At 38.9% G+C, this 56445-nt stretch carries 65 protein-coding genes, 1 tRNA gene, 1 other RNA gene and 1 riboswitch (1 of these 68 only partly in view); of the genes, 13 read left to right on the forward strand and 54 right to left on the reverse strand.

What is annotated here, in order from left to right; all coding sequences use genetic code 11:
* The 12 genes from DVW06_RS12380 to DVW06_RS12435 form a co-directional block, all read right to left on the reverse strand.
* The coding region (locus DVW06_RS12380) for a distal tail protein Dit (RefSeq protein WP_137264702.1) at positions 1-611 on the reverse strand (611 nt) is incomplete at its 3' end.
* The gene (locus DVW06_RS12385; protein WP_086269405.1) at positions 608-3796 is read right to left on the reverse strand and encodes a phage tail protein; all 3189 of its coding nucleotides are present in this window, start codon (positions 3794-3796) and stop codon (positions 608-610) included. The genes DVW06_RS12380 and DVW06_RS12385, both read right to left, overlap by 4 nt.
* On the reverse strand, positions 3789-4484 hold the full coding sequence (locus tag DVW06_RS12390) for a Gp15 family bacteriophage protein (protein ID WP_005472069.1): 696 nt from the start codon (positions 4482-4484) through the stop codon (positions 3789-3791). Before DVW06_RS12390 ends, DVW06_RS12385 begins: the two co-directional genes overlap by 8 nt.
* A gap of 12 nt (positions 4485-4496) precedes the next feature.
* The gene (locus DVW06_RS12395; RefSeq protein ID WP_005472067.1) at positions 4497-4898 is read right to left on the reverse strand and encodes a hypothetical protein; all 402 of its coding nucleotides are present in this window, start codon (positions 4896-4898) and stop codon (positions 4497-4499) included.
* Positions 4899-4944: 46 nt separating this feature from the next.
* Complete coding sequence (locus DVW06_RS12400; RefSeq protein WP_137264703.1) at positions 4945-5433, reverse strand: phage tail tube protein; 489 nt, start codon at positions 5431-5433, stop codon at positions 4945-4947.
* An 11-nt stretch (positions 5434-5444) separates the two neighbouring features.
* Positions 5445-5879, reverse strand: coding sequence for a phage tail terminator protein (locus DVW06_RS12405; protein ID WP_005472062.1), 435 nt, complete (start codon positions 5877-5879; stop codon positions 5445-5447).
* On the reverse strand, positions 5879-6208 hold the full coding sequence (locus tag DVW06_RS12410; protein WP_005472060.1) for a hypothetical protein: 330 nt from the start codon (positions 6206-6208) through the stop codon (positions 5879-5881). The genes DVW06_RS12405 and DVW06_RS12410 overlap by 1 nt, the downstream gene beginning before the upstream one ends.
* Positions 6205-6549 carry a putative minor capsid protein gene (locus tag DVW06_RS12415; protein ID WP_005472059.1) on the reverse strand — a complete coding sequence of 115 codons (345 nt, stop codon included), beginning with the start codon at positions 6547-6549 and terminating at the stop codon, positions 6205-6207. The genes DVW06_RS12410 and DVW06_RS12415 overlap by 4 nt, the downstream gene beginning before the upstream one ends.
* Positions 6539-6946, reverse strand: coding sequence for a hypothetical protein (locus DVW06_RS12420; RefSeq protein WP_005472056.1), 408 nt, complete (start codon positions 6944-6946; stop codon positions 6539-6541). Before DVW06_RS12420 ends, DVW06_RS12415 begins: the two co-directional genes overlap by 11 nt.
* Positions 6947-6955: 9 nt before the next feature.
* On the reverse strand, positions 6956-7162 hold the full coding sequence (locus DVW06_RS12425) for a hypothetical protein (RefSeq protein WP_124018966.1): 207 nt from the start codon (positions 7160-7162) through the stop codon (positions 6956-6958).
* Positions 7163-7182: 20 nt separating this feature from the next.
* Positions 7183-8121: a hypothetical protein gene (locus DVW06_RS12430; RefSeq protein WP_005472053.1), complete on the reverse strand. Its 939-nt coding sequence runs from the start codon at positions 8119-8121 to the stop codon at positions 7183-7185.
* Between the two features lie 13 nt (positions 8122-8134).
* Positions 8135-9187 (reverse strand): XkdF-like putative serine protease domain-containing protein, encoded by a 1053-nt coding sequence (locus tag DVW06_RS12435; protein ID WP_137264704.1) that lies wholly within the window; start codon positions 9185-9187, stop codon positions 8135-8137.
* Positions 9188-9246: 59 nt separating this feature from the next.
* Here DVW06_RS12435 and DVW06_RS12440 point away from each other — a divergent pair, with 59 nt between their 5' ends.
* A complete protein-coding gene (locus DVW06_RS12440) occupies positions 9247-9813 on the forward strand; it encodes a hypothetical protein (protein ID WP_137264705.1) in 567 nt (188 codons plus the stop codon).
* Here DVW06_RS12440 and DVW06_RS12445 read toward each other — a convergent pair.
* The 23 genes from DVW06_RS12445 to DVW06_RS12550 form a co-directional block, all read right to left on the reverse strand.
* Positions 9808-10620 (reverse strand): phage minor head protein, encoded by an 813-nt coding sequence (locus DVW06_RS12445; protein ID WP_137264706.1) that lies wholly within the window; start codon positions 10618-10620, stop codon positions 9808-9810. The two genes, DVW06_RS12440 and DVW06_RS12445, sit on opposite strands and share 6 nt — an antisense overlap.
* Entirely contained in the window at positions 10613-12145 is a 1533-nt protein-coding gene (locus DVW06_RS12450; RefSeq protein ID WP_137264707.1) for a phage portal protein, read from the reverse strand. Before DVW06_RS12450 ends, DVW06_RS12445 begins: the two co-directional genes overlap by 8 nt.
* 11 nt (positions 12146-12156) lie before the next feature.
* The gene (gene terL, locus DVW06_RS12455; protein WP_086269410.1) at positions 12157-13608 is read right to left on the reverse strand and encodes a phage terminase large subunit; all 1452 of its coding nucleotides are present in this window, start codon (positions 13606-13608) and stop codon (positions 12157-12159) included.
* Complete coding sequence (locus tag DVW06_RS12460) at positions 13589-14176, reverse strand: transposase (RefSeq protein ID WP_131732155.1); 588 nt, start codon at positions 14174-14176, stop codon at positions 13589-13591. Before DVW06_RS12460 ends, terL begins: the two co-directional genes overlap by 20 nt.
* 116 nt (positions 14177-14292) lie before the next feature.
* Positions 14293-14366, reverse strand: a tRNA-Pro gene (locus DVW06_RS12465).
* 234 nt (positions 14367-14600) lie between these two features.
* Positions 14601-15014 carry an ArpU family phage packaging/lysis transcriptional regulator gene (locus DVW06_RS12470; protein ID WP_040013712.1) on the reverse strand — a complete coding sequence of 138 codons (414 nt, stop codon included), beginning with the start codon at positions 15012-15014 and terminating at the stop codon, positions 14601-14603.
* Positions 15015-15272: 258 nt separating this feature from the next.
* A complete protein-coding gene (locus DVW06_RS17225) occupies positions 15273-15440 on the reverse strand; it encodes a hypothetical protein (protein WP_174784179.1) in 168 nt (55 codons plus the stop codon).
* A gap of 180 nt (positions 15441-15620) precedes the next feature.
* Complete coding sequence (locus DVW06_RS12480) at positions 15621-16019, reverse strand: hypothetical protein (protein WP_137264708.1); 399 nt, start codon at positions 16017-16019, stop codon at positions 15621-15623.
* A gap of 1 nt (position 16020) precedes the next feature.
* The gene (locus DVW06_RS12485; RefSeq protein WP_137264709.1) at positions 16021-16260 is read right to left on the reverse strand and encodes a hypothetical protein; all 240 of its coding nucleotides are present in this window, start codon (positions 16258-16260) and stop codon (positions 16021-16023) included.
* 39 nt (positions 16261-16299) lie between these two features.
* Positions 16300-16470 (reverse strand): hypothetical protein, encoded by a 171-nt coding sequence (locus DVW06_RS17230; protein ID WP_174784180.1) that lies wholly within the window; start codon positions 16468-16470, stop codon positions 16300-16302.
* The gene (locus DVW06_RS17235) at positions 16470-16817 is read right to left on the reverse strand and encodes a hypothetical protein (protein ID WP_174784181.1); all 348 of its coding nucleotides are present in this window, start codon (positions 16815-16817) and stop codon (positions 16470-16472) included. Before DVW06_RS17235 ends, DVW06_RS17230 begins: the two co-directional genes overlap by 1 nt.
* A 40-nt stretch (positions 16818-16857) precedes the next feature.
* Entirely contained in the window at positions 16858-17286 is a 429-nt protein-coding gene (locus DVW06_RS12495) for a hypothetical protein (protein ID WP_137264710.1), read from the reverse strand.
* A 44-nt stretch (positions 17287-17330) separates the two neighbouring features.
* Positions 17331-17609, reverse strand: a complete 279-nt coding sequence (locus DVW06_RS12500; protein WP_137264711.1) for a hypothetical protein — start codon at positions 17607-17609, stop codon at positions 17331-17333.
* A gap of 11 nt (positions 17610-17620) precedes the next feature.
* Positions 17621-18028 (reverse strand): RusA family crossover junction endodeoxyribonuclease, encoded by a 408-nt coding sequence (locus DVW06_RS12505; RefSeq protein WP_131732165.1) that lies wholly within the window; start codon positions 18026-18028, stop codon positions 17621-17623.
* Positions 18025-18948, reverse strand: coding sequence for a Lin1244/Lin1753 domain-containing protein (locus DVW06_RS12510; protein WP_137264712.1), 924 nt, complete (start codon positions 18946-18948; stop codon positions 18025-18027). The genes DVW06_RS12505 and DVW06_RS12510 overlap by 4 nt, the downstream gene beginning before the upstream one ends.
* Before the next feature lie 38 nt (positions 18949-18986).
* Positions 18987-19826 (reverse strand): recombinase RecT, encoded by an 840-nt coding sequence (locus DVW06_RS12515; protein WP_005472032.1) that lies wholly within the window; start codon positions 19824-19826, stop codon positions 18987-18989.
* Between the two features lies 1 nt (position 19827).
* Entirely contained in the window at positions 19828-20772 is a 945-nt protein-coding gene (locus DVW06_RS12520) for a YqaJ viral recombinase family nuclease (RefSeq protein ID WP_137264713.1), read from the reverse strand.
* A 148-nt stretch (positions 20773-20920) separates the two neighbouring features.
* The gene (locus DVW06_RS12525) at positions 20921-21112 is read right to left on the reverse strand and encodes a hypothetical protein (protein ID WP_005472028.1); all 192 of its coding nucleotides are present in this window, start codon (positions 21110-21112) and stop codon (positions 20921-20923) included.
* A 3-nt stretch (positions 21113-21115) separates the two neighbouring features.
* Positions 21116-21364, reverse strand: coding sequence for a helix-turn-helix domain-containing protein (locus tag DVW06_RS12530; protein WP_135172235.1), 249 nt, complete (start codon positions 21362-21364; stop codon positions 21116-21118).
* Positions 21365-21370: 6 nt separating this feature from the next.
* The gene (locus DVW06_RS12535; protein WP_029487107.1) at positions 21371-21919 is read right to left on the reverse strand and encodes a hypothetical protein; all 549 of its coding nucleotides are present in this window, start codon (positions 21917-21919) and stop codon (positions 21371-21373) included.
* Between the two features lie 64 nt (positions 21920-21983).
* Positions 21984-22238, reverse strand: coding sequence for a hypothetical protein (locus tag DVW06_RS12540; RefSeq protein WP_137264714.1), 255 nt, complete (start codon positions 22236-22238; stop codon positions 21984-21986).
* The gene (locus DVW06_RS12545; protein WP_137264715.1) at positions 22235-23017 is read right to left on the reverse strand and encodes a BRO family protein; all 783 of its coding nucleotides are present in this window, start codon (positions 23015-23017) and stop codon (positions 22235-22237) included. Before DVW06_RS12545 ends, DVW06_RS12540 begins: the two co-directional genes overlap by 4 nt.
* Positions 23018-23033: 16 nt before the next feature.
* Entirely contained in the window at positions 23034-23261 is a 228-nt protein-coding gene (locus DVW06_RS12550; protein ID WP_137264716.1) for a helix-turn-helix domain-containing protein, read from the reverse strand.
* A gap of 147 nt (positions 23262-23408) precedes the next feature.
* On the opposite strand from DVW06_RS12550, the gene DVW06_RS12555 reads away from it, so the two are divergent.
* The 5 genes from DVW06_RS12555 (at position 23409) to DVW06_RS12575 (ending at position 27350) form a co-directional block, all read left to right on the forward strand.
* Positions 23409-23786, forward strand: a complete 378-nt coding sequence (locus DVW06_RS12555) for a helix-turn-helix domain-containing protein (protein ID WP_238696184.1) — start codon at positions 23409-23411, stop codon at positions 23784-23786.
* A gap of 11 nt (positions 23787-23797) precedes the next feature.
* Positions 23798-24262 (forward strand): ImmA/IrrE family metallo-endopeptidase, encoded by a 465-nt coding sequence (locus DVW06_RS12560; RefSeq protein ID WP_137264718.1) that lies wholly within the window; start codon positions 23798-23800, stop codon positions 24260-24262.
* A 13-nt stretch (positions 24263-24275) separates the two neighbouring features.
* Positions 24276-25589 (forward strand): DUF4041 domain-containing protein, encoded by a 1314-nt coding sequence (locus tag DVW06_RS12565; RefSeq protein ID WP_137264719.1) that lies wholly within the window; start codon positions 24276-24278, stop codon positions 25587-25589.
* A gap of 46 nt (positions 25590-25635) precedes the next feature.
* A complete protein-coding gene (locus DVW06_RS12570; protein WP_137264720.1) occupies positions 25636-25974 on the forward strand; it encodes a hypothetical protein in 339 nt (112 codons plus the stop codon).
* 152 nt (positions 25975-26126) lie between these two features.
* A complete protein-coding gene (locus tag DVW06_RS12575; RefSeq protein ID WP_137264721.1) occupies positions 26127-27350 on the forward strand; it encodes a tyrosine-type recombinase/integrase in 1224 nt (407 codons plus the stop codon).
* A gap of 102 nt (positions 27351-27452) precedes the next feature.
* On the opposite strand, the gene DVW06_RS12580 is transcribed toward DVW06_RS12575, so the two are convergent.
* Positions 27453-28799, reverse strand: coding sequence for a glucose-6-phosphate isomerase (locus DVW06_RS12580; RefSeq protein WP_005472008.1), 1347 nt, complete (start codon positions 28797-28799; stop codon positions 27453-27455).
* A 105-nt stretch (positions 28800-28904) separates the two neighbouring features.
* On the reverse strand, positions 28905-30254 hold the full coding sequence (gene gdhA / locus DVW06_RS12585) for an NADP-specific glutamate dehydrogenase (RefSeq protein WP_005472006.1): 1350 nt from the start codon (positions 30252-30254) through the stop codon (positions 28905-28907).
* Positions 30255-30416: 162 nt separating this feature from the next.
* Here gdhA and DVW06_RS12590 point away from each other — a divergent pair, with 162 nt between their 5' ends.
* Together DVW06_RS12590 and DVW06_RS12595 are read left to right on the forward strand one after the other, a co-directional pair.
* Positions 30417-31688, forward strand: coding sequence for an NAD(P)/FAD-dependent oxidoreductase (locus DVW06_RS12590; RefSeq protein WP_003127837.1), 1272 nt, complete (start codon positions 30417-30419; stop codon positions 31686-31688).
* A gap of 213 nt (positions 31689-31901) precedes the next feature.
* Complete coding sequence (locus DVW06_RS12595; RefSeq protein WP_003127836.1) at positions 31902-32939, forward strand: tagatose 1,6-diphosphate aldolase; 1038 nt, start codon at positions 31902-31904, stop codon at positions 32937-32939.
* A gap of 83 nt (positions 32940-33022) precedes the next feature.
* On the opposite strand, the gene ybaK is transcribed toward DVW06_RS12595, so the two are convergent.
* The 3 genes from ybaK to DVW06_RS12610 form a co-directional block, all read right to left on the reverse strand.
* Positions 33023-33514, reverse strand: coding sequence for a Cys-tRNA(Pro) deacylase (gene ybaK, locus DVW06_RS12600; RefSeq protein ID WP_003127835.1), 492 nt, complete (start codon positions 33512-33514; stop codon positions 33023-33025).
* A 129-nt stretch (positions 33515-33643) separates the two neighbouring features.
* Complete coding sequence (aroD, locus tag DVW06_RS12605) at positions 33644-34405, reverse strand: type I 3-dehydroquinate dehydratase (RefSeq protein ID WP_003127834.1); 762 nt, start codon at positions 34403-34405, stop codon at positions 33644-33646.
* 5 nt (positions 34406-34410) lie between these two features.
* On the reverse strand, positions 34411-35580 hold the full coding sequence (locus DVW06_RS12610) for a class I SAM-dependent rRNA methyltransferase (protein WP_081131283.1): 1170 nt from the start codon (positions 35578-35580) through the stop codon (positions 34411-34413).
* A gap of 239 nt (positions 35581-35819) precedes the next feature.
* On the opposite strand from DVW06_RS12610, the gene DVW06_RS12615 reads away from it, so the two are divergent.
* From DVW06_RS12615 to DVW06_RS12625, 3 genes are all read left to right on the forward strand, one after another.
* Positions 35820-37901 (forward strand): LTA synthase family protein, encoded by a 2082-nt coding sequence (locus tag DVW06_RS12615; RefSeq protein WP_096710962.1) that lies wholly within the window; start codon positions 35820-35822, stop codon positions 37899-37901.
* A gap of 156 nt (positions 37902-38057) precedes the next feature.
* A complete protein-coding gene (locus DVW06_RS12620; RefSeq protein WP_123866918.1) occupies positions 38058-38798 on the forward strand; it encodes a hypothetical protein in 741 nt (246 codons plus the stop codon).
* The gene (locus tag DVW06_RS12625; protein WP_021149538.1) at positions 38774-39247 is read left to right on the forward strand and encodes a hypothetical protein; all 474 of its coding nucleotides are present in this window, start codon (positions 38774-38776) and stop codon (positions 39245-39247) included. Before DVW06_RS12620 ends, DVW06_RS12625 begins: the two co-directional genes overlap by 25 nt.
* A gap of 98 nt (positions 39248-39345) precedes the next feature.
* Here the strand turns inward: DVW06_RS12625 and DVW06_RS12630 are convergent, their stop codons facing one another.
* The 3 genes from DVW06_RS12630 to DVW06_RS12640 are packed head-to-tail and all read right to left on the reverse strand — an operon-like array spanning position 39346 to position 41850.
* Positions 39346-40806 carry a sensor histidine kinase gene (locus tag DVW06_RS12630; RefSeq protein ID WP_060815285.1) on the reverse strand — a complete coding sequence of 487 codons (1461 nt, stop codon included), beginning with the start codon at positions 40804-40806 and terminating at the stop codon, positions 39346-39348.
* Positions 40806-41519, reverse strand: a complete 714-nt coding sequence (locus tag DVW06_RS12635) for a response regulator transcription factor (protein WP_137264722.1) — start codon at positions 41517-41519, stop codon at positions 40806-40808. Before DVW06_RS12635 ends, DVW06_RS12630 begins: the two co-directional genes overlap by 1 nt.
* A complete protein-coding gene (locus tag DVW06_RS12640) occupies positions 41500-41850 on the reverse strand; it encodes an SdpI family protein (RefSeq protein WP_003127822.1) in 351 nt (116 codons plus the stop codon). Before DVW06_RS12640 ends, DVW06_RS12635 begins: the two co-directional genes overlap by 20 nt.
* Before the next feature lie 143 nt (positions 41851-41993).
* Between DVW06_RS12640 and DVW06_RS12645 the strand changes: the two genes are divergently transcribed.
* Positions 41994-42764: a Cof-type HAD-IIB family hydrolase gene (locus tag DVW06_RS12645; RefSeq protein ID WP_003127820.1), complete on the forward strand. Its 771-nt coding sequence runs from the start codon at positions 41994-41996 to the stop codon at positions 42762-42764.
* 62 nt (positions 42765-42826) lie between these two features.
* Positions 42827-43190: a transfer-messenger RNA gene (gene ssrA / locus DVW06_RS12650) on the forward strand.
* Positions 43191-43488: 298 nt separating this feature from the next.
* Here ssrA and DVW06_RS12655 read toward each other — a convergent pair.
* From DVW06_RS12655 to DVW06_RS12705, 11 genes are all read right to left on the reverse strand, one after another.
* Positions 43489-43740 (reverse strand): hypothetical protein, encoded by a 252-nt coding sequence (locus tag DVW06_RS12655; protein WP_005471992.1) that lies wholly within the window; start codon positions 43738-43740, stop codon positions 43489-43491.
* Positions 43741-44831: 1091 nt separating this feature from the next.
* Entirely contained in the window at positions 44832-45275 is a 444-nt protein-coding gene (locus DVW06_RS12660; protein ID WP_003127755.1) for a cupin domain-containing protein, read from the reverse strand.
* A 12-nt stretch (positions 45276-45287) separates the two neighbouring features.
* Positions 45288-46388: an ethanolamine utilization protein EutH gene (eutH, locus tag DVW06_RS12665; RefSeq protein ID WP_021149532.1), complete on the reverse strand. Its 1101-nt coding sequence runs from the start codon at positions 46386-46388 to the stop codon at positions 45288-45290.
* 13 nt (positions 46389-46401) lie between these two features.
* A complete protein-coding gene (locus DVW06_RS12670) occupies positions 46402-46665 on the reverse strand; it encodes a EutN/CcmL family microcompartment protein (protein WP_002345851.1) in 264 nt (87 codons plus the stop codon).
* Positions 46656-47276 (reverse strand): hypothetical protein, encoded by a 621-nt coding sequence (locus DVW06_RS12675; protein ID WP_003127750.1) that lies wholly within the window; start codon positions 47274-47276, stop codon positions 46656-46658. The genes DVW06_RS12670 and DVW06_RS12675 overlap by 10 nt, the downstream gene beginning before the upstream one ends.
* Positions 47277-47290: 14 nt before the next feature.
* Complete coding sequence (eutD, locus tag DVW06_RS12680; RefSeq protein WP_025478888.1) at positions 47291-47923, reverse strand: ethanolamine utilization phosphate acetyltransferase EutD; 633 nt, start codon at positions 47921-47923, stop codon at positions 47291-47293.
* A 3-nt stretch (positions 47924-47926) separates the two neighbouring features.
* Positions 47927-48814 (reverse strand): ABC transporter substrate-binding protein, encoded by an 888-nt coding sequence (locus tag DVW06_RS12685; protein ID WP_029487123.1) that lies wholly within the window; start codon positions 48812-48814, stop codon positions 47927-47929.
* Between the two features lie 218 nt (positions 48815-49032).
* Positions 49033-49198, reverse strand: a riboswitch (cobalamin riboswitch).
* A gap of 238 nt (positions 49199-49436) precedes the next feature.
* Positions 49437-50294 carry a class C sortase gene (locus tag DVW06_RS12690; protein WP_137264723.1) on the reverse strand — a complete coding sequence of 286 codons (858 nt, stop codon included), beginning with the start codon at positions 50292-50294 and terminating at the stop codon, positions 49437-49439.
* Between the two features lie 276 nt (positions 50295-50570).
* The gene (locus DVW06_RS12695) at positions 50571-52448 is read right to left on the reverse strand and encodes a SpaH/EbpB family LPXTG-anchored major pilin (protein WP_029487125.1); all 1878 of its coding nucleotides are present in this window, start codon (positions 52446-52448) and stop codon (positions 50571-50573) included.
* Positions 52445-53860: a SpaH/EbpB family LPXTG-anchored major pilin gene (locus DVW06_RS12700; protein WP_137264724.1), complete on the reverse strand. Its 1416-nt coding sequence runs from the start codon at positions 53858-53860 to the stop codon at positions 52445-52447. The genes DVW06_RS12695 and DVW06_RS12700 overlap by 4 nt, the downstream gene beginning before the upstream one ends.
* Before the next feature lie 3 nt (positions 53861-53863).
* On the reverse strand, positions 53864-56445 hold the 3' portion of the coding sequence (locus DVW06_RS12705; RefSeq protein ID WP_274543594.1) for a vWA domain-containing protein. It continues 880 nt past the right edge of the window; the window shows 2582 of its 3462 coding nt (coding positions 881-3462); its start codon lies off the right edge, out of view; the stop codon is at positions 53864-53866.

A 56445-nucleotide genomic window follows, 5' to 3' on the forward strand; every position in this document is an offset into this window, starting at 1 on the left:
TTCCGTGCTGTACTGTTGCTATTTTGCATGATATAAAAGCCGTTGTATTTTACTTCACCTTTATCAGCAATAGTGTTTGTATCACTTAGATCAGCACCCAAGATATTATGAGCACCGTTCGTTTCATTTAATCGAGCGGTCCATTGCTTGTAATACTTATCTTTCTTTCGAAATTCCGGATCTAAAACTTGATTCTCTGCACTATCAATCGAGATATTAGAAAATATCCGAGGATTAACATCATAAGAAACGCCATCTGGTACAATCCAATTAATCTCTCCGGATCCCAGAAAATTATTCTCTGCAACACTAATATCTCCTGTAGATATTGCATACCAACATTTATCTGGCTCATCGCTAAAAATCAATGGCTTTGGATCTTTTTGAGCTAGTATCTCGGCAAGCGCTCTCCGCTTTTTTATAAGGTCATAACGTAACTTGAATCCCATTGGTATCGTTTTACGACCAATTGAGCGATCTACGTATTTCTCACCATCTGACCGCCCAACTTTTTTTGTGTTGTATTCGATTCCTGGTAGCAATCCCCGATCAAGAGAGGTTACTATCATATACTTTGTAATATCATATCCTGCATAAGTTACTGTAATCAAGTTATCCCCTCCTGACTTCGTTTCTGCCTACGCTGTATTCGCAAAATTTCTTGGTTTACTGGTTGAGCAATGGCTTTTACTATTTCTCTTTCACTTATTTTAAAGCTTGCTTCAACAGGCCTGTTAGCAAGTTTATCAATTGCATCGGTCAAGCTAGTTAGAAAGCTAGTGCTATCAGCGAAATTACGAGCAACTTTCGCTTGATTAACTGGTTTATTTAGATTTGCTATTATAGCTGAATTTTGCTCCGGCTTTAAACTACCACTCATTAACGCCTTCATCGCTGGTATCTCTGTTGGAATATTGCCAATTAAATCATTGAAATAATTAGAATCAAATTCAGATTCAATACCTCTTTGAAGTTCAGTTGCCCATGTAGAAACATCCGACTTAACATCAGAGAACCCGTCTGTAAGTCCTGTTTTCAAGCCAGCTACTAATGCCAGTCCGTTTTCAATCAAAACTTTCTTGTCATAAGGGATTGGCCCTTTCAAACTTGCGATAGTATCAGCCCAGCCAGAAACAGTTCTCTTAACCGATTCAAATCCTGATGTCAATCCACTCAGCAAACCGTTTACCAAAGCAATACCGTTATTAATCAATGCACCACCTGGCAGAGCACCAACTAACGCACTTAACAGATTTGCTCCAGCCTCTTTCATAGCTGCCTGATTATTACGAATATTATTCGCAAGTCCATTAACAAGAGTTATCCCTGCTTTGAAAAGACGATCTTGCGCTCTCAAAACACCTCTTACTGCAGCATCAACAATATCCATGCCTGCTTCAACAATGCGATTTATATTATTCGCAATTCCACGTAAGATTTGAACAATTAAATTAACACCAGCTGTCACCACTGCACTAGCTTTTGACGCCATTCCATTAATAAACTGAACAACAAGATTTAAAGCTGCCGAAACTAAAGCAGGCATTTTTGAAGCTAGTCCATTCAGTAGTTTGACAATAAGGTTTGCTCCTGCAACAACAACTTTAGGTAGTTGCGAGGAGAGCGCATTTAAAAATGTCACTATCAAAGTTCCTACAGCCGTTACTAAATCTGGAAGCTTTCGAGTTATTCCGTTAATAACAGCAATTAGTAATGACATACCTGCAACAATGATATCTGGTATATACGCTGTTAATGCAGTAATCCATGTCAGAATTAATGAAGCAGCAGATTCTATCAAAGCTGGAATCTGTTGTGTGATTCCGTCTAATAAAGCCAAAATCAATGCTCCGCCTGCAACAATAATCTGAGGTAATCCAGCGGTTAGTGATGCAAGTAACGCAACAATAATCGCTGTTGCTGATAAAGCTATTTGCGGAATCAAAAGCATCATTGAGCCAGTAAATGCAAGAATTAGTTGACTAGCTGATAAAGCGATTGAAGGTAGACCTTGAGCAATTCCAGAGACTATTGCAGCTACTATTCTTAAACCGCCTGCAATAATGCCTGGAAGTGCACTCGCTATTGCTGTTAGAATCCCCTCAATCGCTTTCCCGGCTGAACTTCCAATTCTCGGCGCATTATCTGCTAGTCCAGTAGCTAGAGAGTCAAAGCCACTAATTATTTGATCTATTCCTTTTGAAACATCCCCACCGCCAAGAGCTTTTGCTATCAATTCAAATGCCTTTATAAATAGTCCAATAGGACCTAACAATCCAAGAAATACTGCTTTCAAGACTTTAAGAGCAATTCCAAAAGGATCGATTGATTTTTTGCCACTCTTAAACCCGGTTATTAATGAACGGATTCCTGAAGCTATTTTGGTCATTCCGTTCCATAAACTTTCAGGAAATACTTCTAAAAAATCCGCTTTTAAATCTGCTATGCTTACGGATAAGTCATTAAAAGCTATTGCTTTAAAAGCTTTTGCCAAAGTTAAAATCCCTTGTACTATTCCTTTAGTGCTTTGAGCAAAAGTCGTCATTCCTTTCCATAATGATTCCGGAAAAAGTTTGACAAATTGATCATGAAGATCAGATACACTAACACTGAAGTCGTTGAATACGATCGCTTTAAATGCTTGAGCAAGTAATTTAATACCTTTAACGACATCTCCAATAGGTGCCATAAAGGTTTTTAAAGTCTTTACAACACCGTCTACTTTAGATCTAAACGTATCGCTCGTTTTATAAAAGTACACAAAGGCAGTAACTAAAGCTCCAATTGCCAACACTACTAACGATACTGGACTTGTTAAAGCTAAGAATCCAGCTTTTACACCTGACATAATCGCCTTCAATTTTGCAAAATTATTAGCGGCTAGGTAGGCGGCACCTAAAGCGGCTGCTAAAGTTGTTACTGCACCAACCACTACATAAACAAGTGCCGGATTCTCTCGGAATACTTGAGCAAGCTTAGACATAGCTCCACTAATTTTTTGAACAATATTCAAAAACGGTTGAAGCAGAGGAGCACCAAAAGCAGCGCCCAAATCTGTAATGGCTTGCTTCATGTTCCCCATAACATTTTCGAGTCCGCCACCTTCACGTGCTGCTTGACCTAATGCTCCGGACAACTTATTTCCATCTTCGACCATCTGCAAAAGCGTTAACTGCTTCTGGGCTTCGGATAAATCATTAAATGACTTGCCATAAAGCTTGTTGGCAGCTGCATTTCGTGTTGTTTCCGTTGAAGAAATACCTAGTGCCGCATCATTTTCATAATTACCTTTTAAGTATGACTGCAAGCTTTCGGAGACTTCATCGATTGATTTATCGTAAAAAGCTGCACTATCAGCCGCTGCTTTTGTTGCTCGACTCGTTAAATCCAATGCATCGGCTGTGTCCATTCCTGTTGTTTTGGCAAATGCAGCCATCGAAGTAAATGCCGGTTTTAAACGATTAGGAAGTATATTCGTCTCTTTTGAAATTGAATCAATACTACCTTGAGCATTTTTTTCTAAATTTCCAAAAACTTGAGAAAACTGTGCATCCATCGCTTGCATATCGGCCGCTGACTTAATTGAAAAACCAGCAACTGCAGATCCAACGGCAAGAATGCTTAAACTAGCCTTTTTTGCAAATTCTACTGATTGTTCAGAAAGTGAGTTGAAGGCTTTGGATTTCCCGATTGTATTATCTAATTGCTGAGCCGCTTCATTCCCAAATTCCTGATACTGTTTTCGAGCTTTGGCAGTATTAAATTCGACATCAATAATTACCGAGCCATCATTCATCCTCCACCTCACCTCTCTTTTCTTGTTGGTTCAACATATATTCACGTTTTTGTTTGAGATCCATCATTTCAAATTCAATGTTTGAACGATCTTCCTTTAAAGCCACAGCAAGCTTCGCTTTTCTAATTTCTTCAATCTCACTTGGTGTAGCTTTTTCCGGATAGTCCATCATTCGAATCTTGATGACATTTTTAAATTTGGTGTTCTCTGATAGCCCAGCTAATAAATGGTTGAACTTATCCCAATGAAGTGATCCCTTTTCTCTTTCTTCCATCAGATCCATGCCATAGTCCATCAAAAAAGAGGAATAGATGTAGCCGGAATCCTGTTCGAATTCGTACCACTTCTTTTCCTCGTCTTCTAAAATGTTTCCTTTTAAATCACGTTTTACTGTTGTACTTTCCACTTGCTCGCCTGCAATCCGTTTAATAATTGCATTAGATAACGGTACTAAGTCATCTTGTGGAATTATTGATACCAGATTTTCAATGCTTGTTGGTGGATCATCTGACCATGGAATTGATACAATTAAAATAATAGAATAAAGAACTTTGTCCATCTCGGATAAATCCGGATCTTTCCACATCTCATACCATCGAAGAACACGAGAAAACTCGAGATTTAGTTCATATTTGTTGTTATTGATGATAATCGAATCATCAATTCCCCAAGCAAGAGATAATGCCATAAAGCATCACCTCTATTTCTTTTTACCGTCGATATAGGATTGTGCTTTTTGTTTTGTTTGAAGCTTTTTATACCGTTCAGCAACTTCAAGGAATGCCCCAACTACCAAATCTATATCTTCATCGGCAGCATACATCAACTTTTCAAATGCCCCTTCTCCTAAAACTAGATCAATAACATTTTTTACAACTAGCTCAACCTTCTTGTTTGCTTCAACAATAGCTCCATAGTCACCAGACTTGGATGCTTCATTAATTGCCTTCTCTTGTTCTTGAATACCTTCAAGCATCTTAGGTAAAGCTGCTAAATACTGATCACGATACTTCTTGCCTGTCTTGATTTCAAAATCTAATCCAGCAATTCGTACCGGTTGGACTTGTTTTTTAAAACCAACTTCAATTAATTTATTTGTCATGAATGATTCCTCCTAAAATTTTTATGTAGAAAAAGGCTAGCAAACGCTAGCCCTCAGGGACCGTTCCTGGTTTTGTATCTTTTGGCAATCCGTTAAATGTCACTGTACATTCAAAATTTCCACGAGTATTTGCATCTCCACCCGTATGAACAATACCAGATAAAGTTGCCTCGCCTTCGCGAATACGTCCGTCCGGTTCAGTGTGTCGGAAATAAACAACACGATCAACACCAGTTTTAGTTAAACGATCACGTACAAATTCCTGAGCTGGATCATTAGCGTATTTTCGATGTCCAGTAAATGCGTAAGCACTAGATAATCCAGTAACTTCGGTTTGCTTACCACCTTTGTCGCCATAATAAGAATATTCTTCCGTATCCTCATCGTTACTAGGATCTACTGTCTGGATTCCATCCGCTAACTCAAACAAGGTTGGTTCTGCGTCCCCAACAGGAACTGCCCCAATTTCGTATTTGTTCATCCAGTTCGACAGAAAACCAGTCTTATCGGCAAAAAATTGTAAATTCATTTTCATGAGTTTTCCTCCTACTTAGTAATATTTACTCGAACAGTAAGCACATAGATATACGCATCATGTTCTTGTATTCCTAGATTTCTAGGTTGTGTATAGACTTCGCTCGACTCAAATAAAAATGAGCCATCACTCGAGCGGAGTGTGACCCATTCCTCATTTTCTTTTCTTGGCAATTTATCAAAGCTATCTGCAATCTTCCATGCATCATTAAATGCTTGAGTTTGATCAGTGTTCTTGATAGTAATTTGAACCATAAAAGGGATCTGTCTATTTCTAGCTAGGTCTTTCTGACCTTGGCCAGTAGCAATCCCTTGAATAGCCAAATCTCGTTCATTATCTTGCGGAGGTTTATCTTCCTGAATGATCTGCTTGCCATCACCTGTTAATCTTGGCGTACTTAATCCCAAGGATCTCAAATGATCAGCAATTTTCGTAAACAAATCCATCACAACGCCTCCTTGATTGATTTCTCAGCCACAGCTAATACCTCATCCATATCCTGAGCTTTAGCAACCTCAGCCCATCGTATGGATGCTTGAGGATTGTGGTTTTTAGATGGAGTTCCCCTATAATATGCGTACCCAGCATACTCTGTACCCCATACCAGTTTTCCTTTTGGGAAATCACTATCAACCCAAACACTAGCTTCGGTTGCCCCAGTGTCTTTCTTAACATACTGATTAGCCGCTTTAGCAAATGCGATTGCGGTCGGATTCAGAGCGGATTCGATAGCTCTCTCAATACGATCGAAATTACCTTCAAATCTTCCGCTCATTGCAACATCACCTCAATATGATGTGGATTTAATTGGTCAGTGAACACCTCGTAGCATTCAACGATTTTTAGTTTGCGGTTTTGAAATGTGATTGTTCCGTCTTCGCTTGGATTAACAAAAGGTTTTGAATTAACAGCATCTATATATAAAACACCGTTAGTCAAAACCTCTGTATTATCCATTTTTACAATTCTTTTTCGCTTAGGAGTAAACCTTACATGTTCAATCTTTTGTGGTTTAGGCAGTTCACCACTTCCCATTGAGCCATCATCATCAGGCTTTGGAGCTTGATAGATAACCTCATGGATCAACAAGTGTTTAGGTATTGGCTTAAATGACACCGATCCTCACACTCCTTTTTCTCAAAAGACCGGTTCCCTCTAAATATGAAAGACAACTCGGAGCGACCCGATTGGCTTGCTTACTCGTTGACGTTGTTGCGCCGGAATAGCTAAACCCACCGATAGAAGCGCTTTGACCGCTCAAAGTATTTCCTGTAACATCAAGATCTATACCTTCAACTTGATAGTATTCTATTTGAGCACAACAAGCTTTTTTAATCAGCAGCTGTACATGTTCGGAAAATTTATCCAAACCGATTTTAGGCACTTGATAATCTGTCAAAGAGTCAATAATGTCCGAAGCCCTTTTGGATAGACGAGAAAAGTCCTTATCATCAACAGGAGTTCCCTCGTAATCATTCTTGTAAAAGGTTTCATCAACATAAGGTTCAGACATGATCTTCACCTACTTTTCTTTTTTGTCTTCCTTCTGATCGCCTTTGCCGGCTTTCTTGTCATCTTTCTTTTCTTCAACACGTTCTAAGAAAGAATCATCTAGATTTACAGCAACTTCTTCAGCACGTTTAACGGTCATATCAATGACCGTCCCTGCTTCATAAACTTCTTTAGTTTCTTTATCACGGAATTTTTTTAAAACGTTGTATTTTGCCATGTTTTTCACCGTTCCCTTTATTATCCTTCTGGAGTAGCATCAATACCGAAGTAAGCTAGTGCTTTAGGTTCACGAATGATGAAGTCAATATCATCAAGCATGAAGTGATATGTTGCCTGTTTTGCAACGGCACGGCTGTCTTGAGCAGCGGTTGTCAATGTAACAGTCAAACCAGAAACGACAGCAAGGTTTTCATAAGGAGTGAACAGAATTACATTGTTTTCCATAGACTCAACAACTTCGACTCCAAATCCACCGATATTGCGTAGAGCACCATCCACGAGTACTGCATCACCCAAAGCGGTATTCCGATTTTGTAATTCAACAACATAGTTTGTTGCTGTTGCTTGAGACATAAAGAACTTAAATGTTCCTTGACGCAAATATTTCGGTTCAATTCTAGCAGTTGCAGCAGTTAGTTCTTGAATAGTCGGCAATTTTGCACCTTCTACTTTTACTTCAGCAGATGCTTTAGCCATTTTGATATAACCGTCATTTAATTTCACGAATGGATCAGTAGAAGATTCATCCCCATTGAAAGCTAGATCTTGTAAATCTGCTGCATATTGTGCTTGCATCAGCGAAAGCAACGCTTGACGGACATCTTGCCCACGTGTACGAGCAGTATAAAATGTATTGCTGTTCTCGATCCATGTATCTAAATAAACCGGAACAAGAGAAAATGGTACTGTATCTTCTTCTTTGATATCCGTACCAGTATCTTCAGTGTTAATACCTAGATGCTTTTTCAATGTACGTTTTTTAACGCCTAACTTATCCAAAGATCCTGTGCCAGATTTGGCAAAATGGACAAATAATTTCCCGATAGTTCCAGCAGTTGCAACAGCATCTAAAAAGAATGCTCGAGCATTGTCTTCACGTAAGGTAACATTGTTGCCAGCTTTCAGGATTGCATTCATTTGTTTTAATAGTGTTTCGTTTGATAAAACGTTTGTCATTTGTGTTTCCCCCTTATTCAGAAATTGGGAAAGCAGCGTCCACATAAGATGGTACAACCGATTTCTCAACTGTTTCTGTGTAATTTTGTTCTGCATTGTTGCTGATTCGAGATTTTTCTAGATTCTCGATCTTCGCATTCAAAGGTGCTACAGCTTCTGAAACAGCCTTAGCAATAGCATCAGTATCTAATTCAACGCTAGCTTCTGAATTCGCTGTTTCTGGTTTTTCATCTGATTTATCACCTTTTTCCAAAGCTGATAAACGATCGTTTACTGGTTTCAGCGCTTCTCCGAGCGCTTTTTTTAACTGTTCTTCTGTCATTTCCTCATCCTCCTCGGATTTTTTTGTACTAAAAAAGGACTTAACCATTTCGATTAGTCCTTTAGATTTAACAATACCGTTACCTCCTTTTAATTGAGTTATAACGTCTATAAATTCATTTGCTTCTGAGATAATACTTTCATAAGTATCCGGAAGATCCTCATTATCATCCCATATCAAACGATTTGCAGTTTGATAAAAAGCATCAATTGCCGCAATCAAATTTCTTGATGGCTCATTTCTAATGTAACGATCTTTAGTCTGCTTCTGAACTTCTTCGACCTGAGCTGTACCAGCCAATGAATATCCTGTGAACTCACCTTTCTGAATCGACTCCCACATTTCATCAGTAGCTTTAGTGACAAGCACCCACGTTCCTTTTGTAATTGTAGTATCTCCAATATTCATATCTACAGGAGCAACATAACTCTCCACTACCTTTCCGGCATTTGTGGTGAAATCGTGCTGTTTATCAATTTGTTGATAATCAGCCATGAATCCATGAGCGGCTTTCTCAATCGTCTCAGCATCCATGTAATCTCCATGAACATCTTCAACATCAGGCTCATAAACAACACCATATACTAGTTTTTGTGGATCATCCGATTTAGTAACCAACTTAACTTCGGTTTCAAAGTTTGGTTTTAGCTCTTTGGCAGACTTAGTAAGAAAGAATGATTTCTTATTAGCTGCCTTATCCACATATGAAACATGTGTTACAAGAACGTTTTCTAGTTTTCGCATTTTCTCACCACCTTTCAATGATGTATAATATTTATAATAAAAAGATTGGAGTGTTTATATTGGATTGGTCAACATTAACAAACTCAGATTGGATAGCTGTTTGGTCTACCATAGGTACGCTTTTTATTTCTTTAGTAGCTATAATTATTTCATTAGCTTCTCTTATTCAAAATAGAAATATCATTAAAGAAACAAATAATCCTCACATTGTCATTTATGCTGACACGATTTCTACTGGCTACTTTGCGAAATATTTGATAGTAAAAAACATTGGAAATTCTTCAGCTAAGATAACAAATATTTCTTTCTCAGACAGCCTTCATGATTTAGAAAAGCAATTTTTAAATGCTTTAAAAGATTCTTATATAGTTGCTGGTCAAACGATACTTAACGGACTAATTGATGAAGATATACCTTCTCACATCGAAATCGAAATTGAATATGAAAATGGGAGATTTAAAAAGAAAGAAAAATTTCATATTAATATGGATCGTTTAGATAAAACTTTTTATTTGAAACACAAAAAACAAGAATCAAATGCTCAAGACAACGTTTCGCGGGGATTCCTAGATCTGACCAACACGCTAGAAAATGGATTTCATGATGTAGAAAAGAGAAACCTATAAAACTGGCACCACAAAACAGTGACAATGAATCGACTCTTTAGCAGATAACTTAGGGTCACGAGGATAACGGCAACTTTCGCCATTGACGATGAAATACTCGCCTTTAGCAATTGTTTGACCGTCCATCGTCTCGTGGCCTTTTCTAGGTTCTTTGATACCATGTGTATGTCGCCAAGTCATGCCAATAACAGCATCATTTTGCATGAACGCTTCATACTGGCTGCCTGAGTACATTCTTAAACCCTCGGTGATTGCCGTTGTTCTAGCACGTTTCCGAGAGAACTCAGGTAAAGATGAAAGTTTTCTTTCAAGCCACCGAATTCCTTTGCCTTCATCGAAAGATTCTTGAATTAAATCAATGATGGTATTTTCTGTGGTAACATTCATAAGTTTAGGCAGATTCTTAAGCCATTTTTCAACATCCCGATAGTGTTTAGTACGATAATCAAATTCTTCTTGTCCATCGTATTTAGTGTTGAACTCATCAAATAAACCAAAGAAAGTCTTTCTTAATTCAGGAATGACTTTATTTTTCATATTTGATTTAAACGACCTTCCTCTAAGCATGACCTTGATAGATAACTTGGTGGGTTTCTTTTTCCTTTTCTCCAGGAACTTCTTTACTTTCTCCCAGACTTCTTCATAGTCAATCTGTAGCGTGTCATCCATCTTATCTTCGGTTTGCAAAATATACTTGAGCAGAATCGGAACAAATAAAAAGCCAGCCTTTTCTAAAAGCTTGGCTAATTCTTCATCTTCTTCTTTTTTTAGCTGTAAAGCGGCTTTGATTAATTCTTCATCATTCATCAGCCTTCACACTCCGGATCATACGTCGAATACTTGCAGCAACTTCACTTACCTCTCCTTCGCCATATGCTTTAGATACGTCTAAATCACCAAGACTTAAAGCTGATGAGGCTGTTTGATTCTTTAACGGATAATTGTACTCGTCACCTTCAAATGCCTCTAGCGGCTTATTTAGAGCTTTAGAAAGAATATCTCTCAGATCATTTGGAGCCACGGCATTTGCTTGGATAGCCGGTGTGAGAATTGCCTTCACATCCTCCATATTCACTAAATTGGAGGATTTAAGGAATACTTCAACGTATTTAAACTCATATTCTCTAAAAAGCGAATTGATACGCCAATCGTAAGATTCACGCATGGGTTGAAATACTTGTTCTTCCGTCAGCTCCTTTGCCGTTTCTGCAGTAGCCCTCGTGTAATCACTAGACCGAGCAACATAGATTGGCGGCAATCTGAACGCCCCAAGAACTGATTCAATGACGTTTTCATCATACTCAAGAAACAAAGCATCTTTTTGTAAAATGTCTGCTAATTTCTCGATATTGATAGATGGCTTGAATTTATCTTCTCCCGCCCCTATCATCTCTTCAGATGGACTCACCTTCTCAGCTTCCAGCAATAAAAACTTATGCTGATTCTCTTCTCCGCCAATTGCATTCGCATATGCTTGTAACGTAGCTTCTGATTCTTCGGTTAATTGGGCATTTTCCAAAGTGATAGCGAGTGGAATATGCCTTCCTTGTGTGAAGTACCTATAATTCAGTTCATCAGCCTTACGATTTCCCAGAATCTTAATTAAAGGACCAATCCAACGAGGTTTACCATACGGATCTTGAAAGTCGCCATTTTTCAGATGAATAATTTCTGTTGCAGTTCCTTCTCCCTCTGCTGCAATGCTGCCGTTTGCGTTTAAGGGTGTAGGATCGCCAAAAGTTTTAAACCACGTACCAGATTCTGTTACAGAATCATCCATAGAGTCACGGAATACAAAATAGCGGACTTTAATTTCCGATCCATCTGCATTTACTACTCTATTTAGTTTCGTAACAGTCATATACTCAGGTTTGACAGAATCAATCCCTACAACGTCACCTTTCAAATTTCGAATAACTTCAATGTAGCCATTACCGCATTCTTCAACGTGTCGGATTACCTCTTCAATTACTTCTTTTGGCGGACGTTCAAAAGATAACTCCTTAAGAAGAATATCCAATTGATTCCATTCTGCCTTCATTTCTGCTGTTTCTTCGGTATCATCTACCTTATACCGTAAACCAAACCCGAATCCAGCCACATTCGTTACATAAGCTTCAATAGATTGGTTAAGGATGTCAGAAATTTCGGTAATTGATCTAAGAGTAGCAATGTCATAAGGCGGAGATAATTGTGTTAGATCTCTTCTTTGATCAACTCCACCTTCCGATTTAAATCTTAATGATCGTTTTTTCTTGATGCTAACGTCCTTTTTGATGTACTTATCCGGAACAGATCCTTTTGTTCCACCGCTAATGATTTTTGATGTCAAGAAACCACCTCCTAAAATGCTGTTTTTCTTTTTGTTCTTCTTGTTCTCGTTGGTTTGTGATCCAAGCGGACCAAAGCTTGAGACATACTGTCAACATCGTCATCGTGATCAGCATTTGGGAAGGCAGTTAGTTCATCAAGAATCTCATCTGTATATGGTTTCCACAATGGATGAGGTAGATAAACATTCCCAGCTTCCCATAGAGGAGCAACAGCTTGCGCTCTTACTTCTTTACCACCTTGTGGATTAATCGCGACAATTCCTTTTATTTTCTTTTGGAGCATTTCAATAACAGCTGATCCATTCGCTTTATCCTCAATCAACTTAGCTACCGCATTTGGCCATTTGGATGTCATAACCTGAATAGCTTTCATAGTATCGACAATCCCCATTCTCTCGTGATGACGATCTAGCAAATAGTTATCCACACCTGACCGCCCCCAAACTTGTCCAGAAACGTAATCTGATGTGTCTTTATCTTTAAAAGTACAGTCCCATGATTGCAATTGAATGTCGAATGAACTAGGCAATATTGCAACGTCATCACCCAATCCAAGCTTAACTTTCATGTCTATTGTAGGTACATAAAATTTAGCCCATGACCTTTTAAAAATGTCCCCTCCCGCAGGTGTTGGTCTTTGTTGATATAGTGCAGCCCAACCACGAGAACCGGTTACAGCTTTTGTTTGCTCAGCCCACTCTTCATCTTTACCAATTTCAGGTGCCAATGCCTGTCCTGGCTTTCTTCCTAAAAGATCATTTTCTTCAGCAATAGCAGGAATTTTTATTTCAATCCAAGGAAGCTTCATTTCTTTAAGCAATCTACCCGCAAGGTCGTCTTCATGCCACCTAGTCATTATGACAATAACTGATCCATCAGCAGATAAACGAGAATAAAAAGTATCTTGCCATTCTGCATAGATTTTATCTCTAATTGTTTTTGATTCTGCTTCTGCTCTGTTTTTGATTGGGTCATCTATAATGATTAAATTTGCTCCACGACCTGTAGCGCCACCGAGAATAGATGTGCTATACAGTTGTCCTAAATGATCTTGTATTCCCCATTCTGAAACACTAGCAGTCTCTGAACTGATATTAAGATTAAATAATTCATCACTGTATAAACGGAATTTTTCACGGTTTTTTCTACCAAACTTTTTGAATAACTCTTCTGAGTAGGAGACAACCATAGCTAACTTATCAGGATTTTTCATTAAATAGTAAGCTGGAAAAGTTTCTGTGATAAATGTCGATTTGCCATGTTGAGGTGGTAATTCAACAATAATAAAAAGTCGTTCCCCATCCGCAATACGCTGCAAGAATGGTGCCACATAATTTTGATGTGGTAATGGTTTAAATGTTGATCCATGAGAATAATAAAAGAACTCACCATAATCTCTTCTGGCAAGCTCTTTCTGGGCTTCTTTTCTTACTGTTTCAGAATCAAGTGCTGTCTTGGCCATGAGCTAATCGCCTCAATTCCTCAGTGGTTAGACCTGCATAAGGATTAGAAACTTTTACCTCTCCATCATGTTGCACAACTTGCTTATCACGCCATTCATTAGGTTTTCTGTTCTTCAACCAAAAGATTTGTGCAGTTGTGTCCGGAACTACTTCCTTTGTCTTCTGCTTAACTAGCACTCTTTTTGTACGCGGAAAATTATCTCGCGCCAAATCAATGTCTTCATCAGTAGCTTCCGGATGCGATTGTTTGAAATGCAAGATATAGCTTTGAAGTGCATCAAAATATTCATTTTCTTCCATTTCAAAAACAGCATACTCATCCTCAGTGTATTCGTATCCTAGTGCTCTTTTAAGCAGAGCATTTTCAACTTGCCTATCGATTACCTCTTTGCCCTTTTTTAGGGCGTAAGAAATGTCAGAATACTTTTTTTTCCAATCATACAAAGTTTGGCGCTGTATACCGATTTTTTCCGCAATTTGTTCATCGGTAAGACCATCTCTTGCCCATCCCTCAATTTTCAGAAGGCCTTCTTTAGTCAGCCATTCCAAGTATTTTCCTTTTGCCATGATCCCACCTCGCAATCTGTGTTTGTTTTGTAATTCTATGTAAAAAAACAGCCCCGAAAGGCTGTTAAGTAGGAAGTATCAAAGATCATGTGAGTAATCCAATCGACAACTCCCAATCAGGAATGTAGGATTTGAACCTACGGCCTCTACTGCCCAAAAGTAGCGCTCTACCAAACTGAGCCAATTCCTGAAAAAAGACGGCTAGCGAATGAAGAAAAGGAGTGAATTCAACTCCATTCTATTATAAATTTTTTTGTCGCCGTCTTAGTTTAAATACAGGGCGCTGAAAATGAAATTCAGAAAGGAGAAATCTACCAACAATCATAAAGGAGTGCGCCCTGTTATTTACAATAGTTGATACTACAATAATACTACGTAAAATCATGTAAAAACCGCAGTATTTCCACATAAAAACCACATCGATTCAGCAATATTCTATTAATTTTCCTTTTCGATAGGCTTCAGCGAATTCAATCAAGGCGGTTGCTTTGTAATCTTCGATTGTCCTGACTGAGTAACCCATTTGCTGAGCAATTCCAACATTGGAGTATCGATCAACAGTGCAATACGAGTAATACAAAACTTGGCGGCTATCTATTCCCAACGCCAAAAGAGCTACTACAATAGCATCCCTTTCTGCCTCCGCATCCATCATCTGGATGATCGCATCTTCTGACTTGTTGCCGTTGCTTGGTGTTTTAGGCATATCAGTGATGATCGGTGAGCGGACATCAATCTTAGATCGACCAGCAATCCGCTCCAACCGACGATAATTTCTCAAAATGCTTTTTGCATTCTGCCTAGTCCTACGAAAATCTATCTCTCTTAATAGCATCATTGCTCAATCGCCCCTTTATTTGGTATAATGAAATTACCTTGGCGGGTACAAAATCATTATTTTGTAGGGCATTGGGCGACTGCTTAATGCTTTTTTATTTTTCTTCGAAAACAGTTTTAATTAATTCAGCATACTTCGTATCTTTCAGTAAAGCTTTTAATCTATTATTTTCGCTTTTTAATCGATTCAAGTCGTTGTTCATTCCTATACAGCCTAAGAGAAGAAATAATATCACTACTCCCACAAAAATTCTCACTATCATTTTCGATCATCTCCATTGCAATTATTTCCACTATCAAAGCCATCTTGTTCCATAAAATAGCTTCCTCCATAATCTTGCTCCTTTTTATCTATAGACTTACCGAAAACTACACAGATAGCTACTAAAAAGACAAATCCTGTGAACCCTAACACTGCAACTGTCATTTTCACCCTCCACTTTCGATCGCATTTTTTACCATTGGATCACGATATAACATTTTGTATTTGAATTGCTCGTGCTGCAGCTGTTCTTGAAGTTGTTCAATCTGCTTCTGTTTATCCACAATTGTATAGAATAGTAAACTCAGCGTTATTACTACAAGGACCGTTATGATAATTGTTTGACTACGATTCATTGGCTTGTACCAATTCATTTTCTGTTCCAGCTTGCTTTATAACAATATAGTCTCCAATAAGATTTAAATTGTGCGCAACGATAATTTCGTAGCATTTATTCATCGAAAAATACTGGGCTAATCTCGATTCAGGATGATCTTTTAATTCAGACATATGCGCGATATCGTATTCTTCGCTATACCAAACTACTTGCCAAAAAATCCCTTTGGTTAATTTTCTTCCAACAACTATGCAATACTTTTCTTCAGTATCTACGCGAAATGCTTCTGTTTCGATCGGCTTATCTGGTGTATATCCCTCAAAATAAATATTGTTGCCTGATAAAGTCATCTTCAGTGCTGTACCGTCATGTTCTCCGTTTATAAAAACATCGTATCCGATTTTCATCTTATCCCTCCTGTTTTTCATAGAAAGCATCTAAAGGTCTAAGGTAAGTAGATAACTCACTAACTTTTCTTTCAATGTCTTCTGCTTGTCCTTTTAACCATTCTTCCAAATCAACATCATCTCTAAAATTTTTCCTGTTTTGCCATGCCATTTCCATCTGTACTGCACTTTCTGCAATACTGTTAGCATAATCAGTAATGTAGTTGAATCTCATTTGACTATAACCAAAGGCCCTCTCCATGTTTATCCCTCCTGTTTGCTATCGCTGACGATTGCGGAATTAATTTTCTTCTGGCAATCCATCTGGATATACTTCTTTTTGATACCGATTCAAAACTTGATTGTAAAAGATCATCAATGTGGTGTATTCAGTGTTGTTCATAATCGGCGTGATTTCTCTTGCCATTTTGATGGCTTCTCTAACATCTGGAATTGTTACCTGATCTTCCATCACTCTTCCTCCTGTTCCTGCGCCCACTTTCCGAATTCTTCGAGAACTTGGGCTTGCTGTTTATCCGTTAAATGCATGATCGGCTTGCGTAATTCATCTAGTTTCCCCCACGCTGCATTATTCATCATCCAGAAAATAACTTGCATCGGTTTTGCAGTTGGTGCTTGTAATTTCAACCACTCCAACACAATCTGCTGATTCTTGTTGAGTTGAGGTTGGTCTACCATCCTCACAGTGTGTGTGCCGCCATATGAACGATATCCACTGATTTCGATATTTCCTTTTGATCGCTTAGCACTTTCAAATTCTCCCCAAGCTTTACCTTGGATGATTAATTTCCCAATCACATTCATTCCTCACTTTCTGCTATTTTGGTGGTTAGTGGAATCAGCTCACACTAATTTCATCAATTTCATAAATGTTGTACCAGTTAGGTAAATATTTGTGCTTTATGAACCAGTTTTGAATTAAGTCATCTAGTTCTTCCCTGTGTTCTTTTGTTACATCATCTAAATAGTCTTCGGCAAACTCTCCTCCGTCTTCATAAGCAGCTTCCTGTATACGTTCTAGTAAATCATCAACGTTGAAAGGTATCCCTGGACAGAACGCTTGTCCCACATAAAAGCTAGTTATAACTTCTTCTGGTGTACTTCCCATTTCATCATCCAAACACCCGTCTTCTGGATTCTTGTTAAATGTTTGAATTGACTCAATACCAAATCTCACGGCTTCTTCTTTAGTGTCAAAATATTCAGCGGCTTGCCAACGCTCTTCATCCACAGAACACATCCATTTTTCGTGCATTTCTTTACTCATTTTCTTCTCCTCCTAGTTGGTAATTTCTTCCGATTACAAACTCCTTATCTAGCTAAAACCATATTTTTCAGCTTAACAACAGTTTGATCACCAAGAACTTTCTGCCGCCACTCGTCTCTTTCTTTATGACAGACAATAATTCTCACATGTGCCGATTTCTCATAGATTTTCAAGCATTCCGCTCTAACCAGTCCCGAAAATCCTTCGATGGCACAGTTGTAAATTTTGCCGACTTTTACTTTTGTTTTTGCTGGTCTGACCTTCGGTTGAATCTCAAAGCGACGTCCCTCCGGATGAATGACAAAAGTGTCTTGTATTCTCATGGTTTTTCCTCCTAAAGTGGTTGAATTTCAATTTCTGTACGTGGGTTCCAACTGTATACCTTGCGGCTTACATTCACAGCAATTTGTCCATCATCCTTATACAAAATGCCGTTTACTGCATCGGTTACAGCTTTAAAGTAATTGTCAATATCTGGCTTCTTATCGCAGTACATGGTCTCATCATCAAGCAAAGTCCTGTTTTTCTTTACTTTCGAGATATACGCCGGTGGATAGATAAAAAAGCAGACATCAACCATCACAGGTCCTTTCTCAATCAGCAGCGGCTTTGTGGCCATAGCGTGATACTTAACCGCATTTTTGTATGATTTCATTGCTGTTTCCTCGTAAGGAGTCTTACGATGCTTGGTGAACCGTGGTCTCGACTGTGGTTTAGGCGCAATAGGAATAATGAGTTTCACTCAACTTGCTCCTTTCGCTGATTCTTTTTGCTTAAATAGGCAGCTAGCTTGGCATCAATTTCAGCCTGTCTCTCTGGAGAAATCTGAGGTTCTTCAACCGGATTTTCTGCCCAATCAGGAAGTTGCTCTTCGCGAATTGGCTTTTGATTATAGCTTTGCTTTTTAGCACCTCTTGTCCGTTGGTACTCCCTTGCCTGTTCAATGGTTTTTACGTTAGCGTCTGCCCATTCCTGTAGAGAAGCTGTTAAAAAACTAATGGCTCGATTCTTAGGAACGTCCTTACTACCAGCAAGTTTAATTGCAGCATTTACAAGTTCATCGCCATAAATATCCACCAGATTAAGCAGATCATCGACCTGTACAACATTCGGAAAGAGCCATAACTTTTGAAAAGTTTCAAGAGACGCACTCTCGCTCGCAGTAGCATCTTCTTTTATTTCCTTTTCTTTACTTTCCTTTTCTTTACTTTGTTGATTATTCCCCTGATTAACCGAGTTATTCCGCCCATTAATCGAGATATTCGATCGATTAACTTCATTTGTCAGCAAATACTTATATTCAAGCTCAACTTTTTTACGTTCCTTAGTGGCTAAAATGTATCTGCTTTGAATACCTTTAGAAGTTAATACGGAGTATTTATCAAAAATATCTTTATCAAAGAATTTTACTTGTACGGCTTTTTTCACCAGTTCTTCAACTGTGCCCTCCTTCGTACCAACTTCGTCAGCCACTAAGAACGCAAGGTCGTCATCCCACAAAACGTAATACCCCTCATCTCGATAAATATTAGCCAGCAGGGCGACCAGTATATGAACGGCTTCTTTACCGCATGCTTTAATAATTCTTCGAACTTTTAGATCTGATAAAAAATCGACATCTAGAGGAAAATAATCAAGACCTTTCTTAGTCGGTCTTGCCACGTTTATTCCTCCTAATCAGAGGGAGATAAACTCCCTCATTATTTGTTTAACGGTGGATTTGATGAATCAAACAGACTTTCAATGTTTTCGTTAGTTTCTGTGTCATTAATTGGTTCAGCCTCTTTTCGCTGATTGGTCTCATCGTTTTCAGATATGATAAAGCCGTCTTCTTGAACTTCATTCACCACAGTTTCATCGCTGATTGAAGCTCTCTGCATATCGATAGACAAGATTCCCCACTTACTCAACATATTCCTTAGAACAGTTTTTTTAGCCATAGCATCATAATCTTTTTTCCAGCCAAAATCTGATTTACTGAATTTCCGTTTGTGAGCTTCGATTTCTTGTTTGGTCCAATACACTGTTTTCTTGAAACCGTTTAATAACTCAAAATATCCCACATATCCGATCACTTCATCTGATTGCTTTCCGTTCTGATCAAATTCAAATTCTTCGGTTAATCGATTCCAACCTTTTAATTCACCTTCATACACTTCAATCACGTTCAGTGCTTTGTATTGACCCGATCGCTGAGCTAATTGAATATACCCCTTATAACCAAGTTGAAATTGTGCCTTCCCTTTGTAAGGTACTATCCATGCGTAACCAAGATTTTTATCAACTGGTAAATCAAGTGAAGCCGCAACCATGGCGCTTGTTACGATAGTCATAGGCTCTGTGCTACTCAAATACGAATCATTACTAACTAGATTCAGGACACTGGCCATAAATCCATCTGATTTATCTTTGAGTACATCCTCAAACTTTTTCCTCATTGTTGGTGTATTCATCAATGCTTTAAGCCCTAACTGACCAGCAGCAACTTGTTTTTGTGGTTTCTCAGCGAGCTGACTCTTTAATGCATCATTTGTGGCCATATTACTTAATCTCCTTTTCTGTGAGTCTTCGTGATTCAGTAACGTTGTAGATTTCCTCGTCTTTAGCTACTTCTGGATATTTTTCAGCAAGCTTTTTGCTGTTCATACGTTTCGTAGAAACCAATTTCCATGAAATGATGTTCCTTGGTGCAATACCAATGCATGCTTTGCGTTTTCCAAGCTCATTGATAATCTCGTTATCAATCTGACGGATAGCCGTTTCGATCTCTTTCCTTGCTTTCTTCAGCTCACGCTTTTGATCAATTAAGTCATCAAAAGAAGCAGGTAACGTTGTTTCGTCTTCCTTAGTGTTCGAATATTTTTCTTTTAAAAACTCTGATGTGGCTTCGCTGCCATCTATAACTGGCTCTTGTCCATCCAGGACATTTGTTTCCCAAAACTCAACAAGTCGTTCAGTAATCATGTCAATTAGCTCTTGATCACGATCAACTCGCTTCCAGATGAATTTCTGTCCTCCGATTAGAACAGCGATATAGCAATATTTTTTATTTAAAACGTTCATGTAGTGCTGTACTTGGCACAAATAACTTAAAGGAACCTCTTCGCCTTCCCACTCTTTACCAAGAAATGCATTAGCTGTTTTACATTCCAAAATGGCGTCTTCTCCAACTACGTCCCGATCGATGTTCGCTCGTAGAAAAGGATGTAGTGGATGTTCAAACACTTGATTCCTTCGACGAACCTTTTTACCAGTACGTTCTTGAAATTCCTTTGCTACAATTTCCTCTAGGACATTTCCCCAATAAGCTGGCTCGCTCTCAGTGTGTTCTAAATCGATTTGACCAGTTTTTTCTAGCCATAACTGATATGGAGATTTCCATTTATTTAGTCCTAAGATAGTAGCAACATCTGAACCGCCTATACCTTTTAGGCGGTCCAACAACCACTCGTCATGTGTCATTTCAAGAGTTGATTTACTTCTCATTTTCTGGCTCCTCTCTTTGAGTCGGCTGTCCCCAACCCGGTGTTGTTAGATACTGATCTAATGCGTTCTCGAAAGAATTCATTGTCATTTCCCCTTTTCTGTTTTAAAATGGAGACAAAGATATTTATCTAAATACTTGATGGACTTGCTATTGCTTTGGACGGCTAGCAAGTCTTTTTTCTTTGTCTTGATAATCTTTTGCGGCCATGTCATAGACAATATTTGCGAAAGACCATAGAAATACTAAAACTAATCCTGCTACTACATGAATTGCTGTAAAAGCTACTACAAAAAGTAATAGTGCTGTGACAATGAATGTATCTTTAATTGATCGTTTCATGTTTTATGCCTCCTTGTAATTGTATGTTCGATTACGTTCTTCCCATTCCTTCACTTTTTGAAGATCATATTGAAGCATCCCACTAAGTTTTGAAAAAGGAATTGGATCTACTTTCCGATGTGTTAGTTTCGATAATGTTGGTCTTGAGATGCCTAGGTAATCAGCGATTTCTTTGGCTTTTTTCCACTCAACTTCGGTACCTTCTTTTTTTCTCTCAAGCGGCACAACATTCTTCATTTGAGAAATTTTCACTTTAGATCATCCCCTCATATATCTTTTTTTTATCCAGTGGGGCATACGCTCCTTAATTGCCTCTTGAATAGTGATGTTCAGAATCTTTAGGATGGAGAAGACGATCGCCATTTCAACAATGATTTCATCAAGAAACTCGTCTGTGTAATTCCTAAGCTCTGTTTTTTCAACATCGGTTAGCATCCTGACTTGGGATTCAGCAACAATTCTCTGAACTACTTTTTTCCGTTCTTTCCTTTCGTTTGACTCTATTTCTTGAAAAATTTCTAGATCATTCGTTGATTTGACATCTGCTAGTTGACCATCCATTGATTTGAAAAATCCTAAGTATTGATAACTGATGTCTCCTGTTAATTCATCAGTTGCTTGATACCCATTTTCTTTCATGGCTTCTAGATACTCGATTGCCTTATCAATAGGGACATTGGCTCCGTTAAAATGATCACTGATCGTTGCGTTTGGTGTTTTGGCGTCAATGGCTAATTCTTTCTGACGTTTACTCGAAAGAAATAATGCAAGCTTTAAAGATCGCCCAATTTTTGCTGTTTTCGGCACGCTATCACTCCTTATATTCGTTATTGTTATTGGCCCAAACGGTCAATAATTGCTTAAAATGAATTTAAGCTAAAAGCTTTGGTGTTGAGGCGAACTGCCATTTTTCATCAATATATGAATAAATGTCCTGTGCTACTTCATCAGTAGCCAAGAAACGAATAATGATTTCTTCAACACCGCCAGTGTTTGTAAACAGTTCGCCTTCAATACCGATAGAAATATTAAATTTACGTTTGATTGCTGGAACAATCATTTCGATATACCGTTTAAGAAATCCCGAATCAATACTTGCTTTAATCGTTTGTGGTTTGTCTTTCATTTTCCCACCTCACGTAAAAATTCATTTTTGAATTTGTTTACAAAGTAAACTTGCCCTTTACCTGTCACAAGTGGTGTGTAGTTCGTTTCTGGAACACCATTATTATGGAAGTAAGTATTTGCTTTTAATTCGAACAAGCCTTTATCCATACTCTTTTGAGTTGGCATATTCCAAGATTTTCCTGATCGAGATGAAAGATACTTATGCTCACGCAACCATTGAAACATTCTGTTTTGCCCGATCTTTACGCCGTTTTGCTTTAATATAGTAGCTAAAACTTTTACAGCTACCGAGTTTTGTGATACCTCAACTGATTTTGCAAAAACAACTTGTGGCTCCTGAGCCTTTAGTTGCTGTTGAGCTTGTTCTTTTTGCTCACGCTCATTTTTTAGTTCTGTTAATAACCTAATTCCGAATTCTGGGGAAGTTAAAGCTTTTGCCAAGGCATCATCTGTCATGTATGCACCATGTTTTCTGATAGATGGTAAAACTTCGTTTGTAACCCATCGTTTGAACTTTCTAGCATTCGGAAGCTTGGATTTAAGTATTAAACTGTATAGCCCTGATTCGTTGATGATTGTCATTTTTTGCTTTCCACCAAGGGTGTCCCATTTTGTTACTCCCTTATCTTCTTCATCAACGTGATTAAGGATAGCTTTTTGAGTGTTGCTATATCCCAAAACATCTGCAACGTCTTTTCCAACAAAATATGGTTCATCGTTCACTATCACTGTTCTAATTTCCTTGGACTCGAAATTAAAAATTTGCAGTTGATTCATATGATCGCCCTCCACTCTAAACATTTTGTTTAACTTTTTCGCCTAAAAAATCGTAAACAGATACACCTAAAATGGTTGCCACTTGAAGTGCTACGCTTAATTTTAATTCTGTATTACCATACTCAATGTTAGCGTATGCTTGAGAAGTCTTAAAACCCAGCTGATCAGCAACATATTTCTGTGTGACTCCTTTTTTCTTACGAATATCTCGCATTCTCTTATATGCATCTTTTCCGAGGTTCATTTAATATCACCGCCTTATATTAAACTTTTTGTTTAACTCTATAACCACAGTATACATAAACGTATTGTTTAAGTCAAGAATTTTTTATACTTTTCGTTTAACTTTTTAAATAATATGTTTAAATGTTTTATAATAAAACTAAACGAGGTGAAAACATTGGATAAATCAAACCTAGCTAAAAGACTTGAACAGTTACGAGAAAATAATGGATGGACCAAAACGTTAGTAGCCAATAAATTAGGATTAAAAAATATGGCTACATATGCAAACTGGGAATACGGGACTAGAGAACCCGATAATCAATCTTTAATAGATTTAGCTTCTATTTATGGAGTAACTGTTGATTATCTTTTAAATGGAGAAGAAGGTTACCAAAAAGAATGGTCTGATTCATTTGATAAGAACAATGACTTGATAAGAACTGTCGCTGCACATATAGATGACGACGCAACAGAAGAGGATCTCGAGGATATTCTGCGTTACATTGAATATAGAAAAAATAACCCTTTGAAAAAAAAGAAGTAGGTGTTTTGTTGATGCAGTTGTGTGAAGAATTAATGTCCATCACTCCCGAATTAGATTTTATATCCGATCCCCTTATGCCAGAAAAGCAAAAGGGGTTTATTGACGGCAATGTTGTTTATTTGAATCCCAATCAATCGCATTATGAGCTTCCTGGAACGATTGGAGAAGAAATTGCTCATCATTTAACAACTGTCGGAGATATTTCAAAACAAAGTACATTATCTGATAGAAAGCAAGAACGTCTAGCTAGAGATATTGGTGCAGTTTTAGTGGTCAGTCCGTACGACATCATAAAATGTTACGAAAACGGATGTAAGACCATTGCTGAAAGTGCTAATTTCCTACAAATCACAGTAGAAACTTTGAAAACAGCCATTGAATACTACGCTAAAAGATTCAATGGCATAAAAGCAGAAAACAACTACACTCTCCTATTCCAACCGAATGGGACTGTAGCAGTTTTAAAATCATTGTGAGGTGGTATTCCAGATGGGAGCTTTCGATTTTTTAAAAGGTAATAAATATAAGCAACAAGCAAATGAACTGGCCGAAGATTTAGAGGCATTAAAGAATGCTAAGTTGAGCGTTGAACAAATGTCAGTGTTGGAGCTTCAACAAGCTATTATCGACAAAGAAAAGGAGCAAAAAGAGATTGAACAAATTATACTGGCTCTCAAGGAAAAAGAAGGACAGCTTCGAACTAAAATAAAATCTATGAGTTCTGAAATTGAAGAGTTGGAGCACCAATTAATTGTTACAAATGATGATATTCGTTTTGAAGAGTTCGGCTTGTATCGTCCTCAATACGATTTTGCTACAGCTCTTGGATATAAAGAAAAACTTGCTGATATACGAGAAGACCAGAAACATATGATCAAAAAGAAAACAGCAGTAAATTACAGTGATAACTGGACTGTTGATGGTAATAAAGCAAAAGGTCGAAAAATGACTAACGATAATATTAAACAGATTCTTCGCTCTTTTAACAATGAGTGCGAAGCTGCTATAAATAAAGTCAAGTTTAGCAATTTAGCTTCTATTGAAAAACGAATTAGAAATTCGTATGAACAGCTGAATAAATTAAACAGCACTAATTTAGTTTCTATTCGTAAAGAGTACCTCCAATCTAAATTAGATGAACTACACTGTGCATATGAATATGAGCGAAAAAAACAAGAAGAAAAAGAGGAACTTAGAGAGCAACGTGAACGAGAAAAAGAGGAAAAAGCTTTACAGAAAGAAATAGAGTCTCAGAAGAAAGTAATTGATAAAGATATAAGTCATTTCAAAAAGATGATTTCGGATCTTCAAGACAAGCTAAAAAGTTCTGAAAATGAAGAACAACGAATAGAGTTACAAAATCAGATCTTAGGCTTTGAAACAAGTATCCAAGATAAAGAAGCTGAAAAAGAAGAATTAGACTATCGAAATGCACATGCATCTGCTGGTTATGTTTATATTATTAGCAATATTGGAGCTTTTGGAGCTGATGTTGTTAAAATAGGCGTAACTAGACGATTAGACCCGTTAGAACGTATTGCTGAATTGAGCAGTGCTTCTGTACCTTTCAAATTTGATGTTCACGCCCTTATTTTTAGCTATGAGGCTTATCAATTGGAAGCAGATCTACATAAACATTTTGATAAGCAAAGAATTAATAGAGTCAACAATAGGAAAGAATTTTTCAAAATCCCTATCGAGGACATTGAAAAAAAATTAGTAGAATACAAGGACTTAACAATTGATTTTCAAAAAGAGCCTGAAGCTGAAGAATTTCGAGAATCTCTTGCTTTAGGAAGATAGCAAAATAAAATCCAATCGTACAAATTGGTTGATTATGGAGGAAAAAATGGGACTCTTTGGAAAAAAGAAAAATAAAATAACTTCAATGCAAAAAGCAACTCAATCTGTAATGTTAAGTATCCAAACAGATAGCAGAGGTAAAGTTAAACTTACTCAAAGTTCTAAGAGATTGATACAAACGAATCCTGGAGAAGTTCAATTCATTGAAGAAAAAGGCAAGATTTATACTTTAAACAAAATCGATTTGGATATTATTCCTCAATCAAAACATTCAAGTGGAATGCTTTATCTAACTGATAAAGATAACGGTCAAAAAATTGTTATTGGGTTTCAAGTTACAAAAGATGCAGGAATGTTCTTAAAAACATTCATCCCCGCATTTTGATTAGCCTTCGGGCTTTTCTTTTTAAATCGAAAAGAACATACGTTCGGATAATTAACAAAAAACTTCGAATTCTTTAATATTCAAGTGATTATTCGATTGAAATCACTCGATTATTCGAATTTATTATGCGAAATTACGAAAGGAGAATTCTAGTGGCTTCTATAAAGAAATACTATTTGAAGAAAACAAAACAATATAGATATGAAGTTTTCGTTTCTAATGGAATTAATCCCGGAACTGGTAAACAAAACAAGATACACAAGAAAGGATTTAAGTCCTATGAAGAAGCAAATAGTTATGCCAAAATTATTGAAGGAAAAATAGCATCCGAGGAATATTTCAAAGAAAATCCTCGGAACTTAACAATAGAAGAATTTCTTGAGGATTGGGTAACTAATTACAAGCAGGCTGTAAAAGAAGGAACCCGTGTGGTGCACAGAGCGAATATACGAATGTATATTAAACCGTATATAGGAAAATATTCTTTAAACAAATATACACGAGCCAACCATCAAAAGTTCATTAATATGCTGCTAAATAAGAAAGGACTAGGTCGAAGTGGCCAAGGTTTGTCCATAACTACTGCCAAAAGCGTAAATGCTACTCTTAGCAATGCTTTTAAAAAAGCAATTCAATTAGGATATATAAAAGAGAATCCTACTCAGTTTGTTGAGTTTCCAAGAATGATTGAGAAAAAGGAATCTGTCAGATACTACGATTTGCAGCAAGCAGATAGATTTCTAGAGTTTGCGAAAAAAGAATCTGAGGTTTTGTGGTACCCCTTTTTCCTATTAATCTTCGATCAAGGATTGAGGAAATCAGAAGTAATGGGATTACAGTGGCAAGATATTGACTTTGGCGGGAACATGATAAGCATTGAAAGAGAACGTTTAGGAGCAGTTGAAAAAGGTGAAAACGTCAATGCAATTATTACAGACGATCCGAAAACACCGGCAGGAGTCAGAAGCATGCCAATGACCAAAAGAAGTAAACAAGCTCTGCTTGCTTTTAGAAATCATATCTTAAACATCTTTGGTACCTTCCCTTCCACTGAAGATGGCGAACAATTTATCTTCTTGCAAACCAGCAAGAGATACAAAGGGAAAATTGTCCGTGATCGATCAGTGAATGGCGCATTTAATCGGATTGCTAAAAAAGCTGAATTGCCGAAAATTAGAGTCCACGATGGCCGCCATACTTTTGCTGTCCGATCTCGTCAAGCTGGATTGTCCTTAGAAGACATAAAAGACTTTCTTGGTCACAAGGATATTTCAACAACTCAAATCTATGCCCATATTTCACCAGAGGTTAAAAAAAGGTCTATGGAACAGTTCGAAAACTACATCGAAAATGAAAGAAAAAAGCACTCGCAATGAGTGCTTTTAATCTGTCACTATCACCAAAACTATCACCAGTTATGAATCAAAGCGAACATGTTTCGTTCACCACCAATTTATATAAGTGGTAAAAGCATTGATTTATAGACGTTCGTTCAATTCTTTTGCAAGCTCTTCGAAGCCTGGTTTGCCAAGCAATGCGAACATGTTTTTCTTATAAGCTTCCACGCCAGGTTGGTCAAATGGATTCACACCATTCAAGTAACCAGAAATACCTACAGCGATTTCGAAGAAATACATTGTATAACCTAATGTGTAGGCATCCATCGTTGGGATCTTAACCAATAAGTTTGGTACATCGCCATCTGTGTGAGCCAATAACGTTCCTTCGAAGGCTTTGGTATTTACAAAATCAACTTCTTTTCCTTGTAAGTAGCCAAGTCCATCAAGGTCAGCTTCTTGCGTAGGAATTGTGATTGATTTACGTGGTTTTTCAACTTTAACAACAGTTTCAAAGATGTTGCGGCGGCCTTCTTGGATATATTGACCCAATGAATGCAAATCAGTTGAGAAGTTAGCACTTGAAGGGTAAATTCCCTTTTGGTCTTTTCCTTCTGATTCTCCAAATAATTGTTTCCACCATTCAGAGAAGTATTGCATTCCTGGTTCATAATTAATCAGCAATTCGGTTACTTTTCCTTTGCGGTAAAGGATGTTACGCATTGCTGCATATTGATACGCTTCATTTTTTTCAAGGTCATCACTGGCATATGCTTCACTAGCGTCTGCTGCACCTTGCATCAAAGCATCGATATCCGCACCGCTAGCAGCGATTGGCAATAGACCTACAGCTGTCAAGACAGAGAAACGTCCGCCAACATCATCAGGAATTACGAATGTTTCCCAATTTTCAGCATCTGCTTCAACTTTAACGGCACCTTTTGCTTTATCTGTCGTTGCATAGATACGTTTGTTTGCTTCTTCTTTGCCATATTTTTCGATCAAGCGTTCTTTGAAGACACGGAATGCGATCGCAGGTTCTGTCGTCGTTCCTGACTTAGAAATGACATTGACAGAGAAATCACGATCACCGATGATTTCGATCAAATCAGCTAAATAAGTCGAAGAAATTGAGTTTCCGGCAAAAAAGATTTGTGGTGCTTTCCGTTCATCTGATGAAAGCAAGTTATAGAATGAATGGTTTAAGAAATCAATCGCAGCTTTTGCCCCTAAATAAGAACCACCGATACCGATAACAACTAATACTTCTGAGTCCGATTGGATTTTTTCTGCTGCTTTTTTGATTCGTGCAAATTCTTCTTTATCATAATTTTTAGGCAAGTCGATCCAGCCTAAAAAGTCGTTACCTGCACCAGTACCTTCACGTAAGAGTTTATCTGCTGCTGTAACTTGACTTTGCATGTAGCTTAATTCGTATTCATTCACGAATGGTGCTACTTTTGAATAGTCAAATTTGATGTGTGACATGATTTGTCCTCCTTGAAAAAAATTAGTTTTTCATACAAGTACTACTTTACGTTTTTTTTGAACTTTTTTCAAGTAATTCCTTATTATATCGCCTATCTGGCAGAGTTAGACAAGTCCTTGAGAAAACATTGCTTTAGCAACTTTTTCAAATCCAGCCACATTTGCTCCTAGCATGAAATTATTTTTTTGATCAAATTCTTCTGCAGTGTCACGGCAAGCATCATAAATATTCTTCATGATCTCATCCAATTTTTGATCGACTTCTGCCTGCTCCCACTGCAAACGTTGTGAGTTTTGACTCATTTCTAAAGCAGAAACCGCTACGCCACCCGCATTAGCCGCTTTCCCAGGACAATAGTAGATTCCTTGCGCAATAAAATATTCTGCCGCTTCAAGAGAGCTTGGCATATTGGCACCTTCAGAAACAATCCGGACACCATTCGCTTTTGCCCGTTTGGCTTGTTCTAGATTGATTTCATTTTGAGTCGCACAAGGGAAGGCTAATTCCGCTTGAACATCGAAGTCCCAGACAGAAGCGCCTTCATGGTACTCTGCTGAGGGGCGTGCGTTGGCATATGCTGTCAAACGTTCCCGTTTCACTTCTTTGATTTCTTTCAATAATGCCAGATCGATACCTTCTTTGTCATAAATGAAGCCAGAAGAATCAGAGCAAGTGATGGCTTTTGCGCCCAACTCATGCAATTTTTCAATCGCATAAATGGCTACATTGCCGCTTCCAGATACAATTGCCTGTTTCCCTTGGAAGTTTTCCTTTAAATCTTTCAACAGATGCTTAACAAAATAGACTGCCCCGTAACCGGTAGCTTCCGTCCGATTTTTACTTCCCCAAAAGTCCAATGGTTTTCCTGTAAGGACACCAGCATCATATTGTTTCAGACGTTTGTAAGCCCCAAAGAGATAGCCAATTTCACGGCCACCAACACCAATGTCCCCCGCAGGCACATCTAAGTCAGGGCCGATATGTTTTGCTAATTCCGTCATGAAACTTTGACAAAAACGCATGACTTCTCCATCTGATTTCCCTTTTGGATCAAAGTCACTTCCGCCTTTGCCGCCACCAATCGGTAATCCAGTCAAACTGTTCTTGAAAATCTGCTCAAAAGCCAAAAATTTCAAGATACTTAAGTTGACGCTGGGATGAAAACGCAGGCCGCCTTTGTAAGGCCCTAATGCAGAATTAAATTGGATCCGATAACCGCGGTTGACTTGCCAATTGCCTTGGTCATCTTGCCATGGCACACGAAATTGAATAAATCGCTCTGGTTCTGTTAATAAATCAACCAAATTCGATTCAATGTATTCTGGATGTTTTTCTAAGAAAGGAATGATTGTTGGTAAAAATTCATCTATCGCTTGTAAAAATTCCGTTTGGTTCTGATCTTTTTCGTGCAGTTTCTCTTGGATCGCTTTTACATACTCTGAAGCATTTGTCATCAGGCACTACCTCCTTTAGTTAAATTCTATTTTATAGAAAATTTCAGAAATTGCATCTATTTTTTACGAAATTGTCAGAATTTTTTTTCGATTCATTGAACAAACAGCTTTCTCCCCGCTTGTTCCTGCAATATGGTACAATCCACAAAGAGGTGAAGGAAGATGAAGAAATCCTATGATGTGATCGTGATTGGTGCTGGTACCAGTGGCATGATGGCCGCTATTTCAGCAGCCGAAAACGGTGCAGACGTATTACTTATAGAAAAAAATAAAAAAGTTGGCAAAAAATTGCTTATGACCGGTGGCGGTCGTTGTAACGTGACCAATCATCGCTCTGTCGATGATTTGATCGCCCATATTCCCGGCAACGGAAAATTTTTATATAGTACATTCTCGCAATTCAATAATTTCGATGTGATGACCTTTTTTGAATCCCATGGTGTCCCTCTGAAAGAAGAAGATCACGGACGGATGTTTCCTGTCACAGACAAATCGAAAACGATCGTTGAAGGCTTATTACAGGCGCTCCATGAGAAACAAGTCACTCTATTGACCAATACAGTCGTCACTAAATTACTTCATGATGAGACTCAGATCCAAGGCGTTCGAACAGAATTCGAAGAATTTACTGCGCCCTGTGTGATCCTGACGACTGGTGGTCGAACTTACCCTTCGACTGGAGCAACTGGAGACGGCTACAAAATGGCCAAAAAAGTAGGGCATACCATCACACCGCTTTATCCTACCGAGTCTCCCCTCATATCAGAGGAGCCATTTATCAAAGCACGCACACTGCAAGGCATCTCTTTACAAGATATTGCTTTATCTGTTTTAGATTCTACAGGAAAAACCGTTGTCTCTCATACCATGGATCTCTTGTTCACGCATTTCGGGCTTTCGGGTCCAGCTGCACTGCGCTGCTCTTCTTTTGTCAATCAAGAATTGAAGAGTCATACACCTGTCACAGTGATGCTGGATTGTTTTCCAGAAAAAACAGCGAATGAATTGGTGAATGAGCTAACAGTGGCAGCCCATTCGAAGAAAAAATTAGTCAATGCACTGAGCGGCATCTTGCCGGAACGTCTGCTAGAGTTCTTTATCCATCGACTGGCACTTTCTGATCTGGTGGCTGAGCAAACAACTGAAGACCAGCTACAGGCTTTAGCAGCTATCATGAAAGGCTTTTCTGTCACAATTTCTAAAACATTTCCGCTGGAAAAATCTTTTGTGACGGGTGGAGGGATTCATTTAAAAGAAGTGAATCCCAAGACAATGGAAAGTAAGTGCATCAATGGCCTTTATTTCGGCGGCGAATTACTCGATATCAACGGTTATACCGGTGGATTCAATATCACTGCTGCCTTTTGTACTGGTCATGTCGCTGGCAAGCATGCGGCAGAAATGGCGAGCTATTTCCACTATTCACAAGGATAGTCTTTATTCTCTTAACGATCTGACACAATGAAATACAAGGAATTTCGAATCTTTCGCAGACTTGCATCTGAGTAAAGTTGCTGTCACATCCCATTGCTTGCGGGGTAGTGACAAAGCTTCGTTTTTTTGTTTGCATTTCTAGAAATTGCTTATTAGTTGGCGATTTTTGTGAGAAGGCGTAGACTGAAAGAGAACTTAAAGGAGGCTGGACAAATGAAACGTATTTCAAGAGGCAAATTTGAAAAAATGCAGAAACTTTCAAATGAAGATGGGGTGATTGCGGCATTGGCCATTGATCAGCGAGGATCAATGAAAAAAATGATGAAAGCTGCCACAGGGCCCGATAATTTCAAAATGGAACAAATTTATGACTTCAAACGGTTGGTTTCACAAGAATTGACAAAGTATGTCAGCAGCATTTTATTGGATGAAGAATATGGATTTCAAGGCATCGAAGCGAAAAATCCTAATGCTGGTTTGATTCTGTCTTATGAAAAAACCGGTTATGATGTCAATACTCCAGGACGATTGCCGGAGCTGTTGCCAAATGAATCTCTGCAACGTCTAGTCCAAAAAGGAGCTGACGCAGCTAAAGTGCTGGTTTATTACAATCCTGATGAACCGCAAGAGATTCTTGATACGAAACATGCTTTTCTAGAACGTTTAGGTACGGAAGCACAAGCAGCCGATATCCCAATTTTTGTCGAACCAATCGTCTACGACGATGAAATCACCGATGATAAATCACCGGCTTTCGCTAAAATCAAACCTGGAAAAGTCATTCGAACGATTCAAGAATTGACCAAAGACAAATACCATATCGATATTTTAAAAGTTGAAGTACCCGTACAATTTGATTTGGTTGAAGGGTTTCAAAAAGAAGGCTTAGAAGCTGTGTATACCCAAGAAGAAGCTGCCAACTACTTTAGAGAAGCTAGCGATGCCGCTACTCGTCCTTTCATTTACTTAAGTGCAGGGGTTCCTGCAAACATCTTCCGAGAAGAATTACGCTTTGCCGGCGAACACGGGGCAAAGTTCTCTGGTATTCTTGGCGGACGTGCAACTTGGCGAGACAGCGTGGAAATCTATGGAAAACAAGGGGAAAAAGCACTGCTTGATTGGTTAGATACGCAAGGCCGGGAAAATGTCGAAGAGCTGAATGCTATTCTAAAAGAATATGCTACCCCATGGTATGAATTTTATGGTGGATTAGATAATATTGAAGTCTTTGATATTTCCGTTATGGAATAATTGTCCATAGAACAAACAACAGAGCCGCTGCATTGAAGTATCCTACTTCAATGCAGCGGCTCTGTTGTTTTGTCTGTTCCTGTTTAGCCAACTTCAGAAATAGCAGTCAGCGAGACAAACTGTCCGCGGACTAATTTGCTCAAATCTGTTGGAGACAGTCCTATTTGTAAACCACGCTTTCCTGCTGAGATGATGATTTCTTCCAAATGTCGCGCACTTTCATCAATATAGGTTGGAAAGAGTTTCTTCATGCCGATCGGTGAACATCCACCGCGAATATACCCTGTGGTCTCTTCTAGGTCTCTTAAGTGCAACATTTCTACTTTTTTGTTGCCGCTGGCTTTAGCAATTTTCTTCAAATCTAATTCGTGATCTCCAGGGATGACTGCGACGATGGGACCCGTTTTATTGCCAACTGCTACCAGCGTTTTATAGATGGCTTCTGGATGAGCGATTTGCTGAGCAACAGACCCTGCATCCAAATGATCTTCTGACCATTCGTACGTATATTCCTGATAGGAGAGTTTCTTTTGTTCTACCATCCGAATCGCATTTGTTTTTTTTACTTTTGCCATGACGCATTCCTCATTTATCCAAACTTCTGGTTCTTTCTTTACAACTTCAATTTTAAGAGTCTCATTTAAGACTGCTCGAAACTATAGGACTAGTCTGTCCCATTTTTTTCTGTTTATGTTCCCGATTGTTTAATTTTTCATTGTTTCGATTGAAAACTCAGCTAAATAATCTTTCATCCGCTCCACTGGAATCTGACCAGGGGCAGAAGCTTGATCCAGCGCAGCAAAAGTCATGACTGAATCGATCAGACTACCACTGACGCGGCTGATTTTGCCTAGATTTCCCATTGACATGACTGCTAAAGGTAATTGATTGAATCCCCGCGCTTTATTGATAATGCCCATCAAACGCAAAACGTCCTGCACATTGTGAGGCATCATTGCTAGTTTTCCGATATCAGCGCCAAATTGATTCATAATCCCGATTTTTAAGATCAACACAGCATCTTCTGGTGTTTTGTCGAAATCGTGACTACTTAACACCAATTTCACTTGATGTTCTTTGATTTTCTGAATAAAGTTTCTGCCTAAAAACTCAGCTTTTTCCAGTTCTATATCAATCATATCGATCAATCCAGATTCTGCAACGCCTAGACATAAATGTTTATATTGTGTCAAAGTGAAAGAGATTTGTCCCCCTTCTTCGATGGTTCGAAACGTAAACAGAAAAACTTTTGATTTTAAAGTGGTCCGAACATGAGAAAGTACATCCAGAACGTCGGATAAACTATCGACTTTTTTATAATAATCAGCCCGCCACTCAATGATCTCTGCATCCGAAGTTTCTGCGGCTAGGGCTTGCTTGATAATCTCCTCATTAGTTGTTCCGGTCAGCGGCACACAAATGCGCGGGTGCTTGCCATCCAACTCGATTGACTTTACTTGAACCATCCGTCTCACTCCTTTTTGATTTGGTAAAAGAATACTTTTAAGTAATTCCCTTCTAAAAAGTTAGGATCAACTGCAAAATCACTTGGTAGTCGATATTCTTGTATACATTGATATGTGACTTGTGCCTGATCCATTGCTTCTTCGATCATTTGTTGAAACTTCTTTTGGGAAAGGTTGGCAGCATTCGTGGAAGCAATCAACAAGCCTTCCTCGTTCATAATCGCCAAACTATCCGTAACCAGTTCACCATAATTTTTTGCGACAGAAAAGACTTTTTTCTTGTTGCGGGCAAAACTAGGCGGATCTAAAATGATCATATCAAAGGTCAGCTCTTTTTTCTTAGCATACTTAAAATAGCCAAAAACATCCATCACATGAATCTTCTGTTTTTCTGGATCAAAGCCATTGATTGCAAACTGCTCTTTGGTCTTCTCCAAACTGCGCTTGGCAAGATCAACACTCGTTGTCTTTGTCGCACCGCCCATCGCAGCTGCAACAGAAAAAGCACCGGTATAACTAAACATATTGAGCACTGTCATGCCTGCTGACAGCCCTTCGGCGAGTTGTCCGCGTACTTCCTTTTGATCAAGGAAAATCCCGGTCATCAGTCCCTCATTAAGATAGGTAGCATAGTGAACGCCATTTTCTTTCACAATCAGCGGTTCGGGCGCCTCCTCTCCATAGACGGCTGCTGATTCTGGCAGATCAGAGTCAAAGCGGATTTTTTCAACCGCTCCTTTGACTTCTGGAAAAACTTGTTGGAACGCTTGGATCAATAGAGATTTATTTTGGTACAATGTTTCGTTATACCAAGAAAATACGGCAAATTCTCGATAGAGATCAATCGTTAATCCACCTAAGTGGTCACCTTCTCCATTAACGATACGAAAAGCATCTGTTTCTTCGCTGGCATAGTAAGCACTTCTTTTGGCTTTGGCTTTTGCAAAAGCTGCTTCAAAAAAGTCCTTGTTGATCGGACGATCTTCAAAAGCCAATACCCAGCCGATGCCTTTATTCTGTTTCCCTAAATAGCCGGTTCCGACAATTTTCCCTTGCGAATCGACAAAAGAGACCCAATCCTGTGTATCTTTGACTTGCAGGAGATCATCTTCTTGGATCAATGGGTTTTTTTTATGGAATTTTTTGATTCCTTTTTTGCTTAAATTCATTTTCATCGTTTATCTGCTCCATTCATTCTATTGATAAGTATAGCAAAAACCTGTTTCTTTGTCTGTATTCTTGAAAGTAAAGAAATACTTAATTCCGCACCACGACAGGGAATTCGATTGACACTGTTTCGATGGACTAGTAGAATATAGGATGATGTAAATTCGAATCTTATTCGTTTAAGCTGGAAAGAGAGAGGAAGATTCCCTTGAAAAAAAATAGAGTATCCACTTTTGTGAATACAAGAATGGGCTTTTTTTTCATATTGGCCCTATTATTTTGGTTAAAAAATATCTTTGCTTATTTGGTGGACTTCCACCTTGGGATTGAAAGCACTGTGCAATACTTCATCTTATTTATCAATCCAATCGCAACAACTTTATTTTTACTTTCGATCGCACTGTATGTGAGACGAACAAAAGCAGCCTATATCACCATGATCGCCATCTATTTCTTGATGACACTGCTACTGTTCTCAAATGTCAGTTATTATCGAGAGTTCACGGATTTCATTACCATCAATACGATGCTTGGTGCCGGAAAAGTTGCTAGTGGTCTGGGAGAAAGTGCGATTCGTCTTTTCAGACCTTACGATTTATTGTACTTCGTGGACTTCGTCATTTTGATTGCCGCTCTCGTTATGAAGAAAATCAAAATGGATCAGCGTCCCGTTAAAGCTCGGATGGCTTTTGCCATTTCAACATTAGCAGTAATGATCTTCTCAGGAAATTTGTTCTTAGCCGAAGCAGATCGTCCAGAATTATTGACTAGAACTTTTTCTCGTGATTACCTGGTCAAATATTTAGGGATCAATGCATTTACTGTTTATGATGGCGTGCAGACGTATCAAGCTTCTCAAGTTCGAGCAGAAGCTAGTCCCAATGATATGAACGAAGTCGAAAGTTATGTCAAGCAGCATTATGCAGAACCTAATGACGACATGTTCGGGATCGCTAAAGGAAAAAATGTCATTTATGTCCATTTAGAAAGTACACAACAATTTCTGATCGATTATAAATTAAAAGATGAGAATGGCGTAGAACATGAAGTGATGCCATTCATTAATCGTTTGTATCATAGTAAAAGCACATTTAGCTTTGATAATTTCTTTCATCAAGTCAAAGCTGGAAAAACCAGTGACGCGGAAACACTTTTTGAGAATTCACTCTTTGGTTTGAATCAAGGGGCTCTCTTCACGCAACTTGGCGGGAAGAATACCTTTGAAGCAGCACCAGATATTTTAGGACAAACACAAGGCTACACATCAGCTGTTTTTCATGGAAACACTGGTACCTTCTGGAACCGAAACGAGACTTACAAACGCTTTGGCTATGATTACTTCTTTGATGCTTCTTACTATGATGTCAACGAAGATAACTCATTCCAATATGGGTTGCATGACAAACCATTTTTTGAACAATCAGCGCAATACTTGGAACGGTTGCAACAACCATTTTACGCCAAATTTATCGCTGTCTCTAATCACTACCCATACTCTGAATTTACCAATGATGAAGGTGGCTTCCCGTTAGCAACAACTTCTGATGAAACGATCAACGGGTACTTTGCTACTGCCAACTACTTGGATCGAGCAGTTGAAGAATTCTTCAACTACTTGAAAGAATCTGGTCTGTATGATAATTCTGTGATCGTCTTATACGGTGACCACTACGGTATTTCAAATTCGCGAAACAAAAACTTAGCAGAATTGCTTGGTAAAGACAGCGCTAGCTGGTCTAATTTTGATAATGCAGCCTTACAGCGTGTCCCTTACATGATCCATATTCCTGGACAATCGAAGGGCGGAATCAATCATACGTACGGTGGTCAAGTGGATGCTTTACCAACCTTACTTCATCTGTTAGGTGTAGATACTTCGAAATATATCCAATTAGGACAAGATTTGTTCTCGAAACAAAACGAACAGCTCGTTGCATTTAGAGACGGTGACTTTGTTACACCAGAGTATACTTATTACGGAGGCGTCCTTTACAGTAACAGTACTGGCATGGCGATCCCAAGTCCTTCTGCAAGCTTACAAAAGCAAGTGGATGAATGGAAAGCCAAAGTTGATAAACAACTGTCGGTCTCTGATCAAATTAATAATGGAGATCTGTTGCGCTTCTATGCGAAAAGCGGATTGAAAGAAGTCGATCCAGATAACTATGATTACAAAAATTCCTTACAAAAATTGAGTGCCAAAGAAAAAGAACTCGGTGCCGATTCAACGAGTGTCTTCTCAAAAAATGGTGAGAAATCGACCGTCGATTTGTATCATACGAAGACCTATAAAGAATACGAAGAAATGGTCAAAGAGACCGATAAATAAGCTTCAATCAAAAGTACCGCTAGCGTTTGATCGCTCGCGGTACTTTTTTGCACAAAAAATCAAGAAGTCTCCGCTGACTTTCTTTTTTTTGTACAAGAACTTCATACTTTATTCAAACTCCCCTTTTATACTAGATAGTAGAATGAGGTGAATTGAATGAAAACTTTTCGTTTTGCTGTAGCCAGCATTCATTATCATAAAAAAGCATTGATCCTCTATGGATTGTTGACCTTTTTTGCCGTGATTGGTTTAATCATTAGTGATACTCTGCTCCACTCATTGAACCAATTATTTACACAAGCCAAAGATTATTTGATTGGCGAAGAAATGCCGGCAAAAATCGCACAAGAGATCCAAACGATTGCATCTATTTATCAGAATCTTTTTCTGTTGATCTTCATCAGTTTCCTATTGGTTTTCACAGGTTTCATTATTTTTTACCAACGAATGAAAAGAAAGGAATTTCAGGCATGGCTGATGAGCGGAGCTTCCTCGCGGCAATGGGTAGGAATGCAGCTCTTGGAAGTCCTCCTGCCACTGCTTGCAATCATCGTCCTCGTCTTTGCATTGCTGATTCTATTTCAGCCTTTCTTTCAACGAGAAATGATTACCAGTCATATCACAACTTTCGACAGAGAAGATGCCTCCTTGCAGATTTGGCAGTCGGTCAATAGCCAAACAACAGCGGATTTCGGCATTACGATTCCACAAACAAGCCAAGCATTCATTCAGAATGTTGAATTGAACAGCAATGAATGGTTGTCAATGATTCTAAAAAGTTTACGCCAAACCTTTGTCCTACTCGTTGGTTCAGTCTCAATCATTACGTTAGTCGTCGTCACCAGCCACTGTTTTTATTGGAGGAATCAGCAATGGAAAAACCAAAAAATCAACTAAACATCCCAGGTCTTTTCTATCTTGCAGCCAATGACCTTGCTGCGAAAGAGACGTTGGCACACTTTCTGCAAACTAACCAAGCGGTTACCATCGAGCCAAAATGGCAGTATGTCCCCTTTCTATCATTGAAAGATAATCTTTCCTTAGCCAATAAAAAAGAAAAACCTTTGGAAGAGCTGTTAACTGCCGTTCATTTAGAACCGACTTTTTTGAAAAGATCCTTAGATGAACTCACTTCTTTAGAAGAAGTTAAAGTACAATTGTTACTGGCACTTTTATTGGAAAAACCGGTCATAGTTTTAGAGACTCTTTCAAAAAATTTACATACCGCCGACATCCAAGCCCTTCTGCCTTTATGCAGTCAACTAGCAAAACAATTTCAGCTATCGATCTATTTAATGAATGAAGATGAACGCTTGGCTCATACCCCCTATATCACAAAACAATGAGACTTTTCTATTTTATAGGTACACAAAAAGGAAACCATCGATGACGATGGTTTCCTTTTTGTCTATCACTGCATAAAAGCATACTGTATGTTTCTAGCTTATTCTTCTATTTCGATATCGGGAAAAGTCACTTTGAAGGTCGTTCCTTGCCCCAATTCGCTATCGACTTCGATTTTACCTTTGTGGAGGCGAACCAACTGTTCCACTATCGATAACCCTAATCCCGATTCACCAAATTGTCGATTTTTTCGAGAAGGATCAACTTTATAGTAGCGATCCCAAATATTTTTGACTTGTTCTTCGGACATACCGATTCCTGTATCAGAAATCTCAATGATCGTTTCTAGATAGCCTTTTTCGATTCGCACGCGGATCTCACCATCTTGTGTGAATTGAATCGCATTTTGGAGTATGTTAACCATAATTTGAACAAACCGGTCATAGTCGGCATAGACGTCGATCGACTCCTCTGTTTCCAGAATCAAACGATCGTTTGCGACTTCTGCTTTGCTTTCCAATTGCGTCAACAGATTGGTCATTGTCTTGGTCGCATCAAACTTCTTAATGACCATAGAAATCTGATTGGTTCTGATTTTTTCATAATCCAGATTTTCATTCACTAAACGAATCAAACGATTGGTCTCATTTTTCATCAAGCGGATCGCATTGTCTCGCTGATTCTCTGGAATTGCATGGTATTCTAATCCTTCTAGCAACCCATTGATAGTGGTTAAAGGCGTACGCATTTCATGGGAAGCATCAGCCATAAATTGCCGTCGTCGTTCTTCCTGACGCTCAATTTCTTCATGCGACTCTTTCAATGACTGGGACATTTGGTTAAAGTCTTCTGCCAATTCATCAAATTCATCGCGATTATGAACAGGTAATGAGATGTCAAAATTCCCATTCGTAATTTCTTTGGTTGCCCGCTTCATCCGATTGATCCGTCGAACTTGGAAAGTCGCGAATAGATAACTGATCAATAGCGAAACAATGATCGAAATCAAGAAGACTTTGAATAAGTTCTGATTAAAAGCACTGACTAGATTCAAAATATTGCTGGCAGATTGTGAAACCACCATCACGCCATAAAAATCCGTCCGATTAACAGAAAAAGGAATCAACACATAGGAAGTCAACTCTCGTTCGCCGAATAAATTGGTATTCGAAGTCATTTGTAATCGACCACCATTTTGCAATGACTGCCAATCTGATTCTGAAATGCTAAAGTCGACCGCTCGTCCCGCCGTATCTAATGGATAGATTTGTTCTTTCGGACTTTTAAAAAAAGCAAAAGAAATATCTTGATTGCTCAGAATATTTTCAGCAAGATGTAGTGAATACTGCAAATATTCATCTCGCGTCATGTTCTGCTGAAAAAATTCTGAGTCACTGATCTGGGAAATTTTTGCTACGGAAGAGGCATACCCCATCAATTGCTCGTAATTGCGCTCTTGCAACGTCTGTCTGGTCATTTGGGTAAACGCTACTCCAATCGTCATCAAAATGACTAGAATCACAGCAAAAAACGCAATCAATTGTTGATAAAGATACCGCATTAGGCAGCACCTGCATCATCAAATTTGTAGCCAACTCCCCAAACAGTCTGAATCACTTGCGGTCCCACTTTTTCAATTTTTTGCCGCAACTTTTTGATATGCGCATCGACGGTACGCTCGTCACCAAAATATTGATAATCCCAAACCAACTCTAGTAATTGTTCCCGGGAAAAGACTTGTCGCGGTTTTTTCGCTAATGTATAAAGCAAATCAAATTCTTTGGGCGTCAGACCATCGATCAATTTGCCGTTCAAATAAGCCTCCCGAGTCTTGGTATTCATTTTAAAGTGATCGGTAACGATATCAAATGTCGTGTCTGAAGTCTCAGAACTTGCCTTCTCAGCAATTTCACTCCGTCGATGCAGGGCTTTGATACGAGCAATCAATGTTAATGGACTAAATGGTTTCGTCACATAATCATCCGCGCCCATTTCCAGCCCAATCACTTGATCACTTTCTGAATCACGGGCAGTCAGCATAATAATGGGCACTGTATTAGAAATCTTGCGAATCTCTCTGGCAACGATCATTCCATCCATGGTAGGCAAATTTAAATCCAGCGTGATCATATCCCATTTTTCTGGAGTTTCGGCAAAAGCTTCCAGTCCCTCTTTGCCATCATATTTGAAAGCCGCATCCCAACCTTCATTCAAAAAAAACATTTGCATCATTTCTGAAACAGATTCATTGTCTTCAATCATTAGAATATTCATTGTCTTCACCCCTATGTTGTTCATCAAATTGTTGCAGCTTTTCTTCGATCAAACCAAAAATCGGTACAATAAACCAAGGAATTGCAATCATTTCTAAGAGAAAGAAATTGGTCCATCCCTGCCACTTCAGTAGGATTCCTATCAATGTCATGACTCCCCCAAACAGCAGAAAGTACCGCGTACAGATCTTTTGTGCATACTGCCAATTTCGTTCATTCTGTTTTGCTAAATAAGAACGATAGCCGTAGATAAAATTGATTTTCTTTGAAGGGAGAATCAAAAAAACAAAACCGATCAAAAAGAAAATCGCTCCAATCACTAAAAAAATCATATTCCCACTCCATTCTTTCTCTAGTATACTCGAAAACCTCCTATCTACCAACAACTTCACGGTTTCTTCATAAAGGTTTGCGTTTTTAGCAATCTTTGTTAAGATTGATTTTGTAACTGTCAATAAGAGTAGGAGAAAACTGTATGAATTATAAAGCTTTAGCATTTTTTGATTTAGATGGCACACTACTAGATGAACACTCCCAGATCACCCCCGAAATTTCTGAGGCCATGCATCGCTTACGCCAAAATGATGTTTTACCAATCATTGCAACCGGCAGAACGGAAACAGAAGTTCTTGCTATTCGCGAGGCTGCTGGGATCACCTCAAATATTGTCATGAATGGGGCATTCATTCGTATCGATGGCAAAGAAGTGTTTTCAGACACATTAGATAAAAATCTCTGCGCACGGATGTTGGAAGCCGTGAGAGATCATGGCGACGAACTTTCATATTATAACGAGAATGGTTACTGGGCAACTGGACACAATGATGAGATGATCGAGGCTTACAATTATGTCCGCAGCCCCCTTCCAGAAATCGATCCATTCCGTTATGAAAAAGACCGGATCAATATGATGCTCGTATTAGGTATCGCCAATGAAACAGTCTATAAAGAACAGTTCCCTGAATTGACTTTCTACCGCAATACACCTTTTTCAATTGATGTCGTGAAAAGCGGCACCTCTAAAGGAACGGGAATTAAGACATTAGTGAACTTACTAAATCTCAAAGATGTGCCAACATTTGGCTTTGGTGACGGTAGCAATGACTTCGCTCTTTTAGAAGCTTGCGACTATAAAATTGCCATGGGTAATGGCTTGCCAGAACTAAAAGAGATTGCTGATTTTGTTACTCTTAAAAATACTGAAGGCGGCATCGTGCATGCCTTGAATCATTTTGAATTGATCTAAATCTTTGCATATAGCGCAAATTATGTTATACTAATGGTTGGTAGCGATACCCCTTTTATCAGGGGGATGTTACGGATTCGACAGGCATAGTTGAGCCTGAATTGCGCTTCGTAGGTTACGTCTACGTTAAAACGTTACAGTTAAATATAACTGCTAAAAACGAAAACTCTTACGCTTTAGCTGCCTAAAAACAGTTAGCGTAGATCCTCTCGGCATCGCCCATGTGCTCGAGTAAGGGTCCTATTCTAAGTGGGATACGTTTTAACTTTCCGTCTGCAAGTTAAAAAAGAGAACATCAGACTAGCAATACAGACTGCCTGTCACTCGGCAAGCTGTAAAGCGAATCCTTAAATGAGCTGACTATGAGCGTAGATTTTTAGGTAGCAATATGTTTGGACGCGGGTTCGACTCCCGCCATCTCCATAGACTAAAATCGAGAAGATTTTCGTAGTTTTTCCAAAGTGAGATGAACCTTGTTTCTATGAGGTTTATCTTGCTTCTTTTTTATTTTTAACCTGCCTTCTCTGAGATTATCAGTTAACAGTCAAGCCGACCAGCATCGCGACAGATGCATTCTTTTAGTCGCTTGTATAAGCAAAGAAGCCTCCTTACTCACAAAACAAGCAAGCGGGCTTCCCTTTGATCAAGCAAATTTATCCTTAGTGTGCTGGAAATTTATTTTAACTAAAATAAGAGAAAAAAACGAAAAGAAAACGTCTCTTCCTTACATATATTTTTCTACTTCGTCCAACTCTTTTTGTAATTCTTTCTCATCATACGTTTCGTATTTACCTGCTTCGTGTGCGATCTTCTTGATTTCATGAATCGCTTTTTTCTCAACAATCCACTTCTTCATACTATGTTTTTTAGCATCTGCTTCTAGAGAATCCAATTCTGCTAAATTAGAATCTAACTTGTCCAAAACTTCTCCGATTTTTAACAATGCTTTTGATTCTTTTTCTTCATAGTTTGCCATAGATAACACTCCTTATATATTTGATAAAACTATCTTACGATCATCCTTAAATATTTTCAAGTTAAATGATTCACTAAAGGTTAATAGTACAGATAGCGATAAAACAAACTTTTCAGAGCAAGCATTTGCTCTTACTCATCAGATTGTGAGGGAGTGATCGTATCTTTTATTAGGGGAACCCTTTTCTTATTACTATTTGCTTTTTTACTTAAAATTACTAACGGACTATTTTGTGCTCGATTTCTAACCGAGTTTTAACTGATAGAAATGATCGAAGATATGAGATCGAGCGTAAAGCAGGCAAGTTTTTCTCCATTTTGTTTTTAACTATATCCCGCCGATTTTTAGTGATTTCGCTATTATTTTAAGGCTGACATCCCTCGTTAAATAAAATTATTTGGCTTATTTAGTGATAATTTTTTAGATTTCCCTTAGTCCGCTATTGTGGCGAATAATTGGCTTTAGCTCAGAATGATACTTGCATCGCTATAAAGGAAGAGTAATCGTGAAACAAAATATTGCTCTTGTCATAAATGATTACGATGAAGCAATTGAATTTAGACTGAAAAGCTTGACCACACACTGATCGAAGATACGTATCAGCCTGAACAAAACAAACATTGAGTTGTACGATCACGCCAGAATTCACCATGGGAGGATCCTATCAAAACATGGTGGACGAAATTTCGTCCATTTAATACAAACTAGCTGATATCATGATAAAATACAAAAACGAAGAGTATTAGGTGTCTACAAAAAGTCTTCCCCAAGCCTTTTGTCCTAATACTCTTCTATGATTAATGCATGTTGCTCCTTAAAGATATTTGAAATAAACCATTTTTGCAACTATTTCGAACAATAGATACGAGTTGCTCATTCAATTGTTTTTTGTTTTGTCCTGTCTACTTACATAGAACTTCGTTTTTATCCTATAGATCGGCACGTATGCTTTGTAAAAAACATCTTTTCTTCCAAACGTATATTAATTAACTAAAGGGTCTTTTAAAAAAAAGGCATCCCTATAAATAAAAGGAACACCTGATGTAGCGTATCAACTTAAGAAAATATATAGTGTCTTATTTTCAACAAATTTATTGATTCTGCCAATCTGCCGGGAAAGTGACATAAACAAAGCGGGCTTCTTCTGCGACTGAAAACTGTATTTTGCTATTTTTAGGAATTAAAATGAGCTCACCTGCACTGGCAGAGACTTTCCGTCCATCAATAATAATATCTAATTTGCCAGAAATAACATAGTCGATTTCATCATAATCGAGCGTCCAGTCAAATGTTGTTTCTTTCATTACCATCAATCCACAACCTAGACGAGGACTCTCTTCGAGTGAGAACAAATCCTTTGTATAAACAATATCATTGGGGTTCCCCGTATCCAGACGATCTTCTTCAGAAACAGTGATCTCTGGTAGCTTGATCGATGCAACACCGCTAGGATCCACTTGTTTTGTTGGCATCAATTGTTCAGTTACGATTTGACGAACCAAAGTTTCGATCATTTTACGATTAAACTCTGTCATATTTTCACCTCATTATTTTGTTTCTATTTCTGGTTTCCCTAACATACGATTAGCCATAAAAATCGCTACAAAAATAGCAGTTATCCCACCGACTAATTTACCGATGATCATAGGAAAAATCATTTCTTTTGCTACCCCAGCCGTAAAGCCTAGGTGATCGCCTAAAACAAAAGATGCAGAAACAGCGAAAGCAATGTTGATGATTTTTCCTCTGTTATCCATATCTTTCAACATTTGGAACATTGGGATATTATTTGCTAATGTTGCCACCATACCGGCAGCAGCCACTTCATTCATCCCTAAAACTTTCCCTAATTTCATTAATGGTTTGTTAAACACTTTCGTAATCACAGCAACCAAACAAAATGCCCCAGCTAAAGTCAATGCGATGCTCCCTACGACTTCGATTCCTTCTGTAACAGGTGCAATGTCAGGAATGACTGTAATTCCCACAAGTAACTGAATCGCTCCGACAATCAAACCGATAATCGCAACGATGACAACACCTTGACCAAAAATCTGGAATCCTTTGATCATACCGTTTGGTGCCAACCATAATCCCACGATGATCAATGCAGCAACGATAATGATAGGTAGCAAGTTAGGAAGGATCATAGACATTGGCATTCCTGCGGTTAAACCACCGGCCAATAACCCGAAAGGAATGGTAATAATTCCACTTAACACCCCTGTGGCTAAAAACTGTTGATCTTCTTTTTGAATAATCCCCAACGCAACAGGAATGGTGAAAACAATTGTTGGCCCCATCATAGCCCCAAGGATTGCTCCAGCAAATAACCCTGCTTGAGGATCATTTGCTAATTGCTGTGCCAGAGCAAATCCCCCCATATCATTTGCTAGTAGTGTTGTCGCGAACATTGCCGGATCAGCACCCAGCAATTCATAGACGGGAACAACGATAGGACTTAAAAGATTCGCCAAGACCGGGGCTAACGTGATGATCCCCACCATTGATAACGCTAAAGACCCCATCGCCATGATACCTTCTTCAAATTGTTTTCCAAGTCCTAATTTATTCCCGATGCATTTATCAATGCCTCCAATGATCATAAAAAGAACCATAATATACATAATAATTTCATTAATGCTCATAGATTCAACCTCCTTATTCTTCCTCTGCAGCATCAATGACGCCAACGATCATTGCGTCAATAGGTACTTCTGGATTTTCAGCAGAAATTCGAGCAGCATTGCCTTGACTGATCAATACTTTATCGCCAATTCCTGCGCCAGCATTATCCGCTGCAATAATAAAGCCTTGTTTTTGTTCTTCTTGATTCAAAATGTCTACCATCATAAATTTCCACCCGTTTAATTTCTCGTCTTTTCTTGTAGACCACAAACTGCCGGTAACTTTTCCTAAAAGCATGCTTTTTCCCCCTTTATAAGCAACTTTTGAGTGCGCGCATAATCTTGTGCTAATGGTGTCAATTGCGCATTCTTTATTGGAGGAATGCGGTATTCTAGCATTTTTTTCAATTGTTTTTCGGTGATGAAGGTCCGCTTAGGCAATGCCTTAGGCACTGATTTTTTCTGACAGGATTTCCAAAAATCAGCATAGTCTTGCGGGGAGCGATAGAATGTCAGACCAAACTGCTGACATTTGTCTCGATATTCTTGAATTGTCTTTTTCACTTGATATTTAAGCGGTGTTTCTTTCGGAATTGCTGGCAAAGTTTCTAAAACAAGAATCGGTTTTCCTTGTAACAAAAATGAAAGTATTCTTCGGGTCAATAGATCGTTTTCTTGCAGTAAAGCAATACTGGACATTTGAGAAATCGTTAGTTGTTTCACAATCATTCCAGCCGACTCTTGATCTTCACCGGTTCTCCACTGAACAGTGGGAAACTGGGTATATAATTCGGCAGGAATCTCTTTTTTCTCTTGCGAAAAAGCAAGAGCAAGGGTAGGCTTTGGGAGTTGCTGACAGATACGATCAGTAATTTGTTGAACCAGTTCTTCTATTTCAGAAGCTTTCATTGTCCAACCTTCTCTTACTTAATGATGTAACCATGAACACCTTTTGATAAACCACAAGCGTTTGCTTCATCATAATCAATATGCATATACGTCGCGAAATGAGGACTGACACGTATCACTACATCATCAAAAATCAATGGTCGCGTGCCTAGTACTTTTACTTGGACGATTTGTCCGTTAGTCACATTGTTTGCTAGGGCATCTTCTGGTGTCATATGGATGTGTCGTTTTGCCACGATCAATCCGCGATCTAATGAAACAGTCGTTGCGCCATTCATCAATGTCACCCCTGGTGTTCCTTCAATCTTTCCACTTTCTCTAACAGGCGCGTTAATACCTAAAATTCGGGTATCTGTCATTGACACTTCGACTTGTGCTTCCTTACGTTCAGGACCTAAAATCACGACATTTTGGAACAGTCCTTTTGGTCCTGCAACAGTGATTCGTTCTTTACATACATATTGACCAGGTTGTGACAAATCTTTTACTTTCGTTAACTGATACCCTGATCCAAATAAATGATCGATTTCTCGACGAGACAAATGGACGTGACGTCCAGAAGCTTCTACTTCAAATGTGTGATTTTGTAGTTGAATTCGTTTGATAACTTCTTCAACAATTTCATTGATTGAATCCAATGTGTTCATCTCCTAGTTCAGTTTTACTACAGTCATTGTTTGGATCAACGCATCCGCCCATTCTTGGAAATACTGATAGCGCCTATCAGGCTTTTCTTCGAACAAGAATAGGATTTTGTTCAATTGAAGTTGGATTTCCTTTGAAGAATAATCCCATTGTCTTCTCTGACTGCTCTCTATCACTACTTGCTCTTGATCAATCGCTTGTTCAATCACCGAGAATTTTCCTTGAATGATATTCTCCAACCAAGCTTGTTGTTTCTCAAAGTACAGCCATAGTTCTGCAGGAAACGTGTCATCTCTCAACATAGGAAAATAAAGAAGATGCTTCAAGTGCTGTATTTCATATTCTATCTTTCGTGATAGTGACTTTGTTTTGATCGAGGAGGTCCGAATAGGACAACTATCGGCTCTTTTCTGAGTACTTGTCGTTACGCTAGTGATAGCTTGAATACTGGTACTTGTCGGTATATTGACAATCGTGATCCCGGCATCTTCTACTTGCTGCCAGACACTTTCAGAACTTGCTAAATTAATGTCATTCACATAGACGATTTGCGGTTTCAATGCAATCAATTTTTCTGCATCAATCGCCATCATATCCATTTGAGGTAATGCCTGAAGCGCTTCATTCAGTGACCCGCTTTGCATGTCAACAGCAACCAATTCATTCGTTTTTCCTATATCATCAATAACTTCTGTTACTGATGGAACCAGTGAAACGATTTTAGTTGCCTCTTTAGGCAATGAGATCTCTTTCCCACTACGGTCTTTCGTCGGCAAATTTTGTTCTGTTTTCTCAGTTGAAGCCGTAGCTTCGTTTTCTTGTTTGCCGCAACCCGCTAATCCAATCCCAGCAACTACTCCGATGGTCATGATCGTCATTAGAATTTTTTTCATCTTTTTTTCCTCGCATTCAACTTTTTTTGAATTTTTTCTTCCAACCCTTACGGATAAATCGATTATTCTTCTTTCCTACGGTTTGTCTATCCCTCCTTTTACTTTGTATCAAAAAACAAAAAAACCACTTTTCCTTTAATAGAAAAAGTGGTTCATTAACAGTACTAACAGTAGATCAAGCCAGTTATCGTCGAAGCCCCTTCTTTTTCCTACAAAAGAATGAATAGACTTATCAAGCCGGTATCCTGACTTAGCTTCTTCTTACTCCCAATCCTTCCAGAATAGAATCATTCTGTGGTTCTATTGGTTTCATCCACCATACAGTAGGTAGGTCTGTAGAGGATTCACACCTCTTTCCCTGACACTTCATAAGTATACGTTTATTGTATCTTCTTTGATAGCTAGTTTTCAAAAGGATTAGCAGACGTCCTTGTCCACTAATACACCCTCATTATAGCGTTTGCGAATATTTTGTCAATCCTCTTAACATCTTACGGGAGGTTCGATAGCATAAGAGATACAAAGATTGTGCGGGCTAGCAAATAAATCAGCTTTCTTTATGCCCTGTAAATCAAAAAAATTTTTTATTAAAAACAGGGTTTCTTTGATCAGCCAACTCATTTTATCTGCTAGATACTGGAGGGTTCCCAGTTTTTTTCTTTCGCCGCTTATACCACCAAATACAAAAAACGAGGAAGCCGCAGGCAGTAAAAATGTGGATCCACAGAAACTGCTGTTGTTGCTGTTTGACTTTCTTTATGTCATCAGTGACTTTCGGATGATAAGGAATCCGGTGTCCTCTTACCAATAATCGATGACTATTGATCATGTAGGGAGTGCAGGTCAACAATGTGACAAGATCTTTACCAGATTCAATCTGAAGGTCTTGTGTATCGGTGGGGACAACAGTTTTGATTTGATCGACTTGATAAACGAGTGTTTCGCCGTAGACTTCTAAATAAAACTCATCGCCTTCCTGCAATTCTGGCAAATCAGTAAATAGTTTTGCTTGCGGCAATCCACGATGACCCGAAATGACGGCGTGGGTGTTTTTGCCTCCTGTAGGAAAAGAAGTCCCTTCCAGTAATGAGCTGCCTTTTTCCAACAATGCTGAATTGGTCTTGTCAAAAATAGGGACTCGTACATTGATTTTGGGAATCGTTAACACACCGATCGTATGGCTTTCAAAATACGATTTATCTGGTTTTTTACTGATTTTCTCTGCTTCAGAGAATGGATCCAGTCCGGGGGAGCCGCCTTCTTTGGCTAGCTGTTGATTTTTGTCGATCTGCGCTTGCAACTTCGCCATTGCGGCGGCATTTTCTTGATTTGCTTCTGTTTGGTAATGCGCAATGATCTGTTGGTCCAAATAATTATTCAGTGCATCGCTAATGAATGGATAGGAAAAAATCCCTACACCAATCAACAACAAAAGGATCATCAATCGATCGACTATCTGGTGTCCTCTTTTTTGTTTCATCGTTTCCTCCTCAAAAAAATTAAAGGAGCTGTGACAAAAGACTTGTCACAGCTCCTTTTTCCGAACAAGTGGTTCAACAAGCGGTTAGAATCAGCTTCTTCAAAAATAGCTTTTCAAAAAAATTGGAAAAGCTATTTTAGAAAATCCTTTCTTATTTCTTGAAGCGGACCACGTCTGTTGCAACCTCCCGTTTTTATCTGACTAGGTCGAAATAGCTGAGATCTGCTTTTGAGGCTGCCAATTTTTCTAGAAGTGAAAATCTGGCAAAACAGAAACTCAACGAGTTTCTTTTCGTTTCATGAAATACAAACCCACAATGATCAAGATCAGCGTACCGCTGCCTAAATAAAGATAGATGCCTTTTCCGCCTGTAGAAGGCAATGTTCCTTTGTGTTTGTTAGGCACTTTTTCAGGAGCAACTAATTCTTCTGTGGTTCCGTAAGAATGCTCATCCACTGTAAATTGGATTCGATTTGTTAGTAATACATAATTTTCTGGCGCTGCAGTTTCTTCCAAATAATAGGAACCATATTTTAGTCCAGTAACGACGACTAGACCATCAGCTTGCGTCGTGAATGTTGTTGCATCTGCTTTGTTTGCCACCCAAGTCACTGTTTTCGCTGCTTCATCGACCTTCAAATAGTTTGCACCCTCACTATTTTGATCACGTACAACGAAAGAGGCACCTGCTAGAGCTTGCGTGGATGAAACATCCCCATCGACTTTGATAAATCGTTTCCCACCGGTGACGACTTCTACTGTTGGTGGCGTTTGGTCATTGGTATGACCATTATCAACATTGGCTTCGTTTTTAAAGCCTTTCGTTGGATCTGCTTTTTCATTTAGATGCATGAAGTAAACAAATTTTAATGTACCTCCTGGTGTTAAAGAAGGGATGAACGCTGGATCGACAGCGACGGTGAAGCCGTTTGTCTGTTCAGTTACTTGATAGTTTTCAGATGCGATCAGTGTATCACCATCATAAAGAGCATAGGCTGTATCTCCTGAAGGTGTATTGTCAAAGGTCAATGCATCATCATGGGTATCTACTAAGTTAAATTTGTTGTATTTATTGGCATTTCCTTCTTTATCAGCAATACCTAATGGAATATTGACCGCAATCTCGTACTTGATCTTTTCACCAATCGCTACATCTTTGCCGTTTAAATTAGGCGTTGTTTTTTCAACGTTTGATGTATCATTTTTAACGGTTTTTTCTACTGGGGTTTGATTATCCGCTTCAATAGTGAAGGGTGTCTTTGTTTGATCATCAATCAATTCAGCATTGTTCGGTGCTTTGACCTCTTCAAGCGTATAGGAACCCACTTCAAGATTCTTCACCGTTAGTTCACCAGTTTTCTCTTCAGATTCTGTAAAATCATCTTCGCCGATTCCATAGCTTTTACCAGTAACAAAATGCTTTGCTTGTCCTTTGTCGGTTGTCCAAGTGTGGAGACCATCTTTTACCCCTTGAATATACTTGGTCGTACTTGGGGAACCTTCATTTTTTGAGAGTACGAATTCTGCACCATTCAACGATTCATTTTCAGCAGTACCTCTTTTTTTCACATGTAATGCCCCATCATTTGAAACGATATTTTTGGGGTAAACATGAACCGTAGATAATTCTTCTGTCCCATAGTTATACGAGCCGTCTGATTGCTTGATCATCTCATAAACCGGGAAGGCAATGACCATATTGGCAGCAGCCGCTACCCCAGATTTTGGTTCTTCTTTGATGACGTAGACAGCATCTTTGTCGTTTTGTTTTTTCGGTACATTTACGGTAATATTGCCATCTGCATCTGTTATACCTTCAGCTATTGGCGAACCTGGGGTTAGACCTTGAACTGCTTGTTTTGCAGCTTCGACAGTTGCCCCGGCTGCTCGTTGCGCATAAAATTCTGACGTCACATTATAAATGCGGAAAGTGACATCTGCAAGACCTTGATATTGATCAAAATCACTCATCTCTTTCCCACTATTTTGAATGAGCGGATCCGGAAGATCGGTCATTTTCTTTTTATGAATGACGATTTGGGCATTGCTTGCATTTTCCTCAGCATAAGCTGCTGTACCCAACCCATTGATAAAAACAGGTAATGTTAGTAATAGCGTACTTAGTAAGTACCATACTTTTTTTGCTTGTTTCATTTTCTTTCTCCTCGTTTTTGTTTTTGGTCAATCAGCCCAGCAATGACAAAACCTATCAATGCTACACCGGCTAAGATCAATCCTGTTGCTTGTTGCTCATTAGTCTTTGGTAAAAAACCAGTATGTTTCTTGTTGATGATTGCCAGTGGGGTAGCTGCTTTTCCATTTGTTGTATAGGAATTTTTTTCAACCACAAACGGAATGGCTTTTTGATTAAGCAAGTAATTTTTTGGGGCTTGGATTTCTTCCAAGAAATAGTGGCCATCTTTTAACCCTTTGACGGAAAATTCTCCGGCTTGATCAGAAGTGAATCGTTTAGCTCCCGCTTTTTCTCTTTGCCATTGATAACCATTGGCTGATTCATGCAAATAGGCTCCCATTTGATTTTTTACGACGAATACGGCATTTGCCAATGTTCGCTGCGGATCTTGACTATCTCTTTTGACGAACCGTTTCCCACCAGTCCGTATGTCAACTTTTTTGTTGATGGTATGTTTATCTGTCAGCAATTGCCCTTCATTTACGATCTCTGTGTCAGGCTCTGCATTCATTACTTTCATTTGGTAAGAGACTTGCAATTTTTGATTGGCAAATTTTTCTAGCTGCTGAATAGAGAAATCCAGGACAAAGCCATGATCCGTTGTTTGAAGTGTATATCCTGTCATAACGGATGTTCCTACTTTTACTGTGATCGTTTCTGGTAAGAGAAATAAGGCAGAATCTGCTGTATCCGATAGTTGGAATTGTTGGTAATCCAAGATATTTTCTGGGATATGTGTTGACAGCTGATAACCCACTCTCTCGCCATAGGCAAAATCTGAGGTTTTGGACTGCACTTCTTTTTCAAGAGGCGGCAAATCGTATGCCTTCTCTTCATTTTTTGGGTACAAATGAATCGTGGACATTTGATTCCCTTTCTGATCAAGAACTGGCAAAACAACGACCAAGTTTCCGGCTTTCTCTTTCACGACATTAGGTGCCTCAGCTTCCACGAATAAATAGACCTTATCCCGCTGCTGGCTGTCCTTGGCTGCTAATGTGAAGCTAAGTAAACCATCTTCTCCTTGGATCTTCTCGGTCTTTCCTTCGGCAATCAGGGATCCGGCTGCAGGACCTTGCTCAGCCAACTTTCTTTGCGCAGCTTCCACCGATTCACCATCTGCCCGTAATTGATAGAAAGAATCGGTGACATCGTATACGTGATAGGTGACATCATTTAAACCGCGGTAAGCTTGAAGCAATGTACCTTCTCCGGAATTGATTTGTTCCTGGGGTAACTGCCCTTCAGGAAATAGTAACTTGTGTAACGTGATGCGAACATTCGCTTGCATTTCTCCTGCTGAAACTTGTTGGGAGAAACCTAGTAACACAACTAGAAAAATGCATACACTAAACCAACGCATGCTTTTCATCCGCTACCCCCTCCTTTCTAATCGCTGGAGGTATAAGTAGATACCAGCGATGGCGATCGAACTAAAGGCGAGTAGATAAATCCCTAATCGACCACTTCCACCTGTTTCCGGCAGTGGAACTTTCGCCTGATTGGTCACATCTAGTGTAATCTGGTTGTTTTTTTCTCCAGCAACTAACACATCAGCGACTTCTTCGCCATCAATCTGTACTGAGCCATCTTCATTGATCACAATTTCAATTGGCTCTTTCAATCCTTGATACCCTTCTGGCGTATATGTTTCCGTCAAGACATATTTTCCCGGCTGTAACTGATCAAAGACAAACGTATCCGTCTCTTCTCCTGATCGTTCAATGTCTGTATTTGGACCCGTCAAACGGAATTCCGCCCCTTTTAATGGCGTCTGATCGTCGGCCTTTTTGTGGACGGTCAAGTCAAAGGCTTTTAACTGGTTTTGATGATTCAACGTCCATTCTTTACTTTGTTTATCCACATTTTTGCCGTCGTAGTGAATCTTTCCATATTTATCCACCGTAAATTCATAGTTGCCGGCGATCGTGTCATACCCCAATGGACCTGAATCTTCGACCATTCGGTATTGACCTGGCTGATCCAATATAAAATGGGCTACCCCTGAATCCGTTGTTTTTTCCGTAGCGATCGTTTGATAACGGTCTGAAGAATTTTTCTTTTGCAACGAAAATGTTGCCCCAGATAAATTTACTTCATTCCCGTCTTGCAGCGTATACTTGCGAATGCCGATTGGCAATTCTGAAAATTGATTAACCACGGTCAGTGTGATCACTTGTTCTTCTGTAGAAACCTCATCCCCATCGATTGTCACAATTCCCTCTGAAGTGACTTCGATTTGCCAAGTTGTTTTCCCACGTTCATGTCCAGCAGGAGCTTGCACTTCTGTGAGAGTATAGGTTTCACCTTTTTGCAGTCGGACATTTTGCGGCAAGGAGTAGCTGCCATCTTGATTATCGATCAATGTCGTACGGCCATTTTTGCCAGTTAATTCAAACACAGCACCTACCAAATTTTTTTCGCCAGCAGAAGAGTTTTTGATCACTTTAAGTGCTAATGGCTGAAACTGTTTCGTGTTTTTCCACGTTGTTTCATCTACTTTTTCTTGCTCATAACCGGGGACAGTTAGCTCTCGAGTCGTTTGATAGCTGAAATCTTGTCCCCGATTATTGTATTTGGGTAGACCTAAGGTTTCGGCATAGGCATCATCTGCTGACTTTGAAAGCTGTGTTACACTAGTGCGTTCCCATAAGCTTCCGGTATCATTTGACGGTTGCGAAATCTTGATGTAGCCTGTTTGCCAATTTGTCGTATCTGAAACTTGTTTTCTGGTCACTTCATAGATAACATTTTCTGGGCGGCTGCTCGGATCATGATCATATTCTTCCCAGATTTTTTTGAAATCAAGCTTGACTCCTGGTGCTTTCCCCGATGGCACGCCAAAATCTACCACTTCATCTGCTGTTGCTACTGGTTGGAAGGTTGTTCTGCCATTCATCGGGTACCAGAAATCAGGTTTGAACGTTGCTGATTCTGTCTGGATCCTGACTTGATAATGGATCTGAATTTCTTGATCTTTCCCTAAATAAATTTCATCACTACGAACGGTGTTCCCTTCAAATGAGAGTGTGGGCATGGCTTGTACTTGAAGGGACCCGACACTTTTGACTGTTAATGTATTTGGTTCGTAACTAAACGGTTCAGCAATCGGATCGGTTACTTTGCCGTTTGCCACAGTTCCAGATATCTGAACCGCTTTTCTCGCGAGATAATCAGAAATATCCGGTGCATGATCGGCTGATTCATAGTAAAGATCACCATTCTCATCCGCAGACACCATTTGCCGCATCTTGTTTTCTACTTCTTGTTTGGATAATCCCGCATTAGTATCACTTTGCAGTTGAATGCCTAATCCATGAATTTCAATTCCTCGCTGCTTTAATGCCATTGCTTCACCAATGGTTGCGATAAACGTACTGTTGATCAATTTATTGGTATTTCTTTGGTCTGGAGCATAGTAGCTGTTAGAAATACGAGAAGTACTGCCCGGCTGGTCTTGTCTATTGGTAAATTGGGTGCCGTAATAGCTGCCATTCGTTTCTGTTTGAACTTTGCTGACTTGGTAGGAAAAAGTGGGAACACCATCTGTCAGTAGAACAATCACTTTTTTGTGTCCATTTGGTGTTGCCAACATGTTTCCGGCATCTCGCAGGGCTTTTTGCGTGAAGGTTCCCCCAGTAGTACTGCTTGGAGTAATCGTCTTAATGGCATTTTTGACCGAATCAAAGGGGCCCATCGCGACCGAATCATTCTTGTATCCATCACTTGAATACCCAACATAGCCCATATGAATGTTGTCTGTGATTCCACTTTCTGCTAGCGTATCTACAAATCGATCCACCCCTTTTTGGACCTCGCCAATTCGATTGTTGTCATTCATACTACCTGACCAGTCAACTACTAAAACCAAATCTAACGGTGCGATCTCCTTTTGGACATTTCCGCGAATATTTAGGTATACATCAAATAATCCAGGTGTCGTGGTCTCTTTGGCAT

This window comes from Enterococcus sp. ARL09-542 (assembly GCF_005234805.1).
In the GTDB taxonomy this organism is placed as follows: Bacteria; Bacillota; Bacilli; order Lactobacillales; family Enterococcaceae; genus Enterococcus_D; species Enterococcus_D gallinarum.

Excerpts from the sequence above, each read along its gene's own strand:
- DVW06_RS12385 (WP_086269405.1), bottom strand. The coding sequence starts at position 3,796 with ATGAATGATGGCTCGGTAATTATTGATGTCGAATTTAATACTGCCAAA.
- DVW06_RS12390 (WP_005472069.1), bottom strand. The coding sequence starts at position 4,484 with ATGGCATTATCTCTTGCTTGGGGAATTGATGATTCGATTATCATCAAT.
- DVW06_RS12395 (WP_005472067.1), bottom strand. The coding sequence starts at position 4,898 with ATGACAAATAAATTAATTGAAGTTGGTTTTAAAAAACAAGTCCAACCG.
- DVW06_RS12400 (WP_137264703.1), bottom strand. The coding sequence starts at position 5,433 with ATGAAAATGAATTTACAATTTTTTGCCGATAAGACTGGTTTTCTGTCG.
- DVW06_RS12405 (WP_005472062.1), bottom strand. The coding sequence starts at position 5,879 with ATGGATTTGTTTACGAAAATTGCTGATCATTTGAGATCCTTGGGATTA.
- DVW06_RS12410 (WP_005472060.1), bottom strand. The coding sequence starts at position 6,208 with ATGAGCGGAAGATTTGAAGGTAATTTCGATCGTATTGAGAGAGCTATC.
- DVW06_RS12420 (WP_005472056.1), bottom strand. The coding sequence starts at position 6,946 with ATGTCTGAACCTTATGTTGATGAAACCTTTTACAAGAATGATTACGAG.
- DVW06_RS12425 (WP_124018966.1), bottom strand. The coding sequence starts at position 7,162 with ATGGCAAAATACAACGTTTTAAAAAAATTCCGTGATAAAGAAACTAAA.
- DVW06_RS12430 (WP_005472053.1), bottom strand. The coding sequence starts at position 8,121 with ATGACAAACGTTTTATCAAACGAAACACTATTAAAACAAATGAATGCA.
- DVW06_RS12435 (WP_137264704.1), bottom strand. The coding sequence starts at position 9,187 with ATGCGAAAACTAGAAAACGTTCTTGTAACACATGTTTCATATGTGGAT.
- DVW06_RS12445 (WP_137264706.1), bottom strand. The coding sequence starts at position 10,620 with ATGAATGATGAAGAATTAATCAAAGCCGCTTTACAGCTAAAAAAAGAA.
- terL (WP_086269410.1), bottom strand. The coding sequence starts at position 13,608 with ATGGCCAAGACAGCACTTGATTCTGAAACAGTAAGAAAAGAAGCCCAG.
- DVW06_RS12460 (WP_131732155.1), bottom strand. The coding sequence starts at position 14,176 with ATGGCAAAAGGAAAATACTTGGAATGGCTGACTAAAGAAGGCCTTCTG.
- DVW06_RS12470 (WP_040013712.1), bottom strand. The coding sequence starts at position 15,014 with ATGATGCTATTAAGAGAGATAGATTTTCGTAGGACTAGGCAGAATGCA.
- DVW06_RS17225 (WP_174784179.1), bottom strand. The coding sequence starts at position 15,440 with ATGACAGTTGCAGTGTTAGGGTTCACAGGATTTGTCTTTTTAGTAGCT.
- DVW06_RS12480 (WP_137264708.1), bottom strand. The coding sequence starts at position 16,019 with ATGAAAATCGGATACGATGTTTTTATAAACGGAGAACATGACGGTACA.
- DVW06_RS12485 (WP_137264709.1), bottom strand. The coding sequence starts at position 16,260 with ATGGAGAGGGCCTTTGGTTATAGTCAAATGAGATTCAACTACATTACT.
- DVW06_RS17230 (WP_174784180.1), bottom strand. The coding sequence starts at position 16,470 with ATGGAAGATCAGGTAACAATTCCAGATGTTAGAGAAGCCATCAAAATG.
- DVW06_RS12495 (WP_137264710.1), bottom strand. The coding sequence starts at position 17,286 with ATGAGTAAAGAAATGCACGAAAAATGGATGTGTTCTGTGGATGAAGAG.
- DVW06_RS12500 (WP_137264711.1), bottom strand. The coding sequence starts at position 17,609 with ATGAGAATACAAGACACTTTTGTCATTCATCCGGAGGGACGTCGCTTT.
- DVW06_RS12515 (WP_005472032.1), bottom strand. The coding sequence starts at position 19,826 with ATGGCCACAAATGATGCATTAAAGAGTCAGCTCGCTGAGAAACCACAA.
- DVW06_RS12520 (WP_137264713.1), bottom strand. The coding sequence starts at position 20,772 with ATGAGAAGTAAATCAACTCTTGAAATGACACATGACGAGTGGTTGTTG.
- DVW06_RS12525 (WP_005472028.1), bottom strand. The coding sequence starts at position 21,112 with ATGAAACGATCAATTAAAGATACATTCATTGTCACAGCACTATTACTT.
- DVW06_RS12540 (WP_137264714.1), bottom strand. The coding sequence starts at position 22,238 with ATGAAAGACAAACCACAAACGATTAAAGCAAGTATTGATTCGGGATTT.
- DVW06_RS12545 (WP_137264715.1), bottom strand. The coding sequence starts at position 23,017 with ATGAATCAACTGCAAATTTTTAATTTCGAGTCCAAGGAAATTAGAACA.
- DVW06_RS12550 (WP_137264716.1), bottom strand. The coding sequence starts at position 23,261 with ATGAACCTCGGAAAAGATGCATATAAGAGAATGCGAGATATTCGTAAG.
- DVW06_RS12560 (WP_137264718.1), top strand. The coding sequence starts at position 23,798 with ATGCAGTTGTGTGAAGAATTAATGTCCATCACTCCCGAATTAGATTTT.
- DVW06_RS12565 (WP_137264719.1), top strand. The coding sequence starts at position 24,276 with ATGGGAGCTTTCGATTTTTTAAAAGGTAATAAATATAAGCAACAAGCA.
- DVW06_RS12570 (WP_137264720.1), top strand. The coding sequence starts at position 25,636 with ATGGGACTCTTTGGAAAAAAGAAAAATAAAATAACTTCAATGCAAAAA.
- DVW06_RS12580 (WP_005472008.1), bottom strand. The coding sequence starts at position 28,799 with ATGTCACACATCAAATTTGACTATTCAAAAGTAGCACCATTCGTGAAT.
- gdhA (WP_005472006.1), bottom strand. The coding sequence starts at position 30,254 with ATGACAAATGCTTCAGAGTATGTAAAAGCGATCCAAGAGAAACTGCAC.
- DVW06_RS12590 (WP_003127837.1), top strand. The coding sequence starts at position 30,417 with ATGAAGAAATCCTATGATGTGATCGTGATTGGTGCTGGTACCAGTGGC.
- DVW06_RS12595 (WP_003127836.1), top strand. The coding sequence starts at position 31,902 with ATGAAACGTATTTCAAGAGGCAAATTTGAAAAAATGCAGAAACTTTCA.
- ybaK (WP_003127835.1), bottom strand. The coding sequence starts at position 33,514 with ATGGCAAAAGTAAAAAAAACAAATGCGATTCGGATGGTAGAACAAAAG.
- aroD (WP_003127834.1), bottom strand. The coding sequence starts at position 34,405 with ATGGTTCAAGTAAAGTCAATCGAGTTGGATGGCAAGCACCCGCGCATT.
- DVW06_RS12610 (WP_081131283.1), bottom strand. The coding sequence starts at position 35,580 with ATGAAAATGAATTTAAGCAAAAAAGGAATCAAAAAATTCCATAAAAAA.
- DVW06_RS12615 (WP_096710962.1), top strand. The coding sequence starts at position 35,820 with ATGGGCTTTTTTTTCATATTGGCCCTATTATTTTGGTTAAAAAATATC.
- DVW06_RS12620 (WP_123866918.1), top strand. The coding sequence starts at position 38,058 with ATGAAAACTTTTCGTTTTGCTGTAGCCAGCATTCATTATCATAAAAAA.
- DVW06_RS12625 (WP_021149538.1), top strand. The coding sequence starts at position 38,774 with ATGGAAAAACCAAAAAATCAACTAAACATCCCAGGTCTTTTCTATCTT.
- DVW06_RS12630 (WP_060815285.1), bottom strand. The coding sequence starts at position 40,806 with ATGCGGTATCTTTATCAACAATTGATTGCGTTTTTTGCTGTGATTCTA.
- DVW06_RS12635 (WP_137264722.1), bottom strand. The coding sequence starts at position 41,519 with ATGAATATTCTAATGATTGAAGACAATGAATCTGTTTCAGAAATGATG.
- DVW06_RS12640 (WP_003127822.1), bottom strand. The coding sequence starts at position 41,850 with ATGATTTTTTTAGTGATTGGAGCGATTTTCTTTTTGATCGGTTTTGTT.
- DVW06_RS12645 (WP_003127820.1), top strand. The coding sequence starts at position 41,994 with ATGAATTATAAAGCTTTAGCATTTTTTGATTTAGATGGCACACTACTA.
- DVW06_RS12655 (WP_005471992.1), bottom strand. The coding sequence starts at position 43,740 with ATGGCAAACTATGAAGAAAAAGAATCAAAAGCATTGTTAAAAATCGGA.
- DVW06_RS12660 (WP_003127755.1), bottom strand. The coding sequence starts at position 45,275 with ATGACAGAGTTTAATCGTAAAATGATCGAAACTTTGGTTCGTCAAATC.
- eutH (WP_021149532.1), bottom strand. The coding sequence starts at position 46,388 with ATGAGCATTAATGAAATTATTATGTATATTATGGTTCTTTTTATGATC.
- DVW06_RS12670 (WP_002345851.1), bottom strand. The coding sequence starts at position 46,665 with ATGCTTTTAGGAAAAGTTACCGGCAGTTTGTGGTCTACAAGAAAAGAC.
- DVW06_RS12675 (WP_003127750.1), bottom strand. The coding sequence starts at position 47,276 with ATGAAAGCTTCTGAAATAGAAGAACTGGTTCAACAAATTACTGATCGT.
- eutD (WP_025478888.1), bottom strand. The coding sequence starts at position 47,923 with ATGAACACATTGGATTCAATCAATGAAATTGTTGAAGAAGTTATCAAA.
- DVW06_RS12685 (WP_029487123.1), bottom strand. The coding sequence starts at position 48,814 with ATGAAAAAAATTCTAATGACGATCATGACCATCGGAGTAGTTGCTGGG.
- DVW06_RS12690 (WP_137264723.1), bottom strand. The coding sequence starts at position 50,294 with ATGAAACAAAAAAGAGGACACCAGATAGTCGATCGATTGATGATCCTT.
- DVW06_RS12695 (WP_029487125.1), bottom strand. The coding sequence starts at position 52,448 with ATGAAACAAGCAAAAAAAGTATGGTACTTACTAAGTACGCTATTACTA.
- DVW06_RS12700 (WP_137264724.1), bottom strand. The coding sequence starts at position 53,860 with ATGAAAAGCATGCGTTGGTTTAGTGTATGCATTTTTCTAGTTGTGTTA.